Here is a 57,671-nt window from a genome sequence, read left to right as displayed (position 1 = left end):
TGTCGTCCACGTTCACCACGCCCTCGAAGGTGAACACACCGCCGGGGGCGAGGGTGGCGAAGTTGTTGGCGACCTTCGTCCGGCTGAGGTTGACCTCGCCGAAGATGTTGAAGATGCCGCCGCCGACACCGATCGGACCGAGGGCCCGGTTGGCGACGACCTCGGACTCGCGCACCGTGGTGACGCTGTCCGCGTTGAACAGCCCGCCGCCGAAGAAGCCGGCGGTATTCTCCTTCAGGTAGCTCTTCTCGATGGTGACCGCGCTGTCGAACGCGACGGCCACGCCGCCGCCGACGCCCGCGGTGCTGTTCCTGGCCACCGTCGAGTGGTGCACGTTGACCTGGGCGTCCGCCGCCGCGAGACCGCCACCGGCGAGCACCGCGGTGTTCGACAGCAGTTCGGTGTAGCGCACGGTGGTGTTGCCGCCGATGTCGAGCACGCCACCGCCGAAGCCGAGCGTCTCGTTGTCGGTGATCTTGGACTTGTCGATCAGGACGGTGCCACCGTCGACGTCCTCGGTGAAGATCTCCGCGGCGCCGTTGGCGACACCGCCACCACCGACGATGGCGGTGTTGTCGGTGATCGTGGACTCCTCGACCTGGAGCAGGCCGGCGTTGAAGACGCCCCCGCCGAAGAAGAAGGCGGTGTTGTGGGCGACCTCGGTGTGCCGCAGCGACGTGGTGCCGAAGTTGGCCAGCCCGCCGCCGTTGCCGCCGGACTGGTTCAGCACCACCGAGGTGTCGAACAGGTTGGCGGTACCACCGGGCTGCACCAGGATCCCCGCGCCGTCGTTGACGCCCGGCTCCTCGACCAGCGTGCCGACCTTGCCCGGCTTCGCCTTCGGCGCGGCCTTCACCGCGGCCTTGCGGGCGGCCTTCGGCGCGGCCTTCAGGCCGGCCTTCGGGTTCGCCTTACGGGCGGCGAGCGCCTGGGCCAGCGGGGTGCCGGCCTTGACCTGGGCGGCGATCGCCTGCGAGTCCGAGTAGGCCCCCCACACCGCGGCCGGCGAGACCGGCTGCAACGCCTCGATGGTCTGCCCACCCTTGATGGTCAGGCCCTTGAGGCTCAGGTGACCGCCGGGACCCACGTTGAGGATCCGGAAGTAGTCGGCGGTGGCGTCCCGGGTGATCGTGGTGTGCTCACCCCGCAGGGTGATGTCCTGGGTGATCACCGGCAGGCCGTTGCCGTCCTGGTTGCGGGTCAGGTTGTAGGTGCAGCCCTTGGCCAGGTCCAGCACGCCGCCGTCGCGGCTGTTGGCGAAGACGATGGCCTGGATGAGCCGGTCGGTGTCGCAGGGCACCTCCTTCCCGCGCTCGCGGTCCTTACCGTCGTAGTCGTCCTTGCCGCCACGGTCCGGGCCCTCGTCGCCACGACCCTCGCCGCCGTCCTTGGTGACCTGCTGAGTGGTGTTCCACTTCAGTCCGCTCACCCCGACCGCCCCGGCGCTGCCGGCGACGCCCACCGCGGCGAGACTGACCACACCTGTCAACCCGGCGACGCCACTGGCGAGCCAGAGCTTGCGACGGCTCCTGCTCCCCGTCGCCCGCGCGGAGGCTTCGTTGTTCGTTAGGTAGTTGGACATCGGAGCTCTCTGCCCTCTCCTCGTACCAGACAGGGTCGCCGCGCCTGAGCGGACGTCCCCTGCTACAAATCGGTTGTAGCTCCCGAAACCCACGGTATGAGAAGGTTCCTCGCTATGAGGTCAAAAACGAAGAAAGCCCGCTTTGGGGACGTGGCGCTTCGGTCAGGCGCTTTCCCGGACGGCCGGGCGTCGCATGCCACCGCCACCCACCACCGCAGGATCGTGCTGAAAGCACGAAGTAGTGGCCTCGGTAGTTCCGAAGGCCACTACTTCGTGGTTCGAGCGTGATCGTGACGGTGTGCGCCCGACGTGACGACGCGGGGCAACCTGGAGGTGATCAGCTCGTGATCATGTGCGCGCGGGTGACTCGGCGCGCCGTGCGGTCGTCTCGGTGTCGTGTCGCGCCTGTCGGGTGGTGGGTCGGGTGTCGTGTCGCCGCTGGCCGGCGATGTGCCCGCCGATGTGAGCCGGGAGCGGGGTGGCCCGCTTGGCGATCATGGAGTTGTGGTGCCGATTTTGGGGCTTTGTAGGCGTTTTGTTGCCTACCACAACTCCATGATCGGCGAGGCAGCGCTGGTGGGCGCGAACAGCCGTGCCAGGTGAGGCAACGGTGTTGCCCATGATGTAGTCGGCCCCGCCGTCGGTGCGCGTCACCCGATCGGGGAACGCGTCCGGCGGTGGGGCCGTCGGCGGTGGGTGCGGAAGATCAGCCGGGCAGGCGGGGGCCGGCCTCACGCTGCTCGGCCAGCCAGGTCTCCACCTCGTCCGAGCGGCGGGGCAGACCCGCCGACAGGTTCACCGAGCCGGTCGCGGTGACCAGGATGTCGTCCTCGATCCGGACGCCGATGCCGCGCAGCTCCTCGGGGACCAGCTCGTCCTCCGGCTGGAAGTACAGCCCCGGCTCGACGGTGAGCACGTAGCCCTCGCCCAGCGCGCCGTCGCGGTACTTCTCCTTGCGGGCGTTCGAGCAGTCGTGCACGTCGATGCCGAGCATGTGGCTGGTGCCGTGCAGGGTCCACCGCCGGTAGACCGTGGAGGCCGGGTCCATCGCCTCGTCGACGCTCACCGGGAGCAGACCGAGATCCTTCAACGCCTCGGCGAGCACCCGCATCGAGGTCAGGTGCACCTCACGGAAGCCGACCCCCGGGCGGATCGCGTCGATGCCGGCCTGCTGGGCGGCGTACACCGCGTCGTAGACCTGGCGTTGCAGCGGGGTGAACCGGCCGTCGACCGGCAGCACCCGGGTCACGTCGGCGGTGTAGAGGTTGCGGTTCTCCACACCCATGTCCATCAGCAGCAGCTCACCCGGGCGGGTCGCGCCGTGGTTGTGCACCCAGTGCAGGATCGTCGCGTGCTCGCCCGCGCCGACGATCGAGCCGTAGCCGACGTCGTTGCCGTCGTGCCGGGCCCGCAGCGCGAAGATCCCCTCCAACAGCCGCTCGGAGACGCCCCGGTCGGCCGGCAGCGCGCGGGCCACGTCCTCGAAACCGCGGACGGTGGCGTCGACCGCCTCCTGGAGCTGGGCGACCTCCCACTCGTCCTTGACCAGCTTCAACTCGGCGATCGTGATCGCCAGCTCCCGGTCCCGGCCCGGCTGCCCCTCCTCGCGGGCGCCGTCCCACGGGCGCACCGCGGCGTCGACCCGTTGGTCGAAGCCGCGCAGCACCCGGGTCCGCCCCGGCGCCATCCGGGCCAGCGCCCCGTCCAGCGCGGACAGGTCCTCGGTGGCCAGGCCCAGCTCGGTGGACTTCTCGGCCAGCGTGTGCCGCCGCCCCACCCACAGCTCGCCGTGCCGGCTGCGGAAGAACTCGTCGGTCTCCCGCGAGGACCGGGGACGCATGTACAACGTCGCGTCGTGCCCCGAGCCGTTGGGCCGCAGCACCAGGACGCTGTCCGGGTCGTGGTCACCGGTCAGGTAGGCGAAGTCGCTGCCCGGCCGGAACGGGTGGTCGGTGTCGTTGGCGCGTACCTTCTCGGTGCCGGTGGGGATGACCAGCGTCTCGCCCGGGAAGGCGGCGGACAGGGCTTCCCGCCGCTTGGCGTGGTGCGGGACCTCCGGCCGGGGGCCGACCGGCAGGCTGGTGTCCCGCCAGCCCTGCCGCATGAAGGACAGGAACGCCTCCGGAAAGTCCGGATCGTGCGATTCGGTGCCGTCCGCCGGCTTGCCGTCCGTCCGTTCCTCGGCCATGTCGGCTCCCTTCGCCTCGTCGCTCGTCCAGACGGTACTCCGGCTCCGCCCGGACGGGGTGCCTGCGGTCCCGCACCCGACGTCCCGCCGGCCCGACCCCGTCCGGGTGACTCGATGCTGTCCGGGGCCCGGGGCCGGGCCCGGCGGATCGCGTCGTGGGGAGGGGGACAGAGCCTGCGGTGCCGCGCGGGCGGATTGCGCCGCGTGGAAAGATGTCGGCCATGTGCGGACTCCTGGCCTTCTTCAGCGCGAACGGCAACGCCGCCGCCCACCGCGACAACATCGCGGGGGCGTTGGAATGCCTGCACCACCGCGGACCGGACGAGACAGGGGTCGAGGTGGTCGGTGACGCCACCGGCCACTACGCCGACGGGGTGTTCGCGCACAAGCGGCTGGCCATCATCGACGTGGCGTCCAGCCACGAGCCGCTGCCCTACGCGGGCGGTCGCTACCTGCTGACCTTCAACGGCGAGATCTACAACTACATCGAGCTGCGCGAGGAGCTGGTCCGCACCTTCGGCGCCCAGTTCGCCACCGCCGGGGACGGCGAGGTGATCGTCGCCGGCTACCACTACTGGGGCGAGCAGGTGCTCACCCGGCTGCGCGGCATGTTCGCCTTCGTCATCTGGGACCGGCAGGAGCGCCGGGCGTTCGGCGCGCGGGACTACTTCGGCATCAAGCCGCTGCACTACCTGGAGACCGCCGACGGGCTCTACCTCGCCTCCGAGAAGAAGGCGCTGCTGCCCTTCGCGCACTCCTACTACCAGGGCGACGCCGGCATCGACACCGCCAACCTCAGCCACTACCTGACCCTCCAGTACGTCCCCGAGCCCGGCACCCTGCACCAGGGCATCAGCCGGATCGGTTCCGGGGAGTACCTGACCTGGTCGCCGGGGGGCCGGCTGGACGTGCGGCGCTGGTACCGGCCGGTGTTCCGGCCCGCCCCGGTCGCCGACGAACAGCGGCTGTACCACGAGATCCGGGAGACGCTGCGGGAGAGCGTCCGGATGCACATGCGCTCCGACGTGCCGGTCGGCTCGTTCCTGTCCAGCGGCATCGACTCCACCGCCGTGGTGGCCCTGGCCCGCGAGTTCAACCCCAACATCCTCACCTTCACCGTCGGCTACGACGTGCCCGGCTACTCCGAGATCGACGTGGCCCAGGACTCGGCCCGGCACCTCGACGTGACCACCATCGCCACCAAGATCGGGCCGCAGGACATGATCGAGGCGCTGCCGAAGATCGTCTGGCACCTGGACGACCCGGTGGCCGACCCGGCGCTGGTCCCGCTCTACTTCGTGGCCAAGAAGGCCGCCGAGCACGTCACGGTGGTGCTCTCCGGCGAGGGGGCCGACGAGTTCTTCGGCGGCTACACCATCTACCGCGAGCCGCTCTCCCTGGGCACCGTCAACGGCCTGCCCGGCGGGGTGCAGAAGGGCCTGCGGGCGGTCTCCAAGGCGATCCCGCAGGGGGTCAAGGGCAAGAGCTTCCTGGAGCGCGGCACCACCCCGATCGAGCAGCGCTACTACGGCAACGCCCGGATGTTCACCGAGGAGGAGAAGCGGCACCTGCTGCGCCGCTACGACCCGTCGGTGCGCTACACCGACGTCACCGCCCCGATCTACGCCGAGTGCACCGAACTCGACGACGTCACCAAGATGCAGTACGTCGACCTCTACACCTGGCTGCGCGGCGACATCCTGGTCAAGGCGGACCGGATCTCGATGTCGCACTCGCTGGAGGTCCGGGTGCCGTTCCTGGACCGGATGGTGTTCGACGTGGCCTCCACCATCCCGGTCGACCTGAAGCTGCCGCCCCGCTCCGACGCCACCAAGTACGCCATGCGCCAGGCGTTGCAGGGGGTCGTGCCGCCGGCCATCGTCAACCGCAGGAAGCTGGGCTTTCCCACCCCGACCCGGGTCTGGCTGCGCGGCGAGATGTACGAGTGGGCCCGGCACGTGCTGTCCACCTCCGGTGCCGGCGACCTGATCGACCTGTCGTACGCGATGCGGCTGCTGGAGGAGCACAAGCGCGAGGAGGCGGACAACTCCCGCAAGGTGTGGACGGTGCTGATCTTCTGCATCTGGCACGCCATCTTCGTGGCCAAGACCCTCGACCCGGGCATCCAGCGCAACCAGTCGGCGCTGCTCACCAAGCCGGTGGTCGGCAGCATGGTCCGCTGACCCCGGCCCGGTCCCCGTCGACACGTCGCGGCGGACACCGGGCCCCGGACAGGCCGGAGGCCCCCGCCCGATCGGGCGGGGGCCTCCGGTGTGTGCGCGTTCAGCGTCGGGTCACCGGCCGGAGCAGGAGACCGTCGGCAGCCCGTTGGTGCCGGTGCTGCTGGCCGTGAAGCCGAACGTGGTCGTCTTCTCCGGCGCGATCGAGCCGTTGTACGCGGCGTTGGTGACGGTCACCGTCGACCCGCTGGTGCTCAACGTGCCGTTCCAGACCTGCGAGATCACCTGCCCGTTGGGCCAGGTCCAGCTCGCCGTCCAGCCCCCGTAGGTGCGGGTGCTGTGGTTCATGATGGTGACCTCACCCTGGAACCCACCGGACCAGGCGCTGACCACCTTGTAGACCGCCATGCAGTCGCTGTTGCCCGGCGGCGGGGTCGTGGTCGGCGGCGGCGGAGTGGTGGTCGGCGGCGGCGGGGTCGTGGTCGGCGGCGGGGTGGTGGTCGGTGGGGGCGTCGTGGTGGGCGGGGGCGTGGTGGGGTTGTTGCCACTGCCGACCCCGGTCACCTGACCGTTGCCACCGTCGAAGGTGACGTCCGAGCAGCCGAAGAAGTTCTCCTGGCTGTCCGAGCGCACCCAGCGGGAGTAGATGATGTGCCGGCCGGACTTGCCCGACGGCAGGTTCCCGCTGAAGTAGTAGTGCCCGTCGTTGGTGCCCGACGCGCCCCGCTGGGGCGGGTTGGTCACCGTGAGGAAGGGCTCCTCCAGGTCGCTCCAGGCCAGCGGCCGGGTCGGGCTCCAGCTGTCCTTCGTCACATAGAAGTAGAAGGTGCCCGGGTGGTGCGCCCAGTTGCTGTACTTGAAGTCGAGCCGCGCGCCGGACGTCAGGTGGGTCAGCGGCCAGTCGGTGCGGGCCAGGTCGTACCCGGCGAAACCGGTGTTGCCGCCGCTGCACAGCTTGCCGTCGGGGATGAACCCGACGGTGCGGCCCCCGGCGTCCGAGCGGAGCACGCTGAACCAGTTGTAGAGGGAGTTGGTGCCGCTCTGGGCGACCGCGGCGGAGCAGGCCGGGTTGTTCGGCCTGATCTCGCCGGTGGTGGTCAGGCCGTCCTGCCAGCACAGGTACGTCCGGCTACCCGGCACGATCGGCGTGCCGTGGGCGGCAGCCGGTTCGGCCTGCACTGTCAGGGCCACGGCCCCGAAGGCGAGGGTGGCGGCCGCGGTGAACAACGCGGCCGTACGGGAACGGAGCACGAGCTTCTCCTGATCTGCGGGGTGGCGCGAGCGCGCCCGCCCCGCACGAGGGTGGGGGATGCGTCGATCGCGGCTCGGGCCGGCGGCCCCGCGGGGCCGACAGGCGCGTGCCGTCGACGGTCCGTGCCCACGGACCGGTGCCTCTCGCGTCGAGCCCCCAGCTGATCACCGGACGGGTGCGGCAGCCCTCCGCGCCGGCCCGGCACCCCAATACCATCACGTCCGGACGAACCCTGCAATAGCCGCTGCTCGATGGATGTGGCCGGGATGCCCGGCCGGCCCCGATCGGCGGGGGCCGTTGTGCCAGCCTGGTAGCCGGACGACGAGGTGCCGGGAGGCGACATGGGATACGCGGTGGTGCTCGGCGAGGCGCTGATCGACCTGCTGGACGCCGAGTCCGGCGGCGGGCCGGTGTTCCGGCAGGCGATCGGCGGCGGCCCGCTCAACGTCGCCGTCGGGGTGGCCCGGCTCGGCGGCACGGCCGAGTTCGTCGGCTCCCTCGGCGACGACGTGCTCGCCGGCCGCATCCGGACCTTCCTCGCCGCCGCCGGGGTCGGGCTGACCGGCGTGGTCACCGTGCCCGCACCCACCACGCTGGCGGTCACCACCCACACCGGGGCGGAGCCGGACTTCCGGTTCTACGGCGAACCACCGTCGTACGGCCTGCTCGCCGCCGACGACCTGGACGTGGCGCTGGTCGAGGGCGCGGACGTGCTCTACTGCGGTTCGATCGTGCTGCTGCGCCCACCGACGCTCGCCGCCGCCCGGCGGGCCTGGTCGCTCGCGCCCGGCCTGCGGGTCTTCGACCCCAACGTCCGACCCCGCCTGCTGTCCGGCCCGGCGGAGCTGGCCGCCCTGCGCCAGGTGGTGGTGGAGTTCGCCGCCGGGGCGCACCTGGTGAAGCTCAGCGGCGCCGACGCCGCCCTGCTCTGGCCCGACGAGCCGGCCGAGGGGGTCGCGGCGTACCTGCGGGAGGTGGGCGCGGGCACGGTGGTGGTGACCCTCGGCGCGGACGGCGCGCTGGTCGCCGCCGGCCCCGACCCGGTCCGGGTGCCCGCCCCGACGGTGCACGCGGTGGACGCCACCGGCGCGGGCGACTCGGTGATGGCCGCGCTCGTCGCCGAACTGCTGGCCGACGGCGAGCCGGGCACGCCTGACGACTGGCACCGACGGGTCGCGTTCGCCCTGCGGGTCGCCGGTCTGGTCTGCGAGTCGCCCGGCGGCGCGGTCGCCATGCCCACCCGGGACGCGGTCCGCCGCCGCTTCGCCGACTGAGCGCCACCCGGTCGCCGGGCCGGCCGGCCGTGCCCGGCGCGGTGCCGGCCCGTCCGGGCCGGCCGCGACGGCCGGCGACTCAGGGCGTGCCGTCGAGTTCCCGGTAGCCCCGGCGGGCGGCGACGAGACCGGGGCGGGCACCGAACGGAGAGTCGGCGGCCACCCGCTCCGGCGGGGCCCCGCCGGTGTGCGCAGCCCGGATCAACCAGGCCAGCTCCACCAGCCGAGCGTGCTGGGCCCGGACGAACCCCACGTCCACCGGCGTGCCGTGACCCGGCACGACCACCGTGTCGGGCGTGGCCATCCGCAGCAGGTCGGCCACCGCGTCCGGCCACTGCAACGGGTACGACTCCTCGAACGCCGGCGGCCCGGACTGCTCCACCAGGTCCCCGGCGACCAGCACGTCGGCGTCCGGCACGTGCACCACCAGATCCGCGTCGGTGTGCCCGTGGCCCGGGTGTCGCAGCACGACCCGCCGGCCACCGACGTCCAGCACCGTCTCGGTGTGCACGGTGTGGGTCGGGGCCAGCAGGGTCGTCCCGGCCAACTCGTCGGCGAGCGCCGGCTGGGGCGACCGCATCTCCTCGTACGCCGCCCGGCGCAGCCGGTCCGGCCGGTCACGCATGGCGGCGGCGGCCACCTCGTGGGCGTACACCGGGCGGGGCGGGTCGGCGGCGAGCGTCGCGTTGCCGAAGCAGTGGTCGAAGTGGTGGTGGGTGTTGACAAGCGTCCACGGATACGGGGTGACCGCCCGCGCGGCGTCGGCCAGCGCGGCGGCCTGCCCGGCGGTGGACAGGGTGTCCACCAGCAGCGCCGCGCCGTCACCGACCACCAGTGTGACGTTGACGTCGAGCAGCGGCTCGCGCAGCACGTGGACCCCGTCGGCGACCGCCGTGAACCGGAACGTCACGACGCCCGCTCCGCCCGTGCCACGAAACGCTGCCTGTCGACCAGGGCCCGCTCCACCCGGCCCGAGGCCACGGTGGTGTCGCCGTCGGTCACCGTCACCTCGAACAGCAGCCGTCGGCCGTCGGCCCCGACCAGCCGGGCGTCGGCCACCACCGTCCGCCCGACGGGGGTGGCGGCCAGGTGTGCCAGCTCCACCCGGACCCCGACCGTGGTGCTCCCGGCGGGCATCCCGGGGGCCGTCGCGGCCACCGTGGCCGCCTCGGCGAGGGCCAACACCCGGGGGGTGGCCAGCACCGGCACGTCACCGGAGCCGACGGCGGCCGCGGTGTCGGCCTCGGTGACGGTCAGCTCGACCCGGGCGGTCAGCCCCGGCGGGAACGGGTCGTCCGGTTGTTCCTGCATGCGCTCAGCCTAGTGGGGGGTCACCGGGGCCGACCGGACGACGGGCCGGCCGGGACACCCGCCCGTCGGCGCACCGGTGGTCGGCGGTGGTCGATGCGTCGCCCACCGTTAACCTTGACCGCGATGGCCGTTGTGACTGAGCCCCCGCCCCCCGTCCCGACCGACACCCCCGACCCGTCCGTCGGTGGGCGACGGCGGGTGACAGCGATGTCCGTCTGGGGCGTCGCCTTCGTCGTGACCTGGCTGGCCATCGGCCTGCCGACCGACCCGGCGTACGCCTTCCTGTGGATCTGGGCCGGCACCGTCGCCTGGAACTGGGGCCGGCCGTGGCGCAGTCACCTGCGCTTCGCCCGGGACTGGATCCCGGTGGTGCTGCTGCTCGCCGTCTATAACCTGTCCCGGGGCTTCGCCGACAACGGCCGTACCCCGCATGCCTACGAGCTGATCGTCGCCGACCGGCTGATGTTCGGCTGGGCGACCGGGGGCGAGGTGCCGACGGTCTGGCTCCAGCAGCACCTCTACCAGCCCGACGTGCGCTGGTGGGACGTGCTGGTGAGCTGGGTCTACTTCTCCCACTTCGTGGTGACGCTGGCCGCCGCCGCCGTGCTCTGGCTGCGTAGCCGTGAGCGCTGGGGGGCGTACATGCGGCGCTGGGGCTTCCTGTGCGCGGCGGGCCTGGTCACCTACTTCGCCTACCCGGCCGCGCCGCCGTGGTGGGCGGCGCAGAACGGCCTGCTCAGCGAGGTGGCCCGGATCTCCACCCGGGGGTGGAAGGAGTTCGGCATGCACGGCGCGGGCAACCTGCTCAACGCCGGGCAGATCGCCTCGAACCCGGTCGCCGCGATGCCGTCGCTGCACACCGCCTGGGCGTTGTTCGTGGTGCTGTTCTTCCTACGGTCGACCCGTCGCCGCTGGTGGCCGCTGCTGCTGGCGTATCCGCTGGCGATGACCTTCACGCTGGTCTACAGCGGCGAGCACTACGTCATCGACGTCCTGGTCGGCTGGGCGTACGTGGGGATGACGTTCCTGGTGGTCGGGCTGGCCGAGCGGGCCTGGCGGGCCCACCGCGCCCGGCGCGGTGCCCCCGCCGACGGTCCGCCGCCCGGCGGACCCGCCCCCACCCCGGCCACCGTCACCCCGGCGGGCGGCGTCGGACGCTGATCAGCGGGCCCGGCGGGCGGCGTGCGCCCGCGCGGTCAGTTCGGCGGCGAGCGCCCACGCCTGCGTCAGGTCACGGTCGTGCGCGGCGGCCCCCGAACCGCCGGCCGTGTCGACGTGCACGGTGGCCAGCCGCAGCCGGCGCTGCGCCGGCCCCTGCACCACCCGGACGCTCTGCATCCGGGCGTACGGCACCAGCGTCAACTGCCGGGTGAGCAGGCCGGAGCGGACGGCGAAGACCCGCTCGTGCAGCCCCGCCCCGAGCACCCGGGCGCTGAGCGGGTGCAACCAGCGGGCCCGGGTCGGCGGGGGCGTCAGCGGCAGCGCGGTCAGCGTCACCCCGGGCAGCACCTCGTCGACGATCGCCGCGCCGACGGCCAGGTCACCGACGGGCAGCAGCCGGTCGGGCCGGTTGCGGTCGTCAGCCTCGCCGCCCGAGTAGCCGGCGACCTCCAGCCGCAGCCGCAGCCATCCCTTCATCCGCCAGAGCAGCGGCCAGGTCACCCCGACGGTCTGCACCCGCTCCAGCGGCACGGTCTGCATCCGCGTCTCCAGCAGGCCGTTGTGGATGCGCAGCCGGTCGGACTCGCGGGCCAGCCGGAAGTTCCAGTCGTCGAGGACCCGGCGGACCGGTTGCAGCAGCACGCCGGCCATCGCGGTCAGGGTGCTGGCCACCGCGATGAACGACCAGGAGCCCTCGGAGAGGAACTGCGCCACCACGAAGGCCACCCCGAACGGCAGCAGGAACGCCTGCGGGGTGAGTAACTGGCTGACCAGCAGGTCGGTGTTCGGCACCGCGTGCAACGACCGGCCGGCCGGCTCCCGGTCGTCGGCCGGCGCGGCGACGTCCCCGCCCGGCTGGGGGAGGCCCGCCGGCTGCGCGGCGGGGCCGGTGGTCGCGCCGTCGGGCAGGCCGGCGGCCACGGCGAGCAGCCGTTGCCGCAGCCGGGCCGCGTCGGCGACCGACAGGTACGCCAGCGGCGCTTCGGTCTTGCCGCCGCCGACCACCTCCAGACGCAGCTCGGCCAGGCCGGTGAGCTGCGCCAGCAGGGGGCGCACCACCTCCACCGCCTGCAACCGCTCCAGCGGGATCGCCCGGGTCCGCCGCCACAGCAACCCCTCGTGCACCCGCAGTTCCCGCCCGACGATGTGGTAGCCGGTGTTGTACCAGCTCACCACCGCCAGCACCGTCGCACCCAGGGCGAGCACCGCCACCAGCACCGCGAACCAGCCGAAGCCGACCCGGGACAGCGTCGACCAGGAGAGCCCGGCGATCACCACGACCAGGGACTTCGCCCCCTGCAACACCGGGCTCAGCGGGTGCAGCCGCTGCCGCGGCTCGGCACCGGTCGGCCCGCCCGTCCCCACCGGTGCAGCCTCCGGGGCCGCCGGGACGTCCGTGGCCACCGGCGGATGCGACGCCTGCGGCGTGCCGGGAACCGCCGGAACCTCAGGGGCCGCCGGGTGGGGGGCGGCGGGGCCGGGCGAATCGTCGGTCACAGCCCCTCCGCCCGGTCCTCACCGAGGGCGGTGAGCCGGTCGCGGAGCCGGGCCGCCTCGGCCGGCCGCAGGCCGGGCACCCGGGCGTCGCTGGCCGCCGCGGCGGTGTGCAGCTGCACGGTGGCGAGGTCGAAGGCGCGTTCCAGCGGGCCCGCGCTGACGTCGACGAACTGCATCCGCGAGTACGGCACGATGGACAACCGGCGGACCAGCAGCCCGTGCCGGACCAGCAGGTCGTCGGCGCGTTCGGCGTACCCCCAGGCGTGGACGGCGCGGACGATCGTCGCCACCCGCCAGCCGCCGCCGAGCAGCACCACGGCGCAGCCGGCACCGAACAGCCAGTGCCCGGTGAACGCCCAGCCCAGCGCCAGCCCGACCAGCAGCACCGCCAGGCCCATTGCCAGGCGGAGCAGTTCGACCCAGATCAGGTCGGTCGAGATGCGCTGCCAGTGGACCGTGTCCGGCCAGGGTTCCAGGGCGCTCACCGGGGACTGGGGTGGCTCGGCAGCGTTCACGCTTCGAGGGTATGCGATTCGGGGAGCGCGGTGACCTCACGGAGGAACCCGCGGGCGTCGAGGAAGTCGCCGAGGCTGCCCCGGTGGGCCGGGCAGGCGAGCCAGGTCTTGCGCCGCTCGGGGTCGTGCAACCGGGGATTGTTCCAGCGCAGCGCCCACACGGCTGGCGCACGGCAGCCCCGGGACGAACAGACGGCGGGGGTGGGATCGGTCACCAGGGGAGTCTAGGCGCGCACCGGGACCGGAGAGCGCGCACCGGGACCGGAGGAGAGATGAGCGCCGGGCGGCCACGGGGGGAGCCGCCCGGCGACGGGGTGAATCGTACACGCGGCAGACCCCTTCGTGTCCAGCCTCGTTCAGCGATTCGGTGATCCGGACGGCGTACCCGAAATCGGGTTCTCCCCGCCTCGGCTCTCAGCCGGGCATGCGAGTCTTGTTACCGCACCACGCCACGACGACCCGATCATGCTGTGGAGGACCGGTGGCCCAGCCGACCACGCCCGACGCCCCGACCCCGAACGGGACGGCCCCCGAGACACCCGCGGCGGTGACCACCCCCGCCCAGGACGCCACGCTGTTGGAGCGGGCCCTGTTCGAGATCAAACGGGTGATCGTCGGTCAGGACCGGATGGTGGAGCGGATGTTCGTGGCGCTCCTGGCCCGGGGACACTGCCTGCTGGAGGGGGTGCCCGGGGTGGCGAAGACCCTCGCGGTGGAGACGATGGCCCGGGTGGTGGGCGGGCAGTTCGCCCGGGTGCAGTTCACCCCGGACCTGGTGCCGGCCGACATCATGGGCACCCGGATCTACCGGCAGTCGAGTGAGAAGTTCGACGTCGAGCTGGGCCCGGTCTTCGTGAACTTCCTGCTCGCCGACGAGATCAACCGGGCTCCGGCCAAGGTGCAGTCGGCGCTGCTGGAGGTGATGAGCGAGCGGCAGGTCTCGATCGGCGGCCAGAGCCACCGGGTGCCCGACCCGTTCCTGGTGATGGCGACCCAGAACCCGATCGAGCAGGAGGGTGTCTATCCGCTGCCGGAGGCGCAGCGGGACCGTTTCATGATGAAGATCGTCGTCGGGTATCCGACCGATGCCGAGGAACGGGAGATCGTCTACCGGATGGGGGTCGCCGCGCCCGAGCCGGCGCAGGTGTTCAGCACCGACGACCTGCTCGCCCTGCAACGCAAGGCCGACCAGGTCTTCGTGCACAACGCCCTGGTCGACTACGCCGTACGGCTGGTGCTGGCCACCCGCAGTCCCGCCGAGCACGGGATGCCCGACGTGGCCCGGCTGATCCAGTACGGGGCCAGCCCGCGTGCCTCGCTCGGCCTGGTCCGGGCCACCCGGGCGCTGGCCCTGCTGCGCGGCCGGGACTACGCGCTGCCCCAGGACGTCCAGGACATCGCGCCGGACATCCTGCGCCACCGGTTGGTGCTCAGCTATGACGCGCTCGCCGACGACGTGCCCGCCGACCACGTGGTGCACCGGGTGATGTCGACCATCCCGCCGCCCTCGGTCGCACCCCGGCAACAGGCGTCCGGGCCGCCGCCGGTCAGCGGCCCGCCGGCCGCCGGCTGGCCCGGGCAGCACCCGTGACCGCACCGGTACGCCCGGCCGACGCCGGTGGAGAGCGGACCGAGGCGGTGCTGTCCCGCCTGCAACTGCTGGTGACCCGCAAACTCGACGGGCTGCTCCAGGGCGACTACGCGGGTCTGCTGCCCGGTCCGGGCAGCGAGGCGGGGGAGTCCCGCGAGTACCGACCCGGCGACGACGTACGCCGGATGGACTGGCCGGTGACCGCCCGCACCACCACCCCGCACGTGCGGCGTACGGTGGCCGACCGGGAGCTGGAGACCTGGCTGGCGGTGGACCTGTCGGCGAGCCTGGACTTCGGCACCGGCCGGTGGCTCAAGCGGGACGTGGTGGTCGCCGCGACCGCCGCGCTGACCCACCTGACGGTGCGCGGCGGCAACCGGATCGGCGCGGTGATCGGCACCGGGGAGCAACCACCGCCCGCGCCCGCGCGTCGGTGGCGGTCCGCGCCGCCGGTGCCGCCCGCCGGGCCGGGGGTGCTGACCCGGGTGCCGGCCCGCTCCGGCCGGCGGGAGGCGCAGGCGCTGCTACGCGCCGTGGCGCACGCCCCGCTGCGCCCCGGGCGCGGCGACCTGGGCGCGCTGATCGACCTGCTCAACCGGCCCCCGCGTAGGCGGGGCCTGGCGGTGGTGATCTCGGACTTCCTCGCGCCGCCCGAACAGTGGGGCCGGCCGCTGCGTAAGCTGCGGGTCCGGCACGACGTGCTGGCCATCGAGGTGGTCGACCCGCGTGAGCTGGAGTTGCCCGACGTGGGGGTGCTGCCGGTGGTGGACCCGGAGACCGGGGAGCTGCACGAGGTGCAGACCGCCGACCCGCGGCTGCGTCGCCGCTACGCCGAGGCGGCCGCCGCCCAGCGCGGCGCGATCGCCGCCGAGTTGCGGGCCGCCGGCGCCGGACACCTGATGCTGCGTACCGACCGAGACTGGCTGCTGGACATGGTGCGATTCGTGGCCGCCCAGCGGCACGCCCGCACCCGGGGGACGACGCGATGATCCGTTTCATGCAACCGTGGTGGCTGCTGACGCTGGTGCCGGTGCTGGCCCTGGCCGCGGCCTACGTCTGGCGGCAGCGCCACCGCCGGGCGTACGCGATGCGGTTCACCAACGTGGACCTGCTGCGTACCCTCGCGCCGAAGGGGTTGGGGTGGCGGCGGCACGCGGCGGCGACCGCGCTGCTGCTGGCGATGGTGGCGCTGGCCACCGGGATGGCCCGCCCGGCGATCGACACCCAGGAGCCGCTGGAGCGGGCGACCGTGATGCTCGCCATCGACGTGTCGTTGTCGATGCAGGCCGACGACGTGTCGCCGAACCGGTTGGAGGCGGCCCAGGAGGCGGCGAAGCAGTTCGTCGGCGAGCTGCCGGCCAGCTACAACCTGGGGCTGGTCTCCTTCGCCAAGGCGGCGAACGTGCTGGTGGCGCCCACCAAGGACCGGGCCGCGGTGACGGCGGCGATCGACGGGCTGACCCTGGCCGAGGCGACCGCCACCGGCGAGGCGGTCTTCACCTGCCTGGAGGCGATCCGGTCGGTGCCGGCCGACGGCGCGGCCGGTATCCCGCCGGCCCGGATCGTGCTGCTCTCCGACGGGTTCCGCACGTCGGGCCGGTCGGTGGAGGAGGCCGCGGCGGCGGCGCAGGCGGCGAACGTGCCGGTCTCCACGATCGCGTTCGGCACCGACTCGGGGCAGGTGGACATCGGTGGTCAGTTGCAGCGGGTGCCGGTGGACCGGCTGGCGCTGGCCCAGCTCGCCGAGACCACCGAGGGTTACTTCTACGAGGCGGCCTCGGTGGCCGAGTTGAAGCAGGTCTACCAGGACATGGGTTCGTCGATCGGGTTCCGCACCGAGCCCCGCGAGATCACCCAGTGGTACGCGGGGGTGGCGCTGCTGCTGGCGCTCTGCGCGGGCGGGCTGAGCCTGCTCTGGACGTCCCGGATGCTGTGAGGCCGGCCCGGACGTCCCGGGTGTGGTGACTCGTACCCCGGACGTCCCGGGTGGGGCGTCCCCAATCCGGGGCGTCCCGCCGGGGTGCGCGGGTCGGCGCGGCGGCCGGTGGCGGTCTCAGTGACCGCCGCCGGCCAGGACGAACACGACGGCCACCCAGACGGCGGCGAGGGTGAAGCCCAGCGGGGCGACGTAGCGGCTCATGAATGGCTCCGGTGGCGACTGGACGGTCCGCGGGGCGGGCGGAACCGCAGGGATTGGTCAGGGCGCGCACACGAAGTCGTGACCGGGCTGCTCCACCGGGGCGTCCCGGCGCGGGACGGCAGCACCGACCGGTCCGCCGGCCGGGGCCGGGAACGGGTGGTGACGGGGGAGCGGGAGCTGGGTCAGCTCGACCGACTGAGTCGTGGCTCAGCGGGGCTGACGGACGGCCCGGCCACGACTGGGAGGATCGCTATCTCGCACAGCGATCACCTCCTGCGGTCGGCGGGGCCAAAACGCGAGTCGCATTCGGCTCGCGGACGCCGATCATCGTACAACGGGGACACCCGCACCGCGCATTCGGCCGTCCCGCCCCGGACGGTGTCCGGCCGCTCCCGGAGGGTGGTCGCACCGCGATTCCTCCCGGCCGCCGCGCCGGGTCCGGTGGCGCACCGTTAGCGGTTACCTGTCGGTAACGCCTAGGCTCCGACCGGAATGATCAGCGGAACCGAAGGGGGACCCGTGGCCCGTACCGTGCTGGTGACCGGCGGCAACCGGGGAATCGGACTGGCCATCGCGCAGGCCTTCGCCCGGCAGGGCGACCGGGTTGCGGTCACCCACCGCAGTGGCGACGCGCCGGAGGGGCTGTTCGGGGTCCGGTGCGACGTCACCGACTCGGCCTCCGTCGACGCCGCCTTCGCCGCGGTCGAGGCCGAGCTGGGCCCGGTCGAGGTGCTGGTCGCCAACGCCGGTATCACCGACGACACGCTGCTGATGCGGATGTCCGAGGAGCAGTTCACCGGGGTGCTCGACACCAACCTCACCGGCGCGTTCCGCTGCGCCAAGCGGGCCTCGTCCAAGATGCTCCGGGCCAAGTGGGGCCGGATGATCTTCATCTCGTCGGTGATCGGCCTCTACGGCGGCGCCGGCCAGGTCAACTACGCGGCCAGCAAGGCCGGCCTGGTCGGGGTGGCCCGGTCGATCACCCGGGAGCTGGGCAGCCGCAACATCACCGCGAACGTGGTCGCCCCGGGCTTCATCGACACCGAGATGACCGCCGCGCTGCCCGAGGAGCGCCGCACCGAGTACCGCAAGGTCATCCCGGCCGGACGGTTCGCCGCGCCGGACGAGGTCGCCGGGGTGGTCACCTGGCTCGCCTCGGACGCCGCCGGCTACGTCTCCGGCGCCGTCATCCCGGTCGACGGCGGCCTCGGCATGGGTCACTGAGAACGTACGGAGGAAGCCAACACATGTCAGGACTGCTCGCCGGTAAGCGGCTGCTCGTCACCGGCGTCATCACCGACGCCTCGATCGCCTTCTCGGTGGCGAAGCTCGCCCAGGACAACGGCGCCCAGGTCGTGCTCACCGGCTACGGCCGGCTCTCGCTGGTCGAGCGGATCGCGCGGCGGCTGCCCCAGCCGGCGCCGGTCATCGAGCTGGACGTGACCAGCCCGGAGCAGCTCGCCGGCCTGGCCGACAAGGTACGCGAGCACGTCGACGGCCTCGACGGGGTGGTCCACTCGATCGGCTTCGCCCCGCAGAGCTGCCTCGGCGGCGGCTTCCTCGACGCCCCCTGGGAGGACGTGGCGACCGCGCTGCAGGTCTCCACGTACTCCTACAAGTCGCTGGCCATGGCGGCGCTGCCGCTGATGTCGCCGGGCGGCTCGGTGGTCGGGCTCACCTTCGACGCCACCAAGGCGTGGCCGGTCTACGACTGGATGGGGGTGGCCAAGGCCGGGCTGGAGTCCGCCTCCCGCTACCTCGCGCTGCACCTGGGCAAGCAGGGCATCCGCAGCAACCTGGTGGCCGCCGGGCCGCTGCGCACGATGGCCGCGAAGTCGATCCCCGGCTTCGAGCAGTTCGAGCAGGCGTGGACCGAGCGCGCCCCGCTGGGCTGGAGCCTCACCGACCAGGAGCCGGCCGCCCGTGCCTGCCTGGCCCTGCTGTCGGACTGGTTCCCGGCCACCACCGGCGAGATCGTCCACGTCGACGGCGGCTACCACGCCCTGGGCGCCTGAGCCGCACGTGGGGGCCCCGGCGCGGGGCCCCCACGTAACCCGCATGACCAGGGGCCGTCGTCAGGCCGTCGCCGACCGCGGGGGAGAATGACCCCATGTCGTACGACGCATTGGTGCTGGTCTCCTTCGGTGGCCCGGAGCGGCCCGAGGACGTGCTGCCCTTCCTGGAGAACGTGACCCGGGGGCGGGGGGTGCCGCCCGAGCGGCTGGCCGAGGTCGCCGAGCACTACCTGCACTTCGGCGGGGTCTCCCCGATCAACCAGCAGTGCCGCGAGCTGCTCGCCGCGATCCGGGCGGACCTCGCCGCCCACGACGTCGACCTGCCCGTCTACTGGGGCAACCGGAACTGGGACCCGATGCTCGCCGACACCGTGGCGCAGATGCGCGACGACGGGGTCACCCGGGCGCTGGCGTTCGTCACCAGCGCGTACGGCGGCTACTCGTCGTGCCGGCAGTACCAGGAGGACATCGCCGCCGCGCGGGCCGCCGTCGGCCCGGACGCCCCGGTGATCGACAAGCTGCGGCAGTTCTGGGACCATCCGGGCTTCGTCGAGCCGCACGCCGACGCGGTGCGTTCGGCGCTGGCCCAGCTCGACCCGGCCCGGCGGGACACCACCCGGCTGGTCTTCACCGCGCACTCCATCCCCACCTCGGCGGCGGCCACCGCCGGCCCGCACGGCGGCCGGTACACCGCGCAGCTGACCGAGACCGCCCGCCTGGTGCACGCCGTCGCCGCGCCCGACCTGCCCTATGACCTGGTCTGGCAGAGCCGCTCCGGCCCACCGCAGGTGCCGTGGCTGGAGCCGGACGTCAACGACCACCTGACCGCCCTCGCCGGGCAGGGTGTCACCGGGGTGGTGGTCAGCCCTATCGGGTTCGTCTCGGATCACCTCGAGGTGGTCTGGGATCTCGACACCGAGGCGTTGGAGACGGCCAAGCAGCTCGGCCTGGACTTCGTCCGGGCCGGCACCCCCGGCACCGACCCGAGGTTCGTGGCGATGGTGCGTGAACTGGTGGCCGAACGCACCACGCCCGACGGGCCGGCGACCCGCCGCCGCCTCGGTGAGCTGCCGATGTGGGACACCTGCCCGACCCCGTGCTGCGTGCCGGCCGCGCGCCGCCCCTGATGCCGACCACCCGCCCTCCCCGACACCCCCTTGGGACGACAGATGCTTGACCGCAAGCCGGTGCAGAGCTGGCTCACCGACATGGACGGCGTGCTGGTGCACGAGGGTCAGCCGGTGCCCGGCGCACCGGAGTTCGTCAACCGGCTCCGGTCCTCCGGCAAACCCTTCCTGGTGCTCACCAACAACTCCATCTACACCCCGCGCGACCTGCAGGCCCGGCTCACCCGGATGGGCTTCGAGGTGCCCGAGGAGGCGATCTGGACGGCGGCGCTGGCCACCGCCCAGTTCCTCGCCGACCAGCGGCCGGGCGGCACCGCGTACGTGATCGGGGAGGCGGGGCTGACCACCGCGCTGCACGCCGTCGGTTACGTGCTGACCGACTTCGCCCCGGACTACGTGGTGCTGGGGGAGACCCGCACCTACAGCTTCGAGGCGATCACCAAGGCGGTCCGGCTGATCAACGACGGGGCCCGCTTCATCTGCACCAACCCGGACGTCACCGGCCCATCGGTGGAGGGCGCGCTGCCCGCCGCCGGATCGGTCGCCGCGATGATCTCGAAGGCGACCGGGGTGGAGCCGTACTTCGTCGGCAAGCCCAACCCGATGATGATGCGTTCGGCGCTGAACACCATCAACGCGCACTCCGAGAGCACCGCGATGATCGGCGACCGGATGGACACCGACATCCTGTGCGGGCTGGAGGCGGGGCTGGAGACGATCCTGGTGCTCACCGGGATCAGCACCCGGGCCGAGACGGAACGCTACCCGTACCGGCCGTCGCGCATCGTCGACTCGGTGCTCGACCTGATCGACGAGATCTGACCCGTACCGGACCGGCGGGCCCGGCCGGGTGCGGTCAGGGACGCAGCGGGGCGTTGCAGGCGGCCACCAGCGCCTGCCGGCAGGCGGTGGTCAGTGGGCGCAGCGCGGCGTCGCGCTGCTGCGCCTCGTGGTTGTTGATCGCCCCGCCGGGCGCGCTCTCCCCGGCCAGCGCGAGCACCCGGTCGAGCACCGCGGCGCGGGCGAACAGCCGCCGGGAACGCGGGTCGAACCCGGGCGGCAGGTCGGTCGCGCCGTCCGGGCGACGTAGTGCGGCCAGCGCCCCGGCCAGTTCGGGCCGCCACTGGGCCACGTCGAGCCGGGTCAGCGCGGCGGTCGACTCGGCCAGCGCGGTGGCCAGTTCGGCCTCCGCCTCGGCGGCCCCCGGCGCGGTCAGCGACGCCTTCGGCGCGTCGGCCGGCAGCGGATAGACCCGCCACAGCACCGTTTCCCAGGTCATCCCGGAGCCGGAGGTGTGGGTGCGCACCTCGGGGATCAACCCGAGCCCACCGGCCACCACGGCCTCCCCGGCCAGCAGCGCGGCCCCGGCGAAGTCGCCCGGACCGGGCAGCCCCCGGGGGTCGCCCGGCGCGGGCAGCACCAGCCGGATCTCGTCCGGGGAGAGCTTGGCCAGCGCCGGCAGGGCCTCGCGCAGCGGCACGTCCCGCCAGGTGCCCGGCGCGTCGGCGACCAGGTGCTCCTCGTCGCCGGCGACCGACTCGGCGACCTCGTCGAAGGGGACCAGGCCGGCCCGCCAGGCGCGTACCCAGGCCACGAAACGGCTCGACCGGCGCGCGGCCAGGGTGGCCGCGCCCGTTGCGGGGGAGGACATGCCGAAAGGGTACGTGCTCCCCGCCGTCCCTGTCTCGACTGCCGCATCGAAGGCCGGTCGGGTGGCCCGCCGGGCCGGCGGCGCGTGGCGGATCGGGTGGGCGCGTCGGGAGGTGCCGGGGCGCAGCGGGGGATAGCGTGATCGACATGGCGGGGCGATACGGCGAGGACGTGCTGGCGGGCGACTGGCGACGACGGAAGGTCACCGCCGAGGTCGACGCCGAGCCGGATCTCGTGGTGGAGGACGCCGACTCCGGGTTCTGCGGCGCGGTGGTCGGCTTCGAGTCGGGGGCGGTGGTGCTGGAGGACCGGCACGGCCGGCGGCGGGTCTTCCCGCTGCTGCCCGCCGCGTTCCTGCTCGACGGGGAGCCGGTGACCCTGCGCCGGCCGGCCCGTGCCCCGGTGCCCGCCGCCCGTCGCCGGACCGCCTCCGGGTCGATCGCCGTGGCCGACGTGCGGGCGCGGGTGGCCAAGGCCAGCCGGATCTGGGTCGAGGGCGTGCACGACGCCGCCCTGGTGGAGCGGATCTGGGGTGACGACCTGCGGGTCGAGGGCGTGGTGGTGGAGCCGTTGGACGGCATCGACGCCCTCGACGCCGAGGTGCGCGGCTTCGCCCCCGGCCCCGGCCGCCGGTTGGGGGTGCTCGTCGACCACCTGGTGCCCGGCTCCAAGGAGAGCCGGATCGTGGCCCGGGTGAACTCCCCGTACGTGCTGGTCACCGGGCACCCGTACGTCGACGTGTGGCAGGCGGTGAAGCCGGCCGCGCTGGGTATCCGGGCCTGGCCGGTGGTGCCGCCCGGCCGGCCGTGGAAGGAGGGCGTCTGCGCGGCCCTCGGGGTGGCCGAGCCGGCCGAGATGTGGCGGCGCATCCTGTCCCGGGTGGACAGTTTCGCCGACGTCGAGACGCCGCTGATCAACGCGATGGAACGCCTGATCGACTTCGTCACCGAACCCGACTGACACCCGCCGGCCGACCCACCGGTCCCGATGGGCGGCCCGGTCAGGGCTCCTGGTCGGGGGTGCGGGTGAAGACGAAGGTGCCGATGTCCAGGCCCACCGCCCGCCCGTCCGGGTCGCGGAGCACGGCCATGACCTCGCCGTCCTCCTCACCGGAACGGCCCCGCCAGCGGTCCGGTCCGGTCGGGGTGAACCGCAGCGTCGGGTCGCCGGGTCGGCCGGCCCACAGCTCGCCGGCCGGGTCGGCCCGGACCTCGTACTCGATGCCCATCCACCACCAGCGGCCGGTCAGCTCGGCCAGTTCCGCCGCCGGTGGCGCGGCGGCCGGACGCCAGGGCGTGACCGGCGTCGGCGCGGCGTCCAGGACCAGGGTGAGCAGTTGCCGGGACAACCCACCGATGTGGCCGGTGCGGAACCCGTACGAGTTGGCGAAGCCGACCACGGCGGTCCGGCTGGGCCGGTGCACGGTCAGCGCGGCGACGTAGCCGGGCATCGAGCCGCCGTGACCCACGTACACCCGGTCGCCCTCGCGGTACAGCTCCAGCCCCAGGCCGTGGCCGCCGCGCCAGGAGTCCAGGTCGCTGAGTATCACCGGGGCGCACATCTCGGTGAGGGTGTCGGCGGCGAGCACCTCGGGGTCGGGGTCGGCGAGGAACGCCGCCCACCGGGCGAGGTCGGTCACCGTCGACCAGAGCTGCCCGGCGGGGGCCATCGCCCCGGTGTCGGTACGCGGCTCCTCCCGCAGCGTGTCGTGCCACGGGTGCACCACGTATCCCGGCGCGTACGGCGCGGTGGGATGGTAGGTGGTGCGGCGCAGGCCCAGCGGGTCGAGGATCCGGGTGGTCAGCAGCTCCGCCCAGGGCGTCCCGGTGATCCGCTCCAGCACCCCGCCGAGCAGCCCGTACGCCAGGTTGGAGTAGTGGTAGCCGCGCCAGGCGGGGTAGCCGACCTTGTCCGTGCTCACGCCGGCGACCAGGGTGGCCAGGTCGGTGCCCTCGGTGCGTTCCCACCACGGGCCGTCGGGCTCGCGGAGCAGGCCGCTGGCGTGGCCGAGGAGCTGGCGCAGGGTGAGCCCGCCGACGGCGGTGCCCGGCAGGTGCCGCTCCAGCGGGTCGTCCAGGGTGAGCCGGCCGGCGTCGCGTTCCCGCATGACCAGCGTGGCGGTCATCGTCTTGGTGATCGAGCCCACCCGGTACTGGAGGGCGGCGTGGGGGCGCGGGTGGTCGCCGGCGGCAGCCAGGTGCACCAGGGTCCCGTCCCGTACGACGCCCAGCGCCAACGACGGCGTACGCCCGGTGGCCTGGGTCTGTGCCACCAGGGTGTCGATCCGACGGACGGTCTCGGCGAGCAGGGTCACGATCGGCTCCTTGGCGGCGGTCGGAACGGGCCTGAACTGAGCTTACTGATCATCAGAAGTGGGTGGATTCGCGTGGACGTGTCACGATCGGGGGGTGGACGCCGTGGTGTGGATCGTGCTGGGTGTGCTGTTGGCCGTCGCCGAGATCTTCACGACGACGCTGTTTCTGATCATGTTCGCGGTCGGCGCGTTCGCCGCCGCCGGGGCCGCCGCGCTGGGTGCGCCCGTCGCCGTGCAGGCGGTGGTCTTCGCCGTGGTGTCGGCGCTGACGGTGGCGCTCGCCCGGCCGACCATCCGCCGGCACATGCGGCCGTCGCTCGACAGCGGCGAGCAGCCGTTCGGGGTGCAGGCGCTGGAGGGCGCCACCGCCCTGGTGATCGAGCAGGTCGATGCCGAACAGGGCATGGTGAAGATCGACGGCGAGTTGTGGACGGCACGTCCGTACGACGCGACGCAGACCTTCGCCCCCGGTGCGCGGGTGCAGGTGATAAAGGTCCAGGGCGCGACCGCCCTGGTGTGGCAGGACGACATTTCCTCAGCCGGCGAGCTGCCGGAAGCGAAAAGGTGACGGTATGGAATTTGTAGCGGTCCTGTTGGTGGCCGTAGCGTTGATCATAGTGGTGACGCTGGCCAAGGCGGTGCGGATCGTGCCGCAGCAGCGTCAGGACGTGGTGGAGCGGCTCGGCAAGTACAAGAGCACCCTGAACCCGGGCCTGAACCTGCTGGTCCCGTTCGTCGACGCGGTGCGTACCAAGGTCGACATGCGGGAGCAGGTGGTCAGTTTCCCGCCGCAGCCGGTGATCACCTCCGACAACCTGGTGGTGTCGATCGACACCGTCCTCTACTACAAGGTCGTCGACTCGGTCCGGGCGACCTACGAGATCGCCAACTTCATCCAGGCGATCGAGCAGTTGACCGTCACGACGCTGCGTAACGTGATCGGTTCGCTCGACCTGGAGCGGGCGCTGACCAGCCGGGAGGAGATCAACAGGCACCTCTCCGGCGTGCTCGACGAGACCACCGGCCGGTGGGGCATCAAGGTCACCCGGGTGGAGATCAAGGCGATCGAGCCGCCGCCGAGCATCCGCGACTCGATGGAGAAGCAGATGCGCGCCGAGCGGGACCGCCGGGCGGCCATCCTCAACGCCGAGGGGCACAAGCAGTCGCAGATCCTCACCGCCGAGGGTGAGAAGCAGGCCGCGGTGCTGCGCGCCGACGGTGACCGGCAGGCCCGCATCCTGCAGGCCGAGGGTCAGGCGAAGGCGATCCGGACGGTCTTCGACGCGATCCACACCGCCAACCCGAGCCAGAAGGTGCTGGCCTACCAGTACCTCCAGGCGCTGCCGCAGATCGCCAACGGCACGGCCAACAAGGTCTGGATCGTCCCGGCCGAGCTGACCAAGGCACTGGAGGGCATGGGCGGCGCGCTGGGCGGGCTGAGCAAGATGGTCGGCGACGAGCCGGCCCCCGAGGCGAAGCGCACCGCCAGCGAGGTCGAGCGGGAGGCCGCCGAGGCGGCCGAGGCGGCGGCGAGCGCCGCCCAGCAGATCCACGACGAGGTACGCGTCGCCGAGGCGCAGGCCACCGGCAGCAACGTGCCGAAGGGGCTGCCGGCACCCGAGCCGGTCTCCCCGGCCAGCCTGGTCACCGACCCGGCCGACCAGCGCGAACGGGCCTGACCCCGCCGCCGCTCACCCCGGGCGGCAAATGTGAAAAACGCTCATCCGGCGCCCCGACGCCTGCCACGATCGGTCCTGAGGGACGGGTGGTGGTCAGGCCCGGGGCGTCGACGCGTTCCGTGCCACCCGTCACCGCAGACGGGTCGGCCGGGTGGCCCGCCCGTGCAGGCAGCCGGCGAAGCCCGGCGGAGCGGACGAGGTGAGGCATGAAGGACCCGGCGCAGCGGCTGTTCTCCCGTACCCCCGTTCCCGGCGCACACGACCCGGCGGGGCCGCTGGGCACCCGGCGCACCGGCGGCGGCTTCGGGGTGCTGCCCTTCGTCGGCGACCCCGGGCCGGCCGCGCCGGCCACCGACGCCAGTTGGGCCTGGTCGCTGCGCCGGCTGGCCCGCGCCGCGGTCTGGCTGCTGCCCGCCTACGCGGTGCTGACCGGCACGGTGGCGACGGCCGGCGACGGCGGGGTCGGCAACGCCCCCTACCCGGCCGACGGCCAGCCGCTCTACCTGCTCGGCTGGGTGGCGGCGATCTGGCTGGGCCTGCTCGCCCTGCTCGCGCTCACCGGCCTGCTCGCGGCCACCCGCAGCCGGCGGGGCGCGGTGGCCGGCCTGCTGAGCAGCATCGGCGGTACGGTGCTGATGCTGCCCTTCGCCGGCCTCGCCGCGCAGACCCCCGTCTTCGGCACCACCGCCCGGACGCTGGTGCTGCTCGGCGCCACCTGTTACACCGTGGGCTGGCTGCTCATCGGCTGGGCGGTGGCCCGGTCCGGGGCGTTCGCGATCGGTGACGGGGTGATGTTGATGATCGCCGCCCCGCTGCTCGGCCTCGGCGGCGCGCTGTTCGGCCCGGTGCAGACCTTCGGGGCGATCTTCGTGCTGGTCGCCGGGATCGGCATCGGCTACCGCTCCGGCCGCCTCGTCCCGGCCACCATCGCCCGCGACGCCGCCACCGCCAGCGTCACCACCCCCTGACCCTCCCTCCCCGCTCCCGCCCGGCCCCGCCTGGCCCGCCCCGGTGATCAAGATGTTCGGGTCAGGAATCCGGACGGCACGCACCCAAACCTCTTGATCACCGAGCCGGGGGAGAGACGGGATGGACCGGACGGACCGGGACGGCAGGGCCGCGGGACGGGGAAGTCGCTGGCAGGTCACGGTGAGTTACCTGACAATCGGTTGCCGGAGTGGGCCGCTGGCCCGTGTGGTGGCAATGCTTACCCGCATGTCCTCACCCCGGACGCCGCTGACGCGGCTGCTCACCGTGCTGCTCGCCGGCCTGCTGGCCGGCCTGGTCCTCGCGGTCGCCGCGCTGCCGGGCAACCTGCTCGCGGGGCTCGCCACCAGGGCGGTGCTCGGGGCGTTCGACGACCTGCCGGCGGCGCTGCGCACCCCGGCCACCCCGCAGCGTTCCTACCTCTACGCCAACGACGGTAAGACGCTGCTCACCACGTTCTACGACGTCAACCGCACCGACGTGCCGCTGGCCGAGATCGCCCCGACGCTGCGGCAGGCGATCGTCGCCGCCGAGGACCGCCGCTTCTACTCGCACGGTGGGGCCGACCTGCGCGGGATGGCCCGCGCCCTGGTCGCCAACGTCACCGGCGGCGGAACCGCCCAGGGTGGCTCCACGCTGACCATGCAGTACGTGCGCAACGTGCTCAAGAGCGACCCCAGCCGGACCGCCGAGGAGCGGCAGGCGGCCACCGACCAGACCGTCGGGCGCAAACTCCAGGAGATCCGGTACGCCACCGAGCTGGAGAAGACCCTCAGCAAGGACGAGATCCTCAACCGCTACCTCAACATCGCCTACTTCGGCTCCGGAGCGTACGGGGTCGCCGCCGCCAGCCAGCGCTACTTCGGCAAGTCGCCGGCCGACCTGACCCTCGCCGAGTCGGCGCTGCTCGCCGGCCTGGTCCAGTCGCCCGACGCGTACAGCCCGATCGACGGGGACCGGGAAGCGGCGCTGCAGCGGCGCGGGTACGTGCTCGACTCGATGGTCGCCACCGGCGCGATCACCGCCGCCCAGGCCGACGAGGCCCGCGCCGAGAAGCTCACCCTGCACCCCACCGCCCAGCCCAACGGCTGCACCGCCGCGGTGACCGCCGACGCCGGGTTCTTCTGCGACTACCTGCGCCGCTGGTGGCTGGAGCAGCCCGCCTTCGGCGCGACCGAACAGGAGCGGGAGCAGGCGCTGCGCCGGGGCGGCTACCGGGTGGTCACCTCCCTCGACCCGGACGTCCAGGCCACCGCCGCCGCCGAGGCCCGCAAGGTCTACCCCGCCGACGACGCCCGTGCGCTGCCGATCGCCGCCGTCGAACCCGGCACCGGCCGGGTGCTCGCCCTGGCCGTGAACCGGGAGTACGGGGTGGGCGACGGGCAGACCGTCAACCCGCTGGTCTCCGGCGGCGGCAGCATCACCGGCTACCAGGCCGGCTCGACGTTCAAGCTGTTCACCATGCTCGCCGCGCTGGAGAACGGTCGCACCCTGTCCACCGGCTTCGACTCGCCGAGCCGGCTGACCACCCGGTTCCCCGCCGAGGGCGAGGCCTCCTGCGGCGGCAGGTGGTGCCCGGCGAACGCCAACCCGGCGCGGATGGACGGCTACCGGATGATGTGGGACGGCTTCGGCCGCTCGGTGAACACCTACTTCGTCTGGCTGGAGGAGCAGGTCGGCCCGGCCAAGGTGGTGGAGATGGCGCAGCGCCTCGGGATCACCTTCCGGGCCGGGACCGACGCCGACCTCGCCGCACACGACGCCGACAACTGGGGGGCGTTCACCCTCGGGGTGTCCGCGACCACCCCGCTCGACCTGGCCAACGCCTACGCGACGGTGGCCGCCGAGGGGACGTACTGCGCGCCGACGCCCGTGGTGTCGGTGACCGGCCCGGACGGCTCGACCGTTCCCGTCGGCACGCCGTCCTGCAAGCAGGTGCTGACGCCGGACGTGGCGCGGGCGGCCACCGACGCGGCCCGCTGCCCGGTCGGCCAGCAGTCGGCGTACGGGCAGTGCAACGGCAGCACCGCCGGTGGGGTGGACCGGATCGTGGGCCGCCCGGTGGCCGGCAAGACCGGCAGTTCGGAGAAGAACGCCACCGAGACGTTCGTCGGGTTCACCCCGCAGGTGGCGGTCGCCGGTATCGCCGCCAACCCCGACGACCCCAGCGACGCGGTCGGCGCGGCGGTGCAGGGTGAGGTGATCACCGCGGTCGCCCGGACCATCCGCACCGCGGTCGACGGCCAGCCGGTGCGGGACTTCACCGCACCCAGCCGGGAACTCGCCGGCAACCCGCAGCGCCCCACGCCCCGCCCGTCGCCCCGGACCCCGGAGCCGGAGGACCAGAACTTCCCGTCCGACCTGCTCCGCTGGCTCCAGAACCGCCGGGGCTGACCCGCTGTCGCCCGGCCCCGGCCGGGCTGCGATTGACGCGACATCGCCGCAACAGCGGTGTCCGTCCCGCTGGATACCACTGTTGCGCTCCACCGCCGGCCGGGCGTGCCTCCCGGCCGGGCCTGCCTCCCGCCCCGGGCGGGCGGGCCTACCCGTCGGGCGGGCCTGGCCTACCTTCGGGTGATGGCGGTGGCGACCGCCCGGTCCAGGGCGGCGGCCACCGTCGTCGGATCGGCATCGCCGTCGATCACGGTGAAGCCGGCGAACCCGGCCAGCGCCCGGTAGCCGGCGTCCAGCGCGGTCAGGTGCGCCAACTCCTCGGTGTCGATGCCCCGGGCCAGCACCCGCCGCCGGGCCAACTCCGGGGTGACCGCCAGGAAGCAGACCAGGTCGGGCTCCGGGAAGACGACGTACGCGGCGCGGACCAGGCGGACGCCCCGGTCACCCCGGGCCCGCATGATCACGTACTGGCACCAGGTCCAGCGGTCCATCACCCCGACCCGCCCGGTCAGCCGGGTGACCGCCACCGCGCGGGCCAGCGCCAGCCAGCGCACCGTCGCCTCCAGCAGCGGATAGCAGCGCCGGCCGAACAGGTGCACGCCGTCGCGGCGGCCCACCGCCTGTGCCAGCCGGTTCCACAGCGGCCGGCCGCCGGCGTTCTCCAGGTAGACCGCCGGCACGCCCGCCGAGTTCAGTCGCCGGGCCAGGGCGGTGGCCTGGGTGGACTTGCCGGAGCCGTCCACGCCCACCAGCGCCACCATCGTCGATCGTCGCACCCCGGGCACACTAGCCACCCCGGACAACGGACCCCTGTCGCCTGCCCCCACCCGGGCAACCGGCTCGGTCCCGCCGTGGCCGGGTCCCACGCGTGACTCGGCCCTGACCGGGCAACCGGCTCGTCCGTCGCCCCGATCCCGACTCGGCACTCCATGATCGACTCAGTGTCGCCGCAACAGGGGTGTCCCTGCCGCTTGATACCGCTGTTCGGGCGACATTGCGAGCAGCATCCGGCCTGCGGGCCCCGGCCTGCGGGTCGGACCGGGTGGGTGTCAGCGGCGGCGGGGGCGGTAGGTGGCCAGGGTGGCCGGGATGCCCCGGCGGACGATGCCGGCCCGGTCGGTGTCGCCGCGCAGCAGGGCCGCCGCCGTCTTGCGGGCCTGGTCGAGGGTGAAGTGCGGGGGCAGCATCAGCTCCGCCGGGTCGACCACCGCGTTCACCACCACCGGACGGTCGGCGGTCAGTGCCCGCCGCCACAGGCCGTCGACCTGGTCGGGGGAGTCGACCAGCACACCGTCCAGGCCCAGCACCTCGGCCCACCTGTGGTACGCCACGTCGGGCAGGTCCTGACTGGCCGGATAGCGCGGGGTGCCCTCGGTGGACCGTTGTTCCCAACTGACGAACGCCAGATCCCGGTTGTTGAGCACCAGCACCACGAAACGCGGGTCGGCCCACTGCCGCCAGTTCTTCGCCACGGTGATCAATTCGTTGACCCCGTTCATCTGCATCGCCCCGTCGCCGATCAGCGCCACCACCGGCCGGTCCGGGTGGGCGAACTTCGCCGCCAGCGCGTACGGCATGGCCCCGCCCATCGACAGCAGGGTGCCGGAGAGGCTGGCCAGCATGCCGGGGCGGACCTGGAGGTGGCGGGCGTACCAGGCGGTGGCGGTGCCGCAGTCCACCGCGATCATCGCGTCGTCGGGCAGCGCGTCGTTGAGGGTGTGGAAGAGCAACTGCGGGTTCACCGGGTGCGCCGGCTGCCCGGCCAGCTCCGCCTGGGCCTGCCGCCACCCCGAGGTGGCGTCCGCGACCGTCGAACGCCAGGCGGTCGGCGTCGGCCCGTCACCCAGCTCCCGCAGCAGCGCCCGCAGGGTGGGGCCGGCGTCGCCGGTCAGGTTGACCTCCGTCGGGTAGCGCAGCCCCATCCGGGTGCCGTCCAGGTCGATCTGCACCGCACGGGCCTGCCCCTGCGGCGGATAGAACTCCGAGTACGGCATGTTGCTGCCGACGATCAGCAGCCGGTCGCACTCCTGCATGAGCTGCCAGCTCGGCCGGGTGCCGAGCAGCCCGATCGCCCCGGTCACCCACGGCTCACGGTGGTCGACGGCGGTGAAGCCGAGCAGCGCGGTGGCCACCCCGGCACCCAGCCGGTCGGCGATCAGCCGTACCTCCGCCTCGGCGCCCAGCGCCCCCTGCCCGACCAGCATCGCCACCTTCTCGCCGCCGCGCAGCACCTCGGCGGCGCGGCGCAGGTCCGCCTCCGGGGGCACGGTCGGCATGCTGCTGGGGGCCGCGCTGGTGTGGTAGTAGCCGTGCGCGTGCGGCGGGTCCGGGACCGCCGGCTCGTCCTGCACGTCCAACGGGAGCACCAGCGCGGTCACCGTCCGGCGGGACAGCGCGGTCCGGCAGGCCCGGTCCACCAGGTGCCGCACCTGGGACGGATCGTCGAGCTGGGCCAGGAAGTCCGAGGCCACGTCCTTGTAGAGGGCGAGCAGATCGACCTCCTGGTAGTAGCCGCCGCCCTCGGCGGTGAGCGCGGTGTTGCCGACCAGGGCCACCACCGGCTGGTGGTCGAGCTTGGCGTCGTAGAGGCCGTTGAGCAGGTGGATCGCGCCGGGGCCGCTGGTCGCCAGGGCGCAGCCGAGCGGGCCGCCGCCGTACTTGACGTGGGCGCTCGCGGCGAAGCCGGCGGTCTCCTCGTGGCGTACCTGGACGAACTCCACCCGGTCGCCGGCCCGTTGCAGGGCGGAGGTCATCCCGTTGATGCCGTCGCCCGGGTAGCCGAAGTAGCGGTGCACCCCCCACTCGGCGAGGCGGGCCACGATGTGGTCGGCGACCGTGGCGTTCTTCGGCAACCGGCCGTCGGTGGTGCCCGCTGCGCTCATCGTGGTGGTCCCTCCGGTCGTGTCCGCTTCCCGCCCCCTTCCCGCGTCAGGCCCTGGGAAACCCGGTCGCCCCGGGAGAACCCGACCGGGTCCCGGAGCCCGACCGACCGGTTCGGGCCGGCGCGCACCGTGGGGACCGCCCTGCGGGCGCGCACCGTGGGGACGGGCAGAATCGGGCGGTGCCCGTACACGAGATCACCGACCCCGACGACGTCCGGATCGCCGACTACCGGGCGTTGACCGACGTCGAGCTGCGTACCCGCTGGGAGCCCCCGCACGGGTTGTTCATCGCCGAGGGGGAGCTGGTGCTGCGCCGGGCGTTGCGGGCCGGCTACCCGGCCCGGTCGTACCTGGTCGACGCGAAGCGGGTCGACCAGCTCGCCGACCTGGACACCGGGGACGCCCCGGTCTACGCGGCCACCCCCGACGTGCTGGAGAAGGCGACCGGCTTCCACGTGCACCGGGGGGTGCTCGCCTCGTTCCACCGCAAGCCCCTGCCCGCCGCCGCCGAGGTGCTGGCCGCCGCCCGCCGGGTGGTGATCCTGGAGGACATCAACAACCACACCAACCTCGGGGCGATCTTCCGGGGGGCCGCCGCGCTCGGCATCGACGCGGTGCTGCTCTCGCCGTCCTGCGCCGATCCGCTCTACCGGCGCAGCGTGCGGGTCAGCATGGGGGAGGTGTTCGCGGTGCCGTACGCGAAGCTGGAGCGCTGGCCGGTCGGCCTGGACGAGGTACGCGCGGCGGGGTTCACCGTGCTCGCGATGACGCCGGCGGCGGACGCCGTACCCATGCAGCGGTTGACCCCGGCGCAGCGGGCGCGGGCGGCGTTGCTGCTGGGGGCGGAGGGCCCCGGCCTGACCGGGGCGGCGCAGGCGGCCAGCGACGTGCGGGTGGTGATCCCGATGCGGCGTGGCGTGGACTCGTTGAACGTGGCCGCCGCGGCGGCGGTGGCGTTCTGGGAGCTGGGCCGGGACGACCCGGTCGACGGGTAGTCACCACGACCCCCGGCTATTTGCATGAGAATGCGGGCAGGTGCATAATCTTCCTTGTGTCCAAGGTTCTCACCTCCCTGCCCATCGGCGAACGTGTCGGCATCGCCTTCTCCGGCGGCCTCGACACCTCGGTCGCGGTCGCGTGGATGCGCGACAAGGGCGCCGTCCCGTGCGCCTACACCGCCGACATCGGCCAGTACGACGAGCCCGACATCGACTCGGTGCCCGGACGTGCGCTCAGCTACGGCGCCGAGGTCGCCCGCCTGGTCGACTGCCGTGCCGCCCTGGTCGAGGAGGGGCTGGCCGCGCTGACCTGCGGCGCCTTCCACATCCGCTCCGGTGGCCGGGCCTACTTCAACACCACCCCGCTGGGCCGGGCGGTGACCGGGACCCTGCTGGTCCGGGCGATGATCTCCGACGACGTGCAGATCTGGGGCGACGGCTCGACCTTCAAGGGCAACGACATCGAGCGGTTCTACCGCTACGGCCTGCTGGCCAACCCGCAGCTGCGGATCTACAAGCCGTGGCTGGACACCGACTTCGTCACCGAACTCGGCGGGCGCAAGGAGATGTCGGAGTGGCTGCTGGAACGCGGCCTGCCCTACCGGGACAGCACCGAGAAGGCGTACTCCACCGACGCCAACATCTGGGGCGCCACCCACGAGGCGAAGACCCTGGAACACCTCGACACCGGCATCGAGACGGTCAGCCCGATCATGGGGGTCCGGTTCTGGGACCCGTCCGTGGAGATCCCCACCGAGGACGTCACCATCGGCTTCGACCAGGGCCGCCCGGTGACGATCAACGGCAAGGAGTTCGGCAGCCCCGTCGACCTGGTGCTGGAGGCCAACGCCATCGGCGGCCGGCACGGCCTGGGCATGTCCGACCAGATCGAGAACCGGATCATCGAGGCCAAGAGCCGGGGCATCTACGAGGCCCCCGGCATGGCGCTGCTGCATGCCGCGTACGAGCGGCTGGTCAACGCCATCCACAACGAGGACACCCTGGCCAACTACCACCACGAGGGCCGTCGCCTCGGCCGGCTGATGTACGAGGGCCGCTGGCTCGACCCGCAGGCGCTGATGCTGCGCGAATCGTTGCAGCGCTGGGTGGGCACCGCCGTCACCGGCGAGGTGACCCTGCGGCTGCGCCGGGGCGAGGACTACTCGATCCTGGACACCACCGGCCCGGCGTTCAGCTACCACCCGGACAAGCTGTCCATGGAGCGCACCGAGGACTCGGCGTTCGGCCCGTCCGACCGGATCGGCCAGCTCACCATGCGTAACCTCGACATCGCCGACTCCCGGGCCAAGCTGGAGCAGTACGCCACCCTCGGCCTGGTCGGCGGCGGAACCCCCCAGCGGGCGATCGGCGCGGCCCAGGCCGCCTCGACCGGGCTGATCGGGGCGATGCCGCAGGGCGGCGCGGAGGCCATCGCCTCCCGGGGCGTCGCCACCGCCGACGACGAGGCCCTCGACCGGGCCGCGATGGAGTTCGGCGTCGACTGACCGTCGCATCGCCGGCCGGGACCGGTCCCCGCCCCCGGCCGGCGGAGCCGCCCTCACCGTCCCGGCCGGCGGAGCCGCCCTCGTGGTCGGTCGGGGGCGGTGACGGACGGTGGATGGCGGGGCCCGGGGTCACCGGGGGTAGGTTGTCGCCCGTGTTCCCTACCGTCCGTGAGGTGCTCGCGCTGGACCCGGTCCGCCGCGGCGCGCCCCGGCTGGTAGCCGGGGAGACCGGCCTGGACCGGCCGGTGCGCTGGGTGCACGTGACGGAGGTGCCGGACATCGCCACCCTGCTCGGCGGCGGTGAACTCGTGCTCACCACCGGCATCGGGCTGCCCGCCGACGACGTCGGACTACGCGCCTTCATCGGCGACCTGGTCGCGGTGGGCGTCTCCGGGCTCGTGGTCGAACTGGGCCGCCGCTACCCGACCGAGGTGCCCCGGGTGATGGCCGTGGCCGCCGCCCGGCGCGGGCTGCCCCTGGTCGAGTTGCGCCGGCCCACCCCGTTCGTGCGGATCACCGAGGCGGTGCACGCCCTGATCGTCGACGCCCAACTGCACGAACTGCGGGCCGCCGAGGAGATCCACCAACGCTTCACCGAACTGTCCGTCGAGGGCGCCGGGACCGCCGAGGTGGTCCGGCAGGCCGCCGCGCTGGCCGGCTGCCCGGTGGTGCTGGAGAACCTGTCCCGGCAGGTGCTCGCCTACGACCCGGCGGGGGAGAACGCCGAGCTGCTGCTGGACGGCTGGGAGCAGCACTCCCGACGGCTGCGTCCCGCCGGACGCACGGCGTACGACAGTGACAGCGGCTGGCTGGTCACGACCGTCGGCGCGCGCGGACAGGACTGGGGTCGGCTGCTGCTGCGCTGGCCCGCGCGGGCGGGCCTCGGCGACGGCCGGCCCGTCGGTGCGCCGCCCACCCGGCTGACCATCCTGGTGGAGCGGGCCGCCTCCACCCTGGCGCTGGGCCGGCTGATCCGCCGCGACGCCGAAGGGCTGGAACGGCAACTGCACCACACGCTGCTCACCGCCCTGCTCGACCACTCCCGGCCGGTGGACGAGATCGCGTTGCGGGCGCGGGCGTTGGGGGTGCCCCTGGACCGCCGACACCTGGTCGGCGTCATGGTCCGGCTCCGCCGCGACACCCCGGCCGAATCCGGCGCACCGGGTGAGGGCGGCCCGGCCGAGGCCGGCCCGGCCCGGCTGCGTGACCTCGCCGAAGCGGTCGGCCAGGCGCTACGGGAGGCGAAACTGACCGGGCTGACCAGCCCCGTCGACGACCAGGCGGTGGGGGTCCTGCTCGCCCTGCCGGAGGCCGCCGCCGAGGACCGCGCGCTGGCCGCGTTCGCCGCCGCGCTGCGCCGCCGCCACCCCGACCAGCCGGCGCGCGTGCTCGTCGCCGCCGGTTCCGGGGTGGCGAGCCTACGGGAGGTACGCCGCTCGCTGGTCGAGGCCCGCCAGGTCGCCGAGGCCGCCCGCCGGGACAGCCGTGACCTGCCGGTCTTCCGGCTGCCGCACGTCGGACTGGCCGGCCTGCTGCACCTGCTACGCGACGAGCCCCGGTTGCAGACCTTCGTCGAACGGGAACTCGGCGCGCTGCTGGCCCACGACGCCCAACACCCCCGGGAACAACTGCTCGGCACCCTGCGTGCCTACCTGGAGCAGGGCCGCAACAAGTCGGCAGGCGCGGTCGCCGCACACCTGTCCCGACCGGCCTTCTACGAACGGCTGGCCCGGATCGGCCGGATCCTCGGCGTCGACCTCGACTCGGTCGAAGCCTGCCTCTCCCTGCACGTCGCCCTGCTGGCCCTCGACGCCATCCGCACCCCCTGACGCGCCTCCCCCCGCTCCCACCCTTCCGCCCCGCCACCCTTCCGCCCCGTGCCCGCCCGTGCCCGCCCGTGCCCGCCCGGCAGGTCTCCGGTGATCAAGAGAAATACGTCAGATTCCGTCGGCGGGGTGACGCGAACCTCTTGATCACCGCCCGCGCGGCCTGCCCGTCGACCGCGATCAAGAGGTTTGCGTCAGATTCCGCTGGCCGGGTGACGCATTCCTCTTGATCACCGACCGTCCGGCCGGCAGGTTCGCCGTGATCAAGAGGAATGCGTCGGAATTCGCCGCCCCGGTGACGCGAACCTCTTGATCACCGGGGCGATGAGGGTCGGGTGGGGAAAGGGCGCGGGGGAGCGGGTCAGGTCAGGGTGTCCAGGGTTTTGGCGTAGGCGGCGGGGACGTGGTGGGGGCCGGCCGGGGTGAAGACGTCGGAGGTGGCCGCCGTCGACCAGGCGGCGGCGGGCACCGCGTCGACCAGGGCACGGACCACCGGGGCGTCACGCCACTGGTCCTGGGCGGCCAGCAGGCTCAACGCCACCACCGACTCCTCCACCTCGCCGACGCACTCGAACGGCTTGTGCCCGTCCACGCCGAGCAGTTCCCGGTAGCCGGGGATCTGCGTCCCGTCGGCCAGCAGGTCGCCGCCGAAGATGCCGACCACCCGTTCCCGGGGCATGAACGGGGCCATGGCGAGGAAGACGAACCGGCACTTCGGGCAGTCGCGGCACCAGCGGGCGCTGGCGTCGCGCAGCTTGAACGCGGCGTTGCAGCTGGTCACCACCGCGTCGTAGCGGTCGATGGTGGCGAACAGCCGGGCGATGTGCAGCTCCGACAGCGGGCGCAGCAACGAGAAGTACGGCTCGGTGAGCCCCGCGTGCCCGGCCAGCGCCGCCCGCAGCAGCCCCTCGGCCTCGACCCCCTTGGACCACTGATGGTTGATCTCGTGACCGTTCCAGATCAGGTTCGGGTCGGACGCGGACCGCTCGTTGGACATCACCACCGGCCCGAGCCCGTGCAGCACGGCGGTGGCGACCGCGATCAGCGAGTTGATCGCGGTGACCGGGATGTGCCCGTTGCGCGCCCCGGCGGCGTTCAGGTCGAACAGCACCGGGTCGAGCCGTCGCCGGGCGGCCAGCGCGGGCAACCCGGACGCCTCGTTCACGGCGACGATCACGTGGTTGGGGTTGACCGAGAACGGCACCGGGTCGAAGCCGCCCCGGCGCAGCGCCTCCAGGCTGACGATGGAGTCCTTGCCCCCACCGACGGCCGACAGCGGTCGCCGGTCGGAGTCGTCGTACACCCGGGGTGGCGGGACCTCGCCGGCCGGCACCTCGGGGCGCAGCTCCAGCACGTGCGGGAGCCGATTGCGGTAGGCGTACTCGGCGAGGCCCTTGGTGTAGACGGCGGTGACCAGCGCGGTGGCCGCCGCGCCCAGCGGCGTCGGCAGCACCAGGCGCGGCGGGGCGGCGGCCTTGTAGTAGCTGACCCCGGCCACCACGTGCAGCAGTTCCAGGACCCGGCCCAGGGTGGCCAGCGTCTGCGCCGACGGCGGCGTGGCCGGCACCGGCAGCGTGATCGTCTCGGTGAACCGCTGCTCGCCGTCGGGGCCGGTCAGGGCGTAGTCGAACGACGCCGCGCCGGTGGCGGGGTCGAACGCGTACGACGGGAAGGTGAAGGCGTCCATCCGCCGGAGCTGCTCGTTGGGCACACGCCATACTAGGCCCTGGTCCGTCCGGCCGGGTCCGCTGCGCCGGACCGGGCCGCCGCACCGCCGTCGACACCTCAGGGAGAGTTCGTGCGCCTGTCCGATCTGCGCGGCCGTACCGTCGCCGTCTGGGGGGCCGGCCGGGAGGGCCGCGCCGCCGTGACCGCCATCGCCGCGCACGGCCCGGCCGACCTGGTCGCCGTCGACGACAGCGCCAACTTCCTCACGGTGGCCTGGGAGGGTCCGCTCGCCGAGGCCGCGCCGCTGGTCACCGGCGAGCAGGGGTACGCCCGGCTGGCCGCAGCCGAGGTCGTCGTCCGCTCCCCGGGGGTGCCCAACACCCACCCGTGGCTGGTCGAGTTGCGGGCGAACGGGGCGACCGTCACCCAGGGCACCGCGCTGTGGATGGCCGACCATGCCGACCGGACGATCGGGGTCACCGGCAGCAAGGGCAAGTCGACCACGTCCAGCCTGATCAGCCACCTGCTCGCCGCGGTGGACCGGCCCAACGTGCTGGGCGGCAACATCGGCGTGCCCACCCTCGACCTGCCCGAGGCCGGGCAGTACGTGCTGGAGCTGTCCAGCTACCAGTGCAGCGACCTGACCGACTCGCCCCGGGTGGCGGTGGTCACCTCGCTGTTCCCGGAACACCTGGACGCGCACGGCGGTGAGGCCGAGTACTACCGCGACAAGCTGAACCTGATCGCGTACGGTCCCCGCACGGTGGTGGTCAACGGCAACGACCCCCGCCTCGCCCTGGAGCTGGGCGACCGGACGGCGATCCGGGCCGGCCTGCCCGACAGCGTGCACGTCGCCACCGGCCCGGACGGCACCGACTGGTTCCACCTCGGCGACCGGCCGCTGTTCGCCCGGGGGGTGCTGCCGCTGGTCGGCCGGCACAACGCGGGCAACCTCTGCGTGGCGCTCGCCGTGCTCGACGCGCTGGGCGTGGACGTGGTCGCCGACAAGGACACCCTGGCGGTGGCGGTCGCCGGGTTCCACGGGCTGGCCCACCGGCTCACCGAGATCGTCGACCCGTCCGGCCTGACCTTCGTCGACGACACCCTCGCCACCAGCCCGTACGCGGCGATGCACGCGATCGACGCGTACGACGGGCGGCCGTTGACGGTGATCGTCGGGGGTACCGACCGGGGGTTGGACTACACGCCGCTGGCCGAGCACCTGGCCGAGCGGGAGCTGACCGTGATCGGGATTCCGGACAGCGGCCCCCGGATCGTGGCGGCGCTGGCCGGGTTGCCGAAGGTGCGTACCGAGGTGGTGGACGACCTGACGGACGCGGTCCGGTTGTCGCGGGCGGTGACCCCGCCCGACGGGGTGGTGCTGTTGTCCCCGGCGGCGCCCAGCTACGGCCGGTTCCGCAACTTCGAGCACCGGTCCGAGGTGTTCGCCGAGGCGATCCGGGCCACCGCCGCCGGCTGAGCCCGCGCTGGCCGCCCCGCCCGCGCTGGCCGCCCCGCCCGCGCTGGCCGTGCCGCCCGCCCCGCCCGCGCCAGCCGTGCCGGTCGGGTGACGGCGTGTCAGGCGGGGCGGCGGTCGGGCGACACAGTGGCAGTTGTCGGCGGCGGGCCGGGGTGGCAGCGTGCGGGGCACGCGAACCGCCGCCGCGGAAGGGTGTGCCGATGACCGCCGACGACCTGCTGGCCCGACACCGGGCCGTGCTCCCGTCCTGGATGCCGCTCTACTACGCCGAACCGATCGAGCTGGTCGCCGGCTCCGGCCGCCGGGTGACCGACGCCCGGGGCCGCAGCTACCTGGACTTCTTCGGCGGCGTGCTGACCAACATGATCGGCTACGACATCCCGGAGATCCGCGAGGCGGTGCAGCGTCAACTGGACACCGGCCTGGTGCACACCTCCACCCTCTACCTGATCCGGCAGCAGGTGGAGTTGGCCGAGAAGATCGTGCAGGTCGCCGGCATCCCGGACGCGCGGGTCTTCTTCACCAACTCCGGCACCGAGGCGAACGAGGCGGCGCTGCTGGCCGCCACCAGCTACCGCCGCTCGCACCAGATCCTCGCCGTCCGCAACAGCTACCACGGCCGGTCGTACGCGGCGATGGGCGTCACCGGCAACCGGGGCTGGACGGCCAGCGCGCACAGCCCGCTCCAGGTGGCCTGGCTGCACTCCGGGGAGCGGCTGCGCGGGCTGCTCGCCCGGCTGCCCGCCGACGACCGGATCGATGCCGCCGTGGAGGACCTGCGCGAGGTGCTCGCCACCCAGACCAGCGGTGACGTGGCGTGCCTGATCGCCGAGCCGGTGCAGGGGGTCGGCGGTTTCGTCGCCCCGCCCGACGGGTTGTTCGCCGGCTGGCGCAAGGTGCTCGACGAGCACGGTATCCTGCTGATCTCCGACGAGGTGCAGACCGGTTGGGGGCGTACCGGTGCGCACTTCTGGGGCTACCAGGCGCACGGGGTCATCCCGGACCTGCTCACCTTCGCCAAGGGCATCGGCAACGGCTTCGCCCTGGCCGGGGTGGTCGGCCGGGCCGAGATCATGGAGTCGGTGCCGGCGGTCAGTTTCTCCACCTTCGGCGGGAACCCGCTCGCCACCGCGGCCGGCAACGCCGTCCTGGACTACCTGCGGGACCACGACCTGCAGGCCAACGCCGCCCGGGTCGGCGCGATCCTCGTCGACGGCCTGCGCGCCGCCGTCGCCGACCTCGACGGGGTGGCCGAGATCCGGGGCCGGGGGTTGATGCTCGCCGTGGAGTTCGTCCAGCCGGGTGGCATGGAGCCCGATCCGGCGCTGACCGGCCGGGTCGTCGAGGCGTGCCGGGCGGGCGGCCTGCTGGTCGGCAAGGGCGGCCTGCACGGCAACGTGGTGCGGATGGGTCCACCGTTGACCCTCACCGAGGCCGAGGCCCGCGAGGGCCTGGCGATCCTGGTCGAGGCGATCCGTTCGACGGTGGCGGCGGAGGCGGCGCGGTGACCGGGGCGACCCGGTCACCCGGCCCGCAGGCCGCGCCCACGGTGGACGCTGCCCGGATCGGGCACTTCGTCGACGGTAGGCGGATCGACGGGACGTCCGGCCGGCACGGGGACGTCTTCGACCCGGCGACCGGTCGGCGTACCGGCCTCGTGGCGCTGGCCGACGCGGCGGACGTCGCGGTGGCGGTCGGGGCGGCCGGACGGGCCGCCCGGAGTTGGCGGGACGCCTCGCTGGCCCGGCGCACGGCGGTGCTGTTCGCCTTCCGGGAGCTGGTCCACGCCCGCCGGGACCGGCTCGCCGAGGTGATCACCGCCGAGCACGGCAAGGTGCTCGCCGACGCCGCCGGCGAGGTGCAGCGCGGCCTCGAAGTGATCGAGTACGCCTGCGGCATCGCCTCGGTATTGCGCGGGCGGTTCAGCGAGAACGTCTCCACCGGGGTCGACTCGTACAGCCTGCGGCAGCCGCTGGGGGTGGTGGCGGTGATCTCGCCGTTCAACTTCCCGGTGATGGTGCCGCTGTGGTTCGTGCCGGTGGCGGTGGCCTGCGGCAACGCGGTGGTGCTCAAGCCGAGCGAGAAGGATCCGGGCGCGGCGCTGCTGCTGGCCGAGTGGTTCGTCGAGGCGGGTCTGCCGGCCGGGGTGCTCAACGTGGTCAACGGCGACGCCGAGGCGGTCGACGCGCTGCTCGACCACCCCGACGTACGGGCGGTGTCGTTCGTCGGTTCCACAGCGGTCGCCCGGCACGTGCACCGGCGCGCGACGCTTGGCGGCAAGCGGGTGCAGGCCCTCGGCGGGGCGAAGAACCACCTGGTGGTGCTCCCGGACGCCGATCTGGACCTGGCCGCCGACGCGGCGGTCAACGCCGGGTTCGGCTCGGCGGGCGAGCGGTGCATGGCGATCTCCGCGCTGGTGGCCGTGGAGCCGGTCGCCGACGCCCTGGTGGCGCGGATCGCCGCGCGGATGGCCGGGCTGCGTACCGGCGACGGGCGGCGCGGTTGCGACATGGGTCCGTTGGTGACCGCCGCGCACGCGGCCCGGGTACGCGGGTACGTGGCGGCCGGGGTGGCCGCCGGGGCGGTACCGGTGGTGGACGGTCGGGACGTCACCCCGGACGGGGACCCGAACGGGTTCTGGCTGGGGCCGACGCTGTTCGACCGGGTCACCCCGGACATGTCGATCTACACCGACGAGATCTTCGGCCCGGTGCTCGGTGTCGTCCGGGTCGACTCGTACGACGCGGCGTTGGCCCTGGTGAACGCCAACCCGTACGGCAACGGCACGGCGGTCTTCACCAACGACGGTGGGGCGGCCCGGCGCTTCCAGCACGAGGTGGAGGTGGGCATGGTGGGGATCAACGTGCCGATCCCGGTGCCGATGGCGTACTACTCGTTCGGCGGGTGGAAGGCGTCGCTCTTCGGTGACCTGCACGCCCATGGTGAGGACGGGGTACGGTTCTTCACCCGGGGCAAGGTGGTCACCAGCCGCTGGCCGGATCCGCGCCACGGCGGGGTGAACCTCGGCTTCCCCACCCAGACCTGACCCACCAGACCTGACCCGGTCGGGGCACGCGGTCTGACCGACAACGATCACACGGCGGCCGGCACTCGGCTGGTCAGCCGCTCGGCGGGACCAGCAACGCGTGCAGGGTCACCGGGTCGGTGATCTCGGGCAGGGTGCGGGCGGCCAGCCAGGCCGCCGCCGCCGCGCCGTCCCCGGCCGAGTGGACCGGGGCGTCCGGCCAGCGACGGCCCGCCTCGGCCCGGACCGCCGCGCCGAGCGGGGTGTCCCCGGTGAGCAGCCCACCGCCGAGCACCAGCGGCGTCGTCGCGCCGTCCGGGCGAATCCGACCGGCGCTGGTGACCAGGTGCGCGGCGGCCCGGTGGAGCAGTTCGGCCGCGCCCGGGTCACCGGCGACGGCGGCGTCGACGACCAGCGGGGCGAACCGGGCCAGTTCCACGGGTGGTCGACGGGTGACCGCCTGGACCACCGCGTCGACGGTGTCCCGGGGGCGGGCGGCCATCCCGGTCGTGCCGGTCAGTTCGGCGAGCAGCCGCCGGCCGAGCGGGCCGGGCGCGGTGCCGGTGTCCAGGTCGGCCAGGAGTGCCCGGACCGCCTCCCGGCCCAGCCAGAAGCCGGAGCCGGCGTCGCCGAGCAGCCAGCCGTGCCCGTCGGCGATCCGGTCCAGCCGCAGGTCGCACACCTGGGCGGCGATCGCCCCGGTGCCGGCGATCAGGATCGTGCCGTCGGGCGCGGCGGTGCCGGAGGCGTACCCGACGAGGGCGTCGCTGTGCACCGCGTACGGGCAGCGCAGGCCGGCGTCCGACCAGGCCCGGTCGAAGGCGGCCCGACCGGCCGGGTCGGCGCGTAACCGGCCGGCCCCGGCGAGCCCGATCGCCCCGGCGTGGACCCGGGCCGGATCGACCCCGCGTAGCGCCTCCCGCAGTGCGGTGGACAGTTCGACGGCGGCACGTTCGGCACCGTGGCTGGTGGGGTTGCCGCCGCCGGCCCGGCCGGTGCCGAGGCGTTCGCCGGTGAGGGTCAGGGCGGTGGCCCGGGTGGCCGTACCCCCGATGTCGAGGCCGACCACGACGGTGTCGGACATCCTCGCGGGCCTCCCGGGAGTGCGCTGGTCCAGGGGTGTCCATGCTGGTCGGTGCGGTGCCGCAGGGCAAGACCGGGGGTCGGGAGTGGGCCGCGCGGCAGGTAACAGTTTGAAAACTTCGCCCATGCTCTTGACAGGAAGGGGCCTTCAGTAAGAACTTTTACCACTAACAGTTAACACTCTTTTCCGAAAGGCGCGTCGATGGCCGAGCACGAGGCGGACACCACCGCGGCAACCGCGGTGGTCGATGCCGAGCCGGTCGACCGGCGCAGCGCGGACGGGGTGCTGGCCAGGGTCCGGGCCGGCGCGGGAGAGTTGACGGGAGCGTTGCGCCGGGTCGCCGAGCAGGTGCTCAGCGACCCGGAGGCAGCGGCCCGCGCCACCATCGTCGAGCTGGCCGAACGCAGCGGCACCTCACCGGCCACCATCACCCGGTTCTGCCGGGCGATGGGCTTCGACGGCTACGCCGACCTGCGCCTCGGCATCGCCTCCGAGACCGGCCGGGCGCGCTCGGCCGGCTGGACCGTCGACATCGGCCGGGAGATCCAACCCGGCGACCCGCTGGAGCGGGTGCTCGACCAGATCATGGCTGCCGACACCCGGGCCATGCACGACACCGCCACCCTGCTCGACCTCGCCGAGGTCGAACGGGCCGCCGTCGCCATCGCCGGCGCCGCCCGGGTCAACATCTTCGGGGCCAGCGGCAGCGCGCTGGTCGGCGAGGAGATGCAGTTCAGCCTGCACCGCATCGGGGTCGCCGCCTGGGCCTGGAGCGACGTGCACGAGGGGCTGGCCAGCGCCGCGCTGCTCGGCCCCGGCGACGTGGCGCTGGGCATCTCGCACACCGGGCAGACCCGGGAGACCATCGAGATGCTCGCCGAGGCGGACAGCCGGGGGGCCACCACCGTGGCGCTGACCGGGTTCCCGCGCTCGCCGCTGGCCGAACTGGCCGACATCGTCCTGCTCACCGCCAGCCAGGCCACCACCTTCCGGCCGGACGCGCTGTCCGCCCGGCACCCCCAACTCGTCGTGCTCGACCTGCTCTACATCGCCGTGGCGCAGCGCACCCACGACCGCGCCCACGCGGCCTTCCGGCGTACCGCCCAGGCCGTGCAGGGGCACAAGGCCGCGAAGGGGACCACCTCATGATCAGTGCCCAGGGGTACGCGCGGGCCGTCCGGCCCGTCCTCGACCGGCTGCTCGACACCCAGGCCGACGCGATCGGCCGGGCCGCCGACCTGATCGCCACCAGCCTGCGGGCCGGCGGGGTGCTCCAGGCGTTCGGGGCCGGCCACTCCGAGACGTTCGCCGCCGAACTGGTGGCCCGCGCCGGCGGCCTGGTCCCCACCAACCGGATCGGCCTGCACGACCTGGTGCTGCACGGCGACGCCCCGCGCGACGTGCTCACCGACCCCAAGCTGGAACGCGACCCGGCCGTGGCCCACCAGCTCTACCCGCTGGCCCGGTCGCAGCCGGCCGACGTCTTCCTGATCGCCTCGCAGTCCGGCATCAACGGCTCGGTCGTCGAGCTGGCGACGCTGGTCACCGGGCACGGCCATCCGCTGATCGCGGTCACCTCGGTCGCGCACACCGCACGGGTCGCACCCCGCCACCCGTCCGGGCGTCGACTCGCCGAACTCGCCGACGTGGTGCTGGACAACGGCGCCCCGTACGGCGACGCACTGCTGCCGCTGGAGGGCGGCGGCGCGGTCTGTGCGGTCTCCTCGGTCACCTCCGCGCTGCTGGCGCAACTGGTGACCGCGGAGGTCGTCCGACGGTTCCACCAGGCCGGAGAGGTACCCCCTATCTACCTCTCCGCCAACGTCCCCGGTGGGGACGCGCACAACCTCGCCCTCGAGTCGCGGTACGCCGGGCGTCTCCGGCGCACCGCCTGACCCGGACACCCAAGGAGAGACGACGATGTCGAATACCCCCGAGACCCCCGCCGCGCTGAACCGGCGCACCCTGCTGGGCCGCACCGCCGCGGCGGGCCTGCTCGCCACGCCGGTGGTCAGCCTGCTGGGCGCCTGCGCCACCAGCGGCTCCGACGAGACCACCACCAAGGCCGAGGAGGGCACCAAGAGCGCCGCCAACCCGCTGGGCGTCGCCGAGGACGCCCCGCTGGAGGTGGTCATCTTCAACGGCGGCTACGGCGAGAAGTACGCCACCGACGTGCACGAGCCGCTGTACAAGAAGGCGTTCCCCAAGGCGGAGATCAAGCACCAGTCCACCCAGGCGGTCTCCACCGTGCTCCAGCCCCGGTTCGCCTCGGGCAACCCGCCGGAGTTCGTCAACAACTCGGGCGAGAAGCTGATCGACTTCGGCTCGCTGGTGGCCGACGGGCAGCTGATGGACCTCACCGAGCTGTGGGACGCCCCGTCGGTCGACGACCCGAGCAAGAAGGTCCGCGACACGGTCGTGCCCGGCACGGTCGAGGCGGGCTCCTTCAACGGCAAGCCGTACGTCCTGTACTACGTCTCCACCGTCTTCGGCATCTGGTACTCGGGCAAGCTGTTCAAGGACAACGGCTGGGCACCGGCGAAGACCTGGTCGGAGTTCACCGCCCTGCTCGACGGCATCAAGTCCAAGGGCATCACCCCGTACGGCTACGCCGGGGCGAACGCGGCCTACTACCAGTGGAACGTGATCCTGACCCACGCCGCGAAGATCGGCGGCACCGACGTGCTCAAGAACATCGACAACCTGGAGGACGGCGCCTGGCAGCAGGACGCGGTCAAGCAGGCGGCGCAGGCGTGGGAGGAGATCGGCGCCAAGTACGTCGACAAGAGCTTCGAGGGGCTCAAGCACACCGACGTGCAGCTGCGGCAGAACCAGTACAAGCTGGCCCTCTACCCCAGCGGCGACTGGCTGGAGGGCGAGCAGAAGAAGGACACCCCGGCCGGCTTCGACTACCAGCTCATGCCGGTGCCGAGCCTGTCCGGTTCGGACAAGCTGCCGGCGACCGCGGTGCGGGCGACCGCCGGTGAGGGCTACTTCGTCTCGGCCAAGAGCAAGAACCCGCGCGGTGGTCTGGAGTACATGCGCCAGATGCTCTCCGTCGCCGGGGCGAAGGGCTTCACCGAGGTGGTCAAGGCCCCGACCGTGGTCACCGCCGGCAGCACCGGCTTCGCCTTCCCGCCCGGCGTGGCCAGCTCCCAGGCCGCCCTCGCCGCCGCCGGCAAGGACGTGTTCAACCTGTACTTCGACGGTTGGTACAAGGAGCTGGACACCGAGGCGCGCACCGCCACCAACGAGCTGATGTTCGGCCGGATCAAGGCCGACGCCTTCGTGGAGCGGATCCAGAAGCGGGCCGACGCCATCAAGAAGGACAGCTCCGTCGCCAAGTTCACGCGCTGACCGATCGGAGAAGCGGGATCATGCGGCACGGCAAGTATCCGTTCGTGATCGGGTTCCTGTTCGCCCCGGTCACGCTGTACGTGGTCTTCGTCATCGCACCGTACGCGCAGGCGTTCCAGATCTCGATGACCAACTGGCGGGGGCTGTCCGCCCCGCAGTGGGTGGGCTTCGACAACTACCGGCGGCTGCTCGACGACGGGCGCTTCTGGCAGGCGGTCCAGCACCACGGCGTACTGCTGCTTGCCCTGCCGCTGATCACGATCGCCATCGCGTTGTTCTTCGCCTTCCTGCTCAACGTGGGTGGGCGCAGCGTGGGCGGCCAGCGGCAGGGGGTCCGGGGGTCGAAGTTCTACCGGGTGGTGTTCTTCTTCCCCCAGGTCCTGGCGGTGGCCATCATCGCGGTGCTGTTCCAGATGGTGTACCGGCCCAACGAGTCCGGCCTGATCAACGGCGTGCTGATGAAGCTCGGGCTGGACCCGGTGCTGTTCCTGGTCCGGCCGAACCTGGCCCTGTGGTCGATCATCGCGGTGCTGGTCTGGCAGGCCGTCGGCTTCTACGTGGTGCTCTTCTCGGCCGGGATGGCCTCCATTCCGGGGGAGATCTACGAGGCGGCCGAGATGGACGGGGCGAGCAAGGTGATGCTGTTCTTCCGGGTCACCCTGCCGCTGCTCTGGGACACCCTCCAGGTCGCCTGGGTCTACCTCGGCATCGCCGCGTTCGACGCGTTCGCCATCGTCGCGGTGCTCTCGGTGGACAGCGGCGGCCCGGACGGCGCGACGACGGTGCTGGCGGTGGAGATCTACCGCAACGCCTTCGTCTACTCGAAGTACGGCTACGCCTCGGCGATGGGTGTGGCGCTGTTCTTCCTCACCCTCACGTTCGCGGCGCTGACGCTGCGGTTGACCAAGCGGGAAAGCGTGGAGTACTGAGATGGCCGCACAGACGACGCTGCCGCCGGCCGCGGCGGACACCCCGCCCGGCCGGCCCGCCGCCCGCACCCGTAGGGGCCGGGGCGAACACCACGAGGTACGACTGTTCAGCGGGCTCGGTCAGCTGGCGCTCGCCGTCTGGGCGGTGATCGTCATCGTGCCGATCCTCTGGACGTTCCTGGCCGCGTTCAAGAACACCGGCGAGATCTTCAGCAGCCCGTGGACGCTGCCGGCGGAGCTGCGCTGGGAGAACTTCGGCCGGGCCTGGACCAAGGCGCACGTCGGCCGCTACTTCCTCAACAGCGTCTTCGTGGTGTCGTGCAGCACCTTCGGCACCATGCTGTTCGGTTCGATGGCCGCGTACGTGCTGGCCCGGTACAAGTTCCGGGGCAACCGGGCGATCTACTACCTGTTCGTCTCCGGGTTGGCCTTCCCGGTCTTCCTGGCGCTGGTGCCGCTGTTCTTCGTGGTCCGCAACCTGGGGCTGCTGGACACCCACACCGGGGTGATCCTGGTCTACATCGCCTACTCGCTGCCGTTCACCATCTTCTTCCTGGCCGCGTTCTTCCGGACGCTGCCGAACTCGGTGGCCGAGGCCGGCATGATCGACGGCTGTTCGCACACCCGGCTGTTCTTCCAGGTGATGCTGCCGATGGCGAAGCCGGGCCTGATCAGCGTGGCGATCTTCAACATCATCGGGCAGTGGGCGCAGTACCAGTTGCCCCTGGTGCTGCTCTCCAACGCCAAGGACAAGTGGGTGCTCACCCAGGGCATCGCCGACATCTCGGTCAACGCCGGCTACGAGGCCGACTGGTCCGGCCTGTTCGCCGCGCTGACCATCGCCATCCTCCCGATGATCATCGTGTACGCGATCTTCCAGCGGCAGATCCAGTCCGGCCTGACCTCCGGCGCGGTCAAGTGACCGGTCGGGATGGCGGGGCCGCCTCACCCCGCCATCCCGACCGCTGACCCGGAGCGGGTGACCCGGGCCGGGGTGTCACAGGGGCGGTGCAGAATCGGGCCGTGGCGGTGCTGGCGGTGGCGGCGGGGGAGCGGGGCGGTGGCGCCCTCCAGCCGTTGGACGCCGCCGGTCACCCGGCCGGTCCCGTCGAGCCGGTCGACGACCTGCCCGCCGCCGTGGCCGCCCGCGAGGCGGCCGAGCATCCCCGCTGGGTGTGGGCTTCGGGTGCGACGCTCTACCCGACCCTGCTGCGCGCCGGGGTGCGGGTCGAGCGCTGCCACGACATCGAGCTGACCGAGGGGCTGCTGCTGGGCCACGCCGGCCGGTGGGGTGAGCCCCGCTCGCTGGCCGCCGCGTACGCCCGGCTCACCGGGGCCGCCGTCCCACCCGACCCGCCGCCCCGGCCGGCCGCGCCGCCGGGGCACGGGCAGGCCGCGCTCTTCGAGGCCGTCACCGGCCCGCCGGCCCCCGGCATCGACGCCCTGACCCGGGTGTACGCCGACCAGCTCGCCCGGGTCGCCGCCACCGCCCTTCCCGGCCGGTTCCGGCTGCTGGTGGCCGCCGAGTCGGCAGGCGCGCTGATCGCGGTGGAGATGGCTGCCGTCGGGCTGCCCTGGCGTGCCGACGTGCACGACGAGATCCTCGCCGAGCTGCTGGGTGAGGCGTCCCCGGTGGGTGGGCCGCCGCGGCGGCTGGCCGAGCTGGCCGCCCGGGTCGCCGAGGCGTTCGGCGTCCGGCAGGTGCACGTCGACTCCTCGGCGGAGCTGCTACGCGCCTTCGCCCGGGTCGGTGTGCAGCTGCCCAACACCCGGGCCTGGGTGTTGCGCGGCGTCGACCATCCGGCCGTCCCGTTGGTGCTCGAATACAAGGAGCTGTACCGGATCTGGACGGCGCACGGCTGGGCCTGGCGGGACGCGTGGGTCCGCGACGGCCGGTTCCGCCCGGAGTACGTCCCCGCCGGGGTGGTCTCCGGCCGGTGGGCCACCCGGGGCGGCGGCGCGTTGCAGATCCCCAAGGTGATCAGGCGGGCGGTGGTGGCCGATCCGGGCTGGCGACTGGTGGTGGCCGACGCCGGTCAGTTGGAGCCCCGGGTGCTCGCCGCGGTCTCCGGTGATGCCCGGCTGGCCTCCGCCGGAGCGGCCGGGGACCTCTACGCGGCGCTGGCCCAGGACTCCTTCGGCGGGGACCGGGCCCGCGCCAAGCTCGCCCTGCTCGGCGCGATGTACGGGCAGACCGGCGGTGGGGCGCTGCCGGCGCTGGCCGTGCTCAAACGCAGCTATCCGACCGCCTTCGGTTACCTGGAGGCGGCGGCGCGTACCGGGGAGTCCGGTGGCCTGGTCCGGTCCTGGCTGGGCCGGACCTGCCCGCCGGGCACGGTCGGCTCCGGTGACGCCGACGACGCCCCGGTGGACCCGGACGCCGGGGCGGACCCGCGCTCGCCCCGGGCGCGGGCAGCCCGCTCCCGGGGTCGGTTCACCCGTAACTTCGTCATCCAGGCCACCGCCGCCGAGTGGGCCTCGACGCTGCTCGCCTCGCTGCGGGCAGAGCTGGCCAGGGTCGGTGGGGAGCTGGTCTTCTTCCAGCACGACGAGGTGATCGTGCACTGTCCGGCCGAGCTGGCCGACCCGGTGGCCGAGGCGGTCCGTCGCGCCGGGCAGCGCGCCTCGGCCCTGCTGTTCGGCCCCACCCCCGTACGCTTCCCCCTCGACCTCTCCACCGTCACCACCTACGCCCAAGCCTGACTGTGCGGCCCCAGCCCCCTCAGCCGGCCCCGTTGCGATGTCAGCCCCCGGTGATCAAGAGATTCGCGTCAGATTCGCTGCCCGCGCTGACGCAAACCTCGTGATCGCCGAGTTCGGCGGGGCGGGCTGGGCTGGGCTGGGCAGTGATCAAGAGGAAAAGGTCAGCCAGCGGGGTGGGGGTGACGTAAAGCTCTTGATCACCGAGGCCGGCGGGGTGGCGAGGCGGTGATCAAGAGGAAAAGGTCAGCTGGCGGGGGTGGGATGGCGTAAACCTCTTGATCACCAGGGCGGGGCGGGTGGCGGCGGGGCGGGGGCAGGGGTGGGTTGGGAGCAGGGGTGGGGAGGGGTGGTTCAGGGTATACGCGTGAAATATCCGTTTCGTGCCGACACTGATCCCTCGGGGGCTCGTTGCACCCGGTGTGCGTATCGCAGGAATGATCATCGCGGCGGGTGGGGGGCGTCGGCTCGGCAGCCCCGAGGCGTTGCTGCGCCAGGGGGACCGGCTGCTGGTCAGCTGCATGATCGACACGATGGTGGCGGCCGGCTGTGAGCAGCTGGTGGTCGTGCTGGGGGCGGCGGCCGACGAGGTTCGGGCGGCGGCCGACCTGAGTCCCGCCACGGTGGTGGTCAACCGGGCGTCGGGGGCCGGGGTCGGCTCGTCCATCCGGGCCGGCCTGGCCGCGTTGGCCGACGAACGGGTCGAGGCGGTGGTGGTGGTACCCGTCGACATGCCCGGTCTCACCCCGGAGGCGGTCCGACGGGTGGCCGCGCTGCCGTACCCGGACGTGTTGGCCTGCGCCACCTACGACGGGCTGCGCGGGTACCCGATGCTGTTCGGCCGACGACACTGGGCCGGCATCGCGACCCTGGCCGGTGCCGACATCGGTGCCCGACCGTACCTGCTGGCGCACAAGGACCAGATCGTCGACATCGCCTGCGACTCGGTGGCCGACGGCAACCGGGTGGACACTCCGGAACTGATGGCGCTCTACGGCCTCACCGTGCCACCCCAGCGGGTCGGCGTCTGAGCGCCACCCGGCCGACGGCGTCGGATCAACCGCGCCGCTGGCGGGGTCGGATCGGCCGGGCCGGCCGGTGGCGTCGGGCCGGCGGCGACGTCGGGCCGGCCGGTCAACCAGCGCGCCGCCGGCGGTCAGCCGTCGGGTGGGCGGCAGATGTCGACGGTGTGCCGGGGGCGCAGCCGTCCGTCGAACGCGACGGTGACCGCCGGCCGGTCGACCAACGCGACCCGGACCGTCCGTTCCCCGACGAACTCGGCATCGATCCGCCCCCGGGGGCGCTCGTAGCGGCAGGTGACCAGTTCCCGGTCGGCGTCGTGGCTGAGCAGCCCGGCGCGGGTACGTACCCGTAATTCGGTGTGCGGCAGGTCCTTCCAGTCGCGGGTGTCCAGCCGGACCACCGCGTACCGGCCGTCGGGGGAGACGGCCAGCGTGGAGTCCCGTTCGACGGTCGAGGCGAAACCGGTGCGGTACATGCCCCAGGCGCCGGTGCCCACGCCGAGCAGTACCGCGCAGCCGAGCGTGACCGACCGCAGCACGGTCCTGGCGGGCGGTTGCCTGGCGGCCAGCCAGCCGGCGAGCACCAGTGTCAGCGCGGCCAGCATGGCGAGCCCGAGCAGGGGCAGCGGCCGGTGCAGGAAGCGTGCCGCCGGATAGAGCCGGGCGTATCCGGCGTCCCAGAGCACGCCCGCGAAGAGGGCCGACGACAGCAGCGTCAGCAGGCCGGCGAGGAGCCGTCCGCGACCGGAGCCGGCGAGGGGGCGGTTCCCGGGGCCGGCGGACATGCTACGCATCGTAGGCGTGCGGAGCACTCCCGGACCGTCCCACGTTCGGCTGGTCCCAGGGGTGGAACGCCGGTCGGTCAGACCTCGATGTTGAACCGTTGCAGCACCGAGGGGGCGACCAGGCCGACGGCTGCGAGCACGGAGAGCACCGTCAGCGCGGTCCGCAGCACCACCACCTCGGCCTTGCTGCCGGTACGCAACGCGATGCTGTTGGGTAGCCCGATCATCGTCCACATCCGGCGCTTGATCGGGATCGGCCAGAGGATCGGGACCCCGGCCTTGGTGATCATGTCGCCGAGGATGTGCACGAAACAGCCCACCCCGACGGCCAGCCCGATCATCGGATAGCCGCGGTCACCTGGCAGGTTGGCGAAGGTGAACCAGGCGGCGGCGGCCGAGACGAGGGTGACGATCACCCAGCCGGCCCGCTCGGCCCACTCGTCGAAGAGCCCGCGCAGCGCCAGCCCGATCATGAAGAACAGGATGCTGACCACCGCCCACTTGCCGTACGCGGTGCACAGCGCGGTGGTGCCCCAACCGACCAGCACGGTGAACGGGATGGTGTGGGTCAGGGTGCGGTGACCGTTGTTGCGGCGCGGGTCGCGGCTGAGCTTGGTGGCGTAGTAGACGCCGAGCGAGATCTTCTCCATCACCTCGGCGACGAACAGCGAGAACACCCCGAAGGTGCGGGCCACCGTCGCGCCGCCCTGGTTACGGGTGACCTTGCCGGAGAGGTCGAGGTCGGGAAAGAGCGCCCCACCGGCGCAGACGGCGGTGCCGACGGCCAGGGCCAACGGCGACTGGTGGTAGTCGGCGAACTGCTCCAGCGCCCACGACCCGGTCAGCCACACCGCCGCGCCCGACAGCGCGTGGGACGGTCCCATCATGTCGCCTCGCCCCTCCCCGTTTTCTTGATCGACAACGCTACGCCACTGTGTCAGAACCGCCGCCCACAGGGCAACAACCTGGTCGGTCCACAGGGGAGGGTGTCAGGCGGCGGCAGGGCGGAAACTCTGCCGGATCATCAGGAAGTATGTCGCGTTGACCTGCCAGTCGAACTGCTCTGTCAACCATGAGACGGTGTAGGCCCGCTGCGGGGCGACCCGGACCAGCAGCCGGGCGGTGTGCAGCCGGGCACCTGTCGGGCCGGTCCACTCGCACTCCCACAGCGCGCCGCCCCGATACATGTCCAGCGCGGAGATGTCCACCCGCCGGTAGCCGGTGAGCCGACCGTCGTCGGTGAGCCGGCGTTCCTCGGCCCGCCAGTGGGCGACCGGGTCGGCCGGGGCGACGCCGGGGGCGATGCTGAGCACCCGGGGGCCACCGGGTTCACGCAGGCAGGTCACCGGTCCGTCGGTGTAGCGCAGCCAGCCGGCCGGCGCGGCGATCCGGAAGCCGTCCGGGTCGGCGTACCAGGTCCAACCCGCCACCAGGCCGAACCGTTCACCCGGCGGCGGTGGCGCGGACCGGACCGGGGCGGCGTCCGTCGGCGCGGGCGCGGCGCACGGGAAGGCCGCCGGCCGGGCCGCCGCGGTGCCGACGCCACCGCCAGGCGTCGACGGGCCGGTGCCGTCCCGCAGCGCGACCGTCGTCCCGACCCCGGCGACCAGCGTGCCCACGACGGCCACCGCGACCAGGACGATCCGCCGCCACCGCCACCGCGATCCACCGACCGGCAGCGGCGAAGCCTCCCCGCCGGCCCGCCCACCGGCCGGTACGGCCGCCCGCGGCGCGGCGGGGGTGGCCACCTGCGGTGCGGCCGGCATGGACGCCTGCGGTGCGGCCGGCATGGCCACCTGCGGTGCGGCCGGCATGGACGCCTGCGGCGCGGCCGGCGTCGCCGCGAGCGCGGCGCTCAGCCGGGTCTGCGTCTCGGCGGCGGTGAGCCGCCGTTCCGGTTCGCGCCGCAACAGTCCCTCCAGCACCGGGCGCAGCGCCCCGGCCCGCCGCGCCGGGTCGGGCGGCTCGATGGCCAGCGCGCTCAGCGTCGCCATCGCGCTGCCCCGGGCGTACGGCGAATGCCCCTCCACCGCCGCGTAGAGGGTGGCCCCCAGCGACCACAGGTCGGTACGCGGGTTGGAAACCCCGTCGCGGGCGCGTTCGGGGGCGACGAACTGCGGTGAGCCGAGCACCATCCCCGGGCCGGTCATCGCCCCGTCACCGCCGTCGAAGGTGGCCAGTCCGAAGTCGGTGAGGACCACCCGCCCGTCGTCGGCGACCAGGACGTTGTGTGGTTTGACGTCGCGGTGCAGCACCCCTGCGGCGTGTGCGGCGCGCAGGGCGGCCAGCACCGCCAACCCGATCCGGGCGACCCGGTGCGGGTCCAGCGGCCCCTCCTCGGTGAGTATCTGTTGCAGCGAACGGGAGGGGACGTACTCCATCACGATCCAGGGGTTGTCCCCGTCGTGCACCACGTCGTAGATCCGTACCACGTTGGGGTGGTTCAGCCGGGCCGCGGTGCGGGCCTCGCGCAACGTGCGCAGCCGTAGCTCCTCGCGTTCGTGCGCGGCGAGCCAGTGCGGCGGGACGACCTCCTTGACCGCGACGTCCCGGTGCAGCATCTCGTCGCGGGCCAACCAGACCCGGCCCATCCCGCCGGCGCCGACCAGAGCGAGCAGCCGGTACCGCCCGGCCACCCGCTGCTCGTGCACGACGTGTCCCCCTCGCTGCCCCCGCCACCAGGATATCCACGGTTACCTGGGTGTTCCGCAGCGGCGGACGCGGCCCGGGGCGGGCCGGCCCTGGGCCGAGGGGCGGGGCGGGTCAGGTGGGCGAGGTCAGCTCCGTCGACCGGCCCCGGAAGCTCTCCCGGACCACCGCCAACTCGTCGGCCGCGTCGTCCCAGTCCTCGTCCGCCGACGACCAGCTCAGCATGTATCCGGACAGGTCCCGACCGGGGATCAGCCGGATTCCGTGCTCCCGGCCGCCGAACGGGGTGTCCCAGCGGCACTCCCACTGGGCGCCGTCGCCGTCGAACGCCGCCAGCTTGATCTTGTCGTACCCGGGCAGGGCACCGAAGCCGAGCTGGGCGCGTTCCTCGGCCTGGAGCCGGTCCAGCGCCCCGCCGCCGCCACCGGTCAGCGGTTCCACGCTCAGCGTCCGTCGGCTGCCCGGGTCCCGGAAGCAGGTCACCTGCCCGTCCTGGGTACGCAGCCAGCCGATCGGCACGGCGAGCCGGTAGCCGGTGCCGTCGTACCAGGTCCAGCCGGACGGGGGACGGAAACCGTCGTCCACGGTCGCCGGTCGGCCGGTGACCTTCGTGCCGACCGGGTCGGGACGCAGGCACGGCAGCGGAGGCGGGGCGAGGTCCTGGGCGCCGGGTGGCGGACCCGGCCGGCCCGGACCACCGGCCGGCGGGGCGTACGGGCGGGTCGAGGGGGTGCTGCTGCTGGCCGGCCCGTCGGTGTGCCGTGGTGCGGCCCGGTGCTCCTCGTCGTTGATCGCGACGGTGGTGCCGATGCCGGCCGTCGCCCCCACCGCGAGGGTCACCCCGGCCAGGATCCAGCCCCGGGCGCTGCGGGGCAGCCGGGCGAGCATCCCGGCCGGTCCGCCCGTGCCGGTCGCCCGCCGTGACCCCGCGCCCGTGCCGGCCCGGCCCGGCCCGCGTCCGCCAGGCGTGCCTGCGCCCGGCCCGGGGCCGGGCACCTGCGGTCCGGCCGTTCCCGGCCCGGAACCGGTCGGGTCGCCGGCCGCCGCGCCGTCGCGTCCGTCGGTGTCGCCCGGCCCCGGCGGGTAGCCGGCCGGGTCACCCGACCCGACGACGGTCCGGCCGGGGCCTCCCGACGTCACCTCGGCCGGCTCCCGGCCGGCCCCGCCGGGCGGGGACGCCCCCGCCGCCGGTGGGTGGCCGGTCGGGTCGAGGCCGGCGGCACCGCCAGCCGCGGGGGAGACGGGCCGTTCGGGCGCGTCGGCGGTGATCCGGCGACCGGGTGGTCCCCAGTCCCGCTCGGCGTCGAGGTCCGCGCGGGTACGCGGTGCCAGCGGCTCGTCGGTGACCGGTGGCGGCGTCGGCCGGGCCACCCCCATCGGACGGGGGACCTGGAGCACCACAGTGGGCGGCTCGGGCCGGGGCGCCACCCGGGCCACCTCCTCCAGGCGGCGGGCGGCCTCGTCGTGGCGGATGCGCTGCCGGGGGTCGCGTACCAGCAGCCCGTCCAGCACGGGGCGCAGCGCCCCGGCGTGCGGGGCCGGGTCCGGTGGGGAGGTGGCCAGGGCGGCCAGGGTGGCCATCGCGGTGCTGCGGGCGTACGGGGAGCGGCCCTCGACGGCGGCGTGCAGGGTGGCGCCGAGCGACCACAGGTCGGCCTCCACGCTGGACACCCCGTCGGCGGCACGCTCGGGGGCGACGAACTGCGGGGAACCGAGCACCATGCCGGGACGGGTCATCAGCCCGTCACCGCCGTCGAAGGTGGCCAGCCCGAAGTCGGTGAGCATCACCCGACCGTCGTCGGCGACCAGGACGTTCTGCGGCTTCACGTCCCGGTGCAGCACCCCGGCGGAGTGCGCGGCGCGCAACGCGGACAACAGCGCCAGCCCGATCTCGGCGGCGCGGGCCGGGTCGACCGGGCCGGTGGTGTCCAGCACCGTCTGCAACGACCGGGACAGGACATACTCCATCACGATCCACGGTCGTTCCTCGACCTGCACCACGTCGTAGACCCGGACCACGTTGGGGTGGTTGAGCCGGGCCGCCGTGCGGGCCTCGCGCAGGGTCCGCAGCCGCACCTCGTCGCGTTCGTCGTCGGCCAGCCAGGCGGGGGGCACCACCTCCTTGACCGCCACCTCGCGGTGCAACACCTCGTCGCGGGCCAGCCAGACCCGGCCCATGCCACCCCGGCCCACCAAGTTCAACAGGCGGTACCGGCCGGCGATCACTACCTGCTGCACCGTTCTCCTCACCATCGGCCGAGGTACACCGTAGCCAATGGATCGGGACGGACCTATCGGTTGTCTGGTCTCGATCCGGTCAGCAGGCCGCGCCGTCCCATTGCAGCAGGTTGCCCTCGGGGATGGTGATCCGCTGCCGGCCGCCGGCCAGCAGACCCGCCGCCCGCCGGGCCTGGAAACCGCCGTGCTCGCGGCGGGCGGTGGCGTAGCTGCCCGCGGTACGCGCGGCGATGGCCGCCCAGCCGTACCGCTCGCCGACCATGGTGCGGGCCCGCCGCGCCACCCGACGGGCGAAGACCTCGTCGCCGACGAGCCGGTCGACCGCGCCGGCCAGCGCACCCGGGTCGCTGTGCGGGAAGGTGACCCCGGTGACCCCGGACTCGACGATCTCGGCCAGCCCGCCGGTGCTCGCCACCGCCAGCGGGGCACCGGCCGCCGCCGCCTCCAGGGCGATCATGCCGAACGGCTCGTAGAGGCTCGGTACGACCGTCGCGTCGGTGGCGGCGAGCATCGCCGGGAGTTGCCCGGCGTCGAGGAAGCCGGTGAACCGGACGCTGTCGTCGACGTGCAGCCGGCGTACCTGGTCGACCAGTTCGTCCTTGTACGGGCCGTCTCCGGCGATCACCACCCGCAGCCCCGGGTGCCGGTCGCGCAGGTGGGGCACGG

The 57,671-nt window shown here is 73.4% G+C and carries 47 protein-coding genes (2 of these 47 running past the window's edge); 28 read left to right on the top strand and 19 right to left on the bottom strand.

The window, feature by feature from the left end; translation table 11 throughout:
- Positions 1-1,582, bottom strand: the 5' portion of a protein-coding gene (locus tag JQN84_RS15570; protein WP_204959107.1) for a right-handed parallel beta-helix repeat-containing protein. Its footprint begins 77 nt before the window's first position; the window shows 1,582 of its 1,659 coding nt (coding positions 1-1,582); the start codon lies at positions 1,580-1,582; its stop codon lies off the left edge, out of view.
- 706 nt (positions 1,583-2,288) lie between these two features.
- Positions 2,289-3,770, bottom strand: coding sequence for an aminopeptidase P family protein (locus JQN84_RS15565; protein ID WP_204959106.1), 1,482 nt, complete (start codon positions 3,768-3,770; stop codon positions 2,289-2,291).
- Between the two features lie 221 nt (positions 3,771-3,991).
- Here JQN84_RS15565 and asnB point away from each other — a divergent pair, with 221 nt between their 5' ends.
- Positions 3,992-5,953, top strand: coding sequence for an asparagine synthase (glutamine-hydrolyzing) (gene asnB, locus JQN84_RS15560; protein ID WP_204959105.1), 1,962 nt, complete (start codon positions 3,992-3,994; stop codon positions 5,951-5,953).
- Positions 5,954-6,064: 111 nt separating this feature from the next.
- Here asnB and JQN84_RS15555 read toward each other — a convergent pair whose 3' ends face one another.
- Positions 6,065-7,201, bottom strand: coding sequence for a lytic polysaccharide monooxygenase auxiliary activity family 9 protein (locus tag JQN84_RS15555; protein WP_204959104.1), 1,137 nt, complete (start codon positions 7,199-7,201; stop codon positions 6,065-6,067).
- Between the two features lie 342 nt (positions 7,202-7,543).
- On the opposite strand from JQN84_RS15555, the gene JQN84_RS15550 reads away from it, so the two are divergent.
- The gene (locus tag JQN84_RS15550; protein ID WP_204959103.1) at positions 7,544-8,476 is read left to right on the top strand and encodes a carbohydrate kinase family protein; all 933 of its coding nucleotides are present in this window, start codon (positions 7,544-7,546) and stop codon (positions 8,474-8,476) included.
- 79 nt (positions 8,477-8,555) lie between these two features.
- Here JQN84_RS15550 and JQN84_RS15545 read toward each other — a convergent pair whose 3' ends face one another.
- Together JQN84_RS15545 and JQN84_RS15540 are read right to left on the bottom strand one after the other, a co-directional pair.
- A complete protein-coding gene (locus JQN84_RS15545) occupies positions 8,556-9,386 on the bottom strand; it encodes an MBL fold metallo-hydrolase (RefSeq protein ID WP_204959102.1) in 831 nt (276 codons plus the stop codon).
- A complete protein-coding gene (locus JQN84_RS15540; RefSeq protein ID WP_204959101.1) occupies positions 9,383-9,787 on the bottom strand; it encodes a thioesterase family protein in 405 nt (134 codons plus the stop codon). The genes JQN84_RS15545 and JQN84_RS15540 overlap by 4 nt, the downstream gene beginning before the upstream one ends.
- Before the next feature lie 123 nt (positions 9,788-9,910).
- Here JQN84_RS15540 and JQN84_RS15535 point away from each other — a divergent pair, with 123 nt between their 5' ends.
- Positions 9,911-10,948 (top strand): phosphatase PAP2 family protein, encoded by a 1,038-nt coding sequence (locus tag JQN84_RS15535; RefSeq protein ID WP_204959100.1) that lies wholly within the window; start codon positions 9,911-9,913, stop codon positions 10,946-10,948.
- Here JQN84_RS15535 and JQN84_RS15530 read toward each other — a convergent pair whose 3' ends face one another.
- Genes JQN84_RS15530 through JQN84_RS15520 form a run of 3 tightly spaced genes read right to left on the bottom strand, consistent with a single transcriptional unit; the run spans position 10,949 to position 13,175 of the window.
- Positions 10,949-12,445 carry a PH domain-containing protein gene (locus tag JQN84_RS15530; protein WP_204959099.1) on the bottom strand — a complete coding sequence of 499 codons (1,497 nt, stop codon included), beginning with the start codon at positions 12,443-12,445 and terminating at the stop codon, positions 10,949-10,951.
- Positions 12,442-12,960: a PH domain-containing protein gene (locus JQN84_RS15525; protein WP_281895881.1), complete on the bottom strand. Its 519-nt coding sequence runs from the start codon at positions 12,958-12,960 to the stop codon at positions 12,442-12,444. Before JQN84_RS15525 ends, JQN84_RS15530 begins: the two co-directional genes overlap by 4 nt.
- Positions 12,957-13,175: a hypothetical protein gene (locus JQN84_RS15520; protein ID WP_204959098.1), complete on the bottom strand. Its 219-nt coding sequence runs from the start codon at positions 13,173-13,175 to the stop codon at positions 12,957-12,959. Before JQN84_RS15520 ends, JQN84_RS15525 begins: the two co-directional genes overlap by 4 nt.
- 266 nt (positions 13,176-13,441) lie before the next feature.
- Between JQN84_RS15520 and JQN84_RS15515 the strand changes: the two genes are divergently transcribed.
- The 7 genes from JQN84_RS15515 to JQN84_RS15485 all read left to right on the top strand — a co-directional run bounded on the left by JQN84_RS15515 (position 13,442) and on the right by JQN84_RS15485 (position 20,655).
- A complete protein-coding gene (locus tag JQN84_RS15515) occupies positions 13,442-14,551 on the top strand; it encodes an AAA family ATPase (RefSeq protein WP_204959097.1) in 1,110 nt (369 codons plus the stop codon).
- Complete coding sequence (locus tag JQN84_RS15510) at positions 14,530-15,540, top strand: DUF58 domain-containing protein (RefSeq protein ID WP_204959612.1); 1,011 nt, start codon at positions 14,530-14,532, stop codon at positions 15,538-15,540. The genes JQN84_RS15515 and JQN84_RS15510 overlap by 22 nt, the downstream gene beginning before the upstream one ends.
- On the top strand, positions 15,537-16,487 hold the full coding sequence (locus JQN84_RS15505) for a VWA domain-containing protein (protein ID WP_204959096.1): 951 nt from the start codon (positions 15,537-15,539) through the stop codon (positions 16,485-16,487). The genes JQN84_RS15510 and JQN84_RS15505 overlap by 4 nt, the downstream gene beginning before the upstream one ends.
- 723 nt (positions 16,488-17,210) lie before the next feature.
- Positions 17,211-17,915: a 3-oxoacyl-ACP reductase FabG gene (fabG, locus tag JQN84_RS15500; protein WP_204959095.1), complete on the top strand. Its 705-nt coding sequence runs from the start codon at positions 17,211-17,213 to the stop codon at positions 17,913-17,915.
- A gap of 23 nt (positions 17,916-17,938) precedes the next feature.
- Positions 17,939-18,706: an enoyl-ACP reductase FabI gene (gene fabI, locus JQN84_RS15495; RefSeq protein WP_204959094.1), complete on the top strand. Its 768-nt coding sequence runs from the start codon at positions 17,939-17,941 to the stop codon at positions 18,704-18,706.
- Between the two features lie 95 nt (positions 18,707-18,801).
- A complete protein-coding gene (locus JQN84_RS15490; RefSeq protein ID WP_204959093.1) occupies positions 18,802-19,833 on the top strand; it encodes a ferrochelatase in 1,032 nt (343 codons plus the stop codon).
- 42 nt (positions 19,834-19,875) lie between these two features.
- Positions 19,876-20,655, top strand: a complete 780-nt coding sequence (locus JQN84_RS15485; protein ID WP_088645665.1) for an HAD-IIA family hydrolase — start codon at positions 19,876-19,878, stop codon at positions 20,653-20,655.
- 34 nt (positions 20,656-20,689) lie between these two features.
- Here the strand turns inward: JQN84_RS15485 and JQN84_RS15480 are convergent, their stop codons facing one another.
- Positions 20,690-21,484 carry an Rv1486c family protein gene (locus JQN84_RS15480; RefSeq protein ID WP_204959092.1) on the bottom strand — a complete coding sequence of 265 codons (795 nt, stop codon included), beginning with the start codon at positions 21,482-21,484 and terminating at the stop codon, positions 20,690-20,692.
- A 146-nt stretch (positions 21,485-21,630) separates the two neighbouring features.
- Between JQN84_RS15480 and JQN84_RS15475 the strand changes: the two genes are divergently transcribed.
- Positions 21,631-22,443 carry a DUF3097 domain-containing protein gene (locus JQN84_RS15475; protein ID WP_204959091.1) on the top strand — a complete coding sequence of 271 codons (813 nt, stop codon included), beginning with the start codon at positions 21,631-21,633 and terminating at the stop codon, positions 22,441-22,443.
- Positions 22,444-22,483: 40 nt separating this feature from the next.
- On the opposite strand, the gene JQN84_RS15470 is transcribed toward JQN84_RS15475, so the two are convergent.
- The gene (locus JQN84_RS15470; RefSeq protein ID WP_204959090.1) at positions 22,484-23,797 is read right to left on the bottom strand and encodes a serine hydrolase domain-containing protein; all 1,314 of its coding nucleotides are present in this window, start codon (positions 23,795-23,797) and stop codon (positions 22,484-22,486) included.
- A gap of 94 nt (positions 23,798-23,891) precedes the next feature.
- On the opposite strand from JQN84_RS15470, the gene JQN84_RS15465 reads away from it, so the two are divergent.
- The 4 genes from JQN84_RS15465 (at position 23,892) to JQN84_RS15450 (ending at position 28,857) form a co-directional block, all read left to right on the top strand.
- A complete protein-coding gene (locus tag JQN84_RS15465; RefSeq protein ID WP_204959089.1) occupies positions 23,892-24,365 on the top strand; it encodes an NfeD family protein in 474 nt (157 codons plus the stop codon).
- 4 nt (positions 24,366-24,369) lie between these two features.
- A complete protein-coding gene (locus tag JQN84_RS15460; RefSeq protein ID WP_204959088.1) occupies positions 24,370-25,476 on the top strand; it encodes an SPFH domain-containing protein in 1,107 nt (368 codons plus the stop codon).
- A gap of 206 nt (positions 25,477-25,682) precedes the next feature.
- Complete coding sequence (locus JQN84_RS15455; protein ID WP_204959087.1) at positions 25,683-26,444, top strand: hypothetical protein; 762 nt, start codon at positions 25,683-25,685, stop codon at positions 26,442-26,444.
- A 235-nt stretch (positions 26,445-26,679) separates the two neighbouring features.
- On the top strand, positions 26,680-28,857 hold the full coding sequence (locus tag JQN84_RS15450; RefSeq protein ID WP_239485505.1) for a transglycosylase domain-containing protein: 2,178 nt from the start codon (positions 26,680-26,682) through the stop codon (positions 28,855-28,857).
- 170 nt (positions 28,858-29,027) lie between these two features.
- Here JQN84_RS15450 and JQN84_RS15445 read toward each other — a convergent pair whose 3' ends face one another.
- Together JQN84_RS15445 and JQN84_RS15440 are read right to left on the bottom strand one after the other, a co-directional pair.
- Positions 29,028-29,633 (bottom strand): dTMP kinase, encoded by a 606-nt coding sequence (locus JQN84_RS15445; protein ID WP_204959085.1) that lies wholly within the window; start codon positions 29,631-29,633, stop codon positions 29,028-29,030.
- Between the two features lie 273 nt (positions 29,634-29,906).
- A complete protein-coding gene (locus tag JQN84_RS15440; protein ID WP_204959084.1) occupies positions 29,907-31,739 on the bottom strand; it encodes a thiamine pyrophosphate-requiring protein in 1,833 nt (610 codons plus the stop codon).
- Positions 31,740-31,918: 179 nt separating this feature from the next.
- Between JQN84_RS15440 and JQN84_RS15435 the strand changes: the two genes are divergently transcribed.
- The 3 genes from JQN84_RS15435 to JQN84_RS15425 all read left to right on the top strand — a co-directional run bounded on the left by JQN84_RS15435 (position 31,919) and on the right by JQN84_RS15425 (position 36,071).
- Positions 31,919-32,734 carry a TrmH family RNA methyltransferase gene (locus JQN84_RS15435; RefSeq protein ID WP_204959083.1) on the top strand — a complete coding sequence of 272 codons (816 nt, stop codon included), beginning with the start codon at positions 31,919-31,921 and terminating at the stop codon, positions 32,732-32,734.
- Between the two features lie 56 nt (positions 32,735-32,790).
- Positions 32,791-34,242 (top strand): argininosuccinate synthase, encoded by a 1,452-nt coding sequence (argG, locus tag JQN84_RS15430; RefSeq protein WP_204959082.1) that lies wholly within the window; start codon positions 32,791-32,793, stop codon positions 34,240-34,242.
- A 152-nt stretch (positions 34,243-34,394) separates the two neighbouring features.
- Positions 34,395-36,071: a PucR family transcriptional regulator gene (locus JQN84_RS15425; RefSeq protein ID WP_307821240.1), complete on the top strand. Its 1,677-nt coding sequence runs from the start codon at positions 34,395-34,397 to the stop codon at positions 36,069-36,071.
- Positions 36,072-36,429: 358 nt separating this feature from the next.
- Here JQN84_RS15425 and JQN84_RS15420 read toward each other — a convergent pair whose 3' ends face one another.
- Positions 36,430-37,779, bottom strand: coding sequence for a MurL-like N-terminal domain-containing (locus JQN84_RS15420; protein ID WP_204959080.1), 1,350 nt, complete (start codon positions 37,777-37,779; stop codon positions 36,430-36,432).
- An 87-nt stretch (positions 37,780-37,866) separates the two neighbouring features.
- On the opposite strand from JQN84_RS15420, the gene murD reads away from it, so the two are divergent.
- The 3 genes from murD (at position 37,867) to JQN84_RS15405 (ending at position 42,262) form a co-directional block, all read left to right on the top strand.
- Complete coding sequence (murD, locus tag JQN84_RS15415) at positions 37,867-39,216, top strand: UDP-N-acetylmuramoyl-L-alanine--D-glutamate ligase (protein WP_204959079.1); 1,350 nt, start codon at positions 37,867-37,869, stop codon at positions 39,214-39,216.
- 200 nt (positions 39,217-39,416) lie between these two features.
- Positions 39,417-40,724, top strand: coding sequence for an aspartate aminotransferase family protein (locus tag JQN84_RS15410; RefSeq protein ID WP_204959078.1), 1,308 nt, complete (start codon positions 39,417-39,419; stop codon positions 40,722-40,724).
- Positions 40,725-40,780: 56 nt separating this feature from the next.
- Positions 40,781-42,262 (top strand): CoA-acylating methylmalonate-semialdehyde dehydrogenase, encoded by a 1,482-nt coding sequence (locus JQN84_RS15405; RefSeq protein WP_372445993.1) that lies wholly within the window; start codon positions 40,781-40,783, stop codon positions 42,260-42,262.
- Between the two features lie 73 nt (positions 42,263-42,335).
- Here JQN84_RS15405 and JQN84_RS15400 read toward each other — a convergent pair whose 3' ends face one another.
- Complete coding sequence (locus JQN84_RS15400; protein ID WP_204959077.1) at positions 42,336-43,325, bottom strand: N-acetylglucosamine kinase; 990 nt, start codon at positions 43,323-43,325, stop codon at positions 42,336-42,338.
- 201 nt (positions 43,326-43,526) lie between these two features.
- Here JQN84_RS15400 and JQN84_RS15395 point away from each other — a divergent pair, with 201 nt between their 5' ends.
- The 7 genes from JQN84_RS15395 (at position 43,527) to JQN84_RS15365 (ending at position 51,342) form a co-directional block, all read left to right on the top strand.
- Positions 43,527-44,474, top strand: a complete 948-nt coding sequence (locus JQN84_RS15395) for a MurR/RpiR family transcriptional regulator (RefSeq protein WP_204959076.1) — start codon at positions 43,527-43,529, stop codon at positions 44,472-44,474.
- On the top strand, positions 44,471-45,220 hold the full coding sequence (locus tag JQN84_RS15390) for a sugar isomerase domain-containing protein (RefSeq protein WP_204959075.1): 750 nt from the start codon (positions 44,471-44,473) through the stop codon (positions 45,218-45,220). The genes JQN84_RS15395 and JQN84_RS15390 overlap by 4 nt, the downstream gene beginning before the upstream one ends.
- Positions 45,221-45,245: 25 nt before the next feature.
- The gene (gene ngcE / locus JQN84_RS15385; protein ID WP_204959074.1) at positions 45,246-46,682 is read left to right on the top strand and encodes an N-acetylglucosamine/diacetylchitobiose ABC transporter substrate-binding protein; all 1,437 of its coding nucleotides are present in this window, start codon (positions 45,246-45,248) and stop codon (positions 46,680-46,682) included.
- Between the two features lie 20 nt (positions 46,683-46,702).
- Entirely contained in the window at positions 46,703-47,611 is a 909-nt protein-coding gene (locus JQN84_RS15380; RefSeq protein WP_204959073.1) for a carbohydrate ABC transporter permease, read from the top strand.
- Between the two features lies 1 nt (position 47,612).
- Positions 47,613-48,533 (top strand): carbohydrate ABC transporter permease, encoded by a 921-nt coding sequence (locus tag JQN84_RS15375; RefSeq protein WP_204959072.1) that lies wholly within the window; start codon positions 47,613-47,615, stop codon positions 48,531-48,533.
- A gap of 86 nt (positions 48,534-48,619) precedes the next feature.
- Positions 48,620-50,314: a bifunctional 3'-5' exonuclease/DNA polymerase gene (locus tag JQN84_RS15370; RefSeq protein WP_204959071.1), complete on the top strand. Its 1,695-nt coding sequence runs from the start codon at positions 48,620-48,622 to the stop codon at positions 50,312-50,314.
- A 434-nt stretch (positions 50,315-50,748) separates the two neighbouring features.
- Complete coding sequence (locus JQN84_RS15365) at positions 50,749-51,342, top strand: nucleotidyltransferase family protein (protein ID WP_204959610.1); 594 nt, start codon at positions 50,749-50,751, stop codon at positions 51,340-51,342.
- A 125-nt stretch (positions 51,343-51,467) separates the two neighbouring features.
- Here the strand turns inward: JQN84_RS15365 and JQN84_RS15360 are convergent, their stop codons facing one another.
- The 5 genes from JQN84_RS15360 to JQN84_RS15340 all read right to left on the bottom strand — a co-directional run.
- Positions 51,468-52,118, bottom strand: coding sequence for a hypothetical protein (locus JQN84_RS15360; protein ID WP_204959070.1), 651 nt, complete (start codon positions 52,116-52,118; stop codon positions 51,468-51,470).
- 77 nt (positions 52,119-52,195) lie between these two features.
- The gene (locus tag JQN84_RS15355) at positions 52,196-53,005 is read right to left on the bottom strand and encodes a metal-dependent hydrolase (protein WP_204959069.1); all 810 of its coding nucleotides are present in this window, start codon (positions 53,003-53,005) and stop codon (positions 52,196-52,198) included.
- Between the two features lie 102 nt (positions 53,006-53,107).
- Positions 53,108-54,709: a serine/threonine-protein kinase gene (locus JQN84_RS15350; protein ID WP_204959609.1), complete on the bottom strand. Its 1,602-nt coding sequence runs from the start codon at positions 54,707-54,709 to the stop codon at positions 53,108-53,110.
- 172 nt (positions 54,710-54,881) lie between these two features.
- Entirely contained in the window at positions 54,882-57,005 is a 2,124-nt protein-coding gene (locus tag JQN84_RS15345) for a serine/threonine-protein kinase (protein ID WP_204959068.1), read from the bottom strand.
- Between the two features lie 79 nt (positions 57,006-57,084).
- Positions 57,085-57,671, bottom strand: partial view of a glycosyltransferase family 4 protein gene (locus JQN84_RS15340; RefSeq protein ID WP_204959067.1) — the 3' portion only. It continues 745 nt past the right edge of the window; 587 of the gene's 1,332 nt are visible here — the last part of the coding sequence; its start codon lies beyond the right edge, outside the window; it ends in the stop codon at positions 57,085-57,087.

It is taken from the genome of Micromonospora humidisoli (assembly GCF_016900955.1).
In the GTDB taxonomy this organism is placed as follows: Bacteria; Actinomycetota; Actinomycetes; order Mycobacteriales; family Micromonosporaceae; genus Micromonospora; species Micromonospora wenchangensis.
The sequence above is the reverse complement of the archived record's forward strand: the minus strand, read 5'-3'. Positions and strand labels throughout refer to the sequence as shown.

Excerpts from the sequence above, each read along its gene's own strand:
- JQN84_RS15565 (WP_204959106.1), bottom strand. The coding sequence starts at position 3,770 with ATGGCCGAGGAACGGACGGACGGCAAGCCGGCGGACGGCACCGAATCG.
- asnB (WP_204959105.1), top strand. The coding sequence starts at position 3,992 with ATGTGCGGACTCCTGGCCTTCTTCAGCGCGAACGGCAACGCCGCCGCC.
- JQN84_RS15550 (WP_204959103.1), top strand. The coding sequence starts at position 7,544 with ATGGGATACGCGGTGGTGCTCGGCGAGGCGCTGATCGACCTGCTGGAC.
- JQN84_RS15540 (WP_204959101.1), bottom strand. The coding sequence starts at position 9,787 with ATGCAGGAACAACCGGACGACCCGTTCCCGCCGGGGCTGACCGCCCGG.
- JQN84_RS15535 (WP_204959100.1), top strand. The coding sequence starts at position 9,911 with ATGGCCGTTGTGACTGAGCCCCCGCCCCCCGTCCCGACCGACACCCCC.
- JQN84_RS15505 (WP_204959096.1), top strand. The coding sequence starts at position 15,537 with ATGATCCGTTTCATGCAACCGTGGTGGCTGCTGACGCTGGTGCCGGTG.
- fabI (WP_204959094.1), top strand. The coding sequence starts at position 17,939 with ATGTCAGGACTGCTCGCCGGTAAGCGGCTGCTCGTCACCGGCGTCATC.
- JQN84_RS15490 (WP_204959093.1), top strand. The coding sequence starts at position 18,802 with ATGTCGTACGACGCATTGGTGCTGGTCTCCTTCGGTGGCCCGGAGCGG.
- JQN84_RS15485 (WP_088645665.1), top strand. The coding sequence starts at position 19,876 with ATGCTTGACCGCAAGCCGGTGCAGAGCTGGCTCACCGACATGGACGGC.
- JQN84_RS15480 (WP_204959092.1), bottom strand. The coding sequence starts at position 21,484 with ATGTCCTCCCCCGCAACGGGCGCGGCCACCCTGGCCGCGCGCCGGTCG.
- JQN84_RS15475 (WP_204959091.1), top strand. The coding sequence starts at position 21,631 with ATGGCGGGGCGATACGGCGAGGACGTGCTGGCGGGCGACTGGCGACGA.
- JQN84_RS15460 (WP_204959088.1), top strand. The coding sequence starts at position 24,370 with ATGGAATTTGTAGCGGTCCTGTTGGTGGCCGTAGCGTTGATCATAGTG.
- JQN84_RS15455 (WP_204959087.1), top strand. The coding sequence starts at position 25,683 with ATGAAGGACCCGGCGCAGCGGCTGTTCTCCCGTACCCCCGTTCCCGGC.
- JQN84_RS15450 (WP_239485505.1), top strand. The coding sequence starts at position 26,680 with ATGCTTACCCGCATGTCCTCACCCCGGACGCCGCTGACGCGGCTGCTC.
- JQN84_RS15440 (WP_204959084.1), bottom strand. The coding sequence starts at position 31,739 with ATGAGCGCAGCGGGCACCACCGACGGCCGGTTGCCGAAGAACGCCACG.
- JQN84_RS15410 (WP_204959078.1), top strand. The coding sequence starts at position 39,417 with ATGACCGCCGACGACCTGCTGGCCCGACACCGGGCCGTGCTCCCGTCC.
- JQN84_RS15400 (WP_204959077.1), bottom strand. The coding sequence starts at position 43,325 with ATGTCCGACACCGTCGTGGTCGGCCTCGACATCGGGGGTACGGCCACC.
- JQN84_RS15395 (WP_204959076.1), top strand. The coding sequence starts at position 43,527 with ATGGCCGAGCACGAGGCGGACACCACCGCGGCAACCGCGGTGGTCGAT.
- JQN84_RS15390 (WP_204959075.1), top strand. The coding sequence starts at position 44,471 with ATGATCAGTGCCCAGGGGTACGCGCGGGCCGTCCGGCCCGTCCTCGAC.
- ngcE (WP_204959074.1), top strand. The coding sequence starts at position 45,246 with ATGTCGAATACCCCCGAGACCCCCGCCGCGCTGAACCGGCGCACCCTG.
- JQN84_RS15380 (WP_204959073.1), top strand. The coding sequence starts at position 46,703 with ATGCGGCACGGCAAGTATCCGTTCGTGATCGGGTTCCTGTTCGCCCCG.
- JQN84_RS15375 (WP_204959072.1), top strand. The coding sequence starts at position 47,613 with ATGGCCGCACAGACGACGCTGCCGCCGGCCGCGGCGGACACCCCGCCC.
- JQN84_RS15365 (WP_204959610.1), top strand. The coding sequence starts at position 50,749 with ATGATCATCGCGGCGGGTGGGGGGCGTCGGCTCGGCAGCCCCGAGGCG.
- JQN84_RS15360 (WP_204959070.1), bottom strand. The coding sequence starts at position 52,118 with ATGTCCGCCGGCCCCGGGAACCGCCCCCTCGCCGGCTCCGGTCGCGGA.
- JQN84_RS15355 (WP_204959069.1), bottom strand. The coding sequence starts at position 53,005 with ATGATGGGACCGTCCCACGCGCTGTCGGGCGCGGCGGTGTGGCTGACC.
- JQN84_RS15350 (WP_204959609.1), bottom strand. The coding sequence starts at position 54,709 with ATGGGCCGGGTCTGGTTGGCCCGCGACGAGATGCTGCACCGGGACGTC.